Consider the following 57,671-nt stretch of genomic DNA (forward strand, 5'->3'; position numbering starts at 1 on the left):
GTGAAATCCGGTCTGAACATGATAGATGGATGCAAAGGCCGCAACCTTTTGAAGATGTGTGATTCCTCCTCCATGCACGATTGGCATTCGCACAAAGTCAATGAGCTGCTTGGAAATGAGGGTTGTGTAATCATATACAGAGTTAAAAACTTCTCCTATGGCTATCGGAGTGGTGGTGTGCTGTCGCACAATCTGCAATCCTTCCTGTAGTTCTCCGGTAACAGCATCCTCCATCCAGTAGAGGTGAAAGGGCTCTAACTCTTTTCCCAAACGTCCCGCCTCGATCGGTGTGAGCCTGTGGTGTACGTCATGCAGTAGAAGGGGGTCTTCTCCAAAATGCTCCCTTACCTTGCTAAACAGTTTAGGTGCCCAGTTTAGATATTTGTGGGTGTCCCAAAAATCTTCTTTGGCCAGTCCTTTCCCTGCAGGTTCATACTTTTCGCCTTTTTTGGCTACCCCATAGGTGTGATCCAATCCGGGAATACCAGATTGAACACGAATGGCTTTAAACCCCTGATCAATTTCATGGGCTACACTTTCCAGTGCATGATCCAGGTCAACTCCATTGGCATGGGCATATACCATTACCCGGTCGCGGCTTTTTCCTCCCAGCAGATTGTAAAGGGGGGTGTTGAGCATTTTCCCTTTGATGTCCCATAGTGCCATGTCGATAGCTGAAATGGCCGTCATGGTTACCGCACCACGCTTCCAATAAACACCGCGGTAGAAATAATGCCAGATGTCCTCGATGTTACGGGGATCTTTGCCAATCAGTGCCGGAATACAGTATTCTTTCAGATAGGTGGCTACTGCAAGTTCCCGCCCGTTGAGCGTGGCATCCCCAAGACCATAAACCCCCTGGTCTGTATATATTTTTAAAGTGACGAAGTTCCTTCCGGGGGAACAAACAATCACTTTTGCATCAGTAATTTTCATGATACGTTTGTTTTTGATGGTTTGTCATCAGCAGACAGGATTAAAATCCAATAGAGTTTCCTCCGTCAACCGGCAGGACTGCACCTGTGATGTAGCTGGCTGCATCCGAAACCATGAAAAGGGCTGCAGATCCAACCTCTTCTGGGTTTCCCATCCGCCCCATTGGGGTTCGTGAAAATACTTTTTGCTTTCTTTCGGGGTCGCTGTCCAGTGCTTTTCCCGACATCTTGGAGTAAATAAACCCTGGGGCAATAGCGTTTACTCGAATTCCCTTTGGAGACCACTCTACAGCCATGGCTCTGGTCATTCCTTCAACTGCAGTTTTTGCAGCAGTGTAGGCAATAACCTGCGGAATTCCATAGATGGCTGCCATTGAGCTGATATTCAGGATGGCTCCTGATTCATGCTTGATCATTTTACGTGCAACCTCTCTGGAAAGAGAGAAGATTACATTTTGGTTGATTTCAATAACTCTTTTGAACTCTTCATCGGTAACGTCCAGTGCAAATTTTTTGAGATGGATGCCGGCGTTGTTGACCAAAATGTCCAGTTGTCCATATTTTTCTTCCAAAGAGTTTACCAAAGCAGGAATTTTGTCCAACTCTGCCAGGTTGAATAGTTCATAACCGCATTTGTCTCCAAATTCACTTTTTGCAGCATCCAGATTTTCCTGACTCAAATCAATGATGATGGTGAAAATGCCTGCATCTACAAAGGTCTTGGTGATTGCTTTTCCCAAACCGGTTGTTCCGCCGGTGACGATTGCTGTTTTTTGTTTTGTCATAACTATGCTGTTTTAAATGTTTAATTCTTTGATTGTTAGTTGTTTGGTTAGAGTTTATTCGGGGTTAGAGTGTTGATGATCCCGGGATTAGGGTGAAGTCTAACTCCTCTCGTTTCGGGCTTTTGTTCTTGTTTTTAATCAAATCAACAATGGTTGTTACTGCTCTTTCGCCCATGGCTGTTCCCGGATATTGGACCGTGGTAAGCTGTGGGGTAAACAAAGAGGCAAAGGGATCATTGTTAAAACCGGATATCTGAATTTGATCCGGAATCTCTATGTCGTGTTTTTGCAGATGATTGATTATTGCAATGGCACAAGTGTCATTGGCTACAAAAATTCCATCGGGCAGGGTTTTCATTCTAAGTATTTTTTCAGCAGCCCTGATTCCGTCTTCAACCCCCAGATTTGTTTGCCAGATATGGTCGGGTAAAATTGAAATGCTAAACTCTTTGAGCGCACTCCTAAAACCATCAAGTCTTTCTTTGTAAACCCTGAGGTTCGTGTTCCCGGTTACATGGAGTAATTGCCGGGCACCTTTCTCCAGCATGATTTTGGTTAATTCATAGCCTGCACGTTGATTGTTGATTGTTACACTGCTGAATGGATGTGGATCCAGCGGCACCCGGTCGAAAAAGAGAACCGGAATGTTTTTTGTCAGAAAGGGTGCAAAATGTTCCGTGTGACCTCTTTCGGCAGATGTGGAAACCAACAGACCATCTACGCGGTGGTTGAAGAGCAGACGTGCACACTCTTTTTCTTTTTCGTCGGTCTCGAAAGATTGCATTATGATAAGATGGTAGCCTAATTCTACGGCCGATTTCTCCATTCCTGCAAGGACTGTTGACATGAAATTACTGTCCAGCCGCGGAACGATTACCCCTAACGTGAAGCTTCTGCTGGTGCGAAGGCTGCTTGCAAGTGCATTTGATCGATAACCCATCTTTTGCGCTGTTTCCTGTATCTTTTTACAGGTTTTTTTGCTGATGGAAGGATGGTTCTTTAAACCCCGGCTCACGGTGGCAGGCGAAACTTGCAGTGCTTGTGCTATATCGTATATGGTGACTTCTTTTTTTTGCATTTTCCTAAAACTCTGAGATGCAAATGTAAGAATAAGGATTCATTTTGTGCAATCGATTGCGTAAAATAAAATATTTTTTAACTTTGTGCAGAATCCGGCAAAAGAATAGTAACTTAGAATCAGTTCGCTGCTGAAAAATCGTCCGCTGATGAGGTGTAAAAAGTTGTTTATTAATTTTTTGTTGTTGTCCTTCATTGTTCCCATCACAACAGAAGGACGCTCCTATTGGAGTTCAGAGCTTTATTTTCGCGATATACCTGTCGATCAGGGCTTGTCTCAATCTTCTGTCTATTGCATGCATCAGGATGACAAAGGATTTATCTGGATCGGGACCAAAGATGGTCTGAATCGATATGATGGATATGAATTTCTTTCCTATAAATACACCCAAAGCAACCCCGGATCGCTCTCCAATAATGAAATAATATGTCTCGAAAATGATCAAAATAAGTATTTGTGGATCGGTACCAGAAGTGGTGGAATCAACAGGTTGAATTTTGCTACCGGGGATATTGACCGATTCAATACGCTGACCTATGATGACCTTGTTCAGGATTTGGAAACTGACAGCTTGAATAATTTGTGGGCAGGCACATCTGAAGGACTATTGTTATTCTCTGCTGATGAGACAGGTGAGAGGAATATGATTCGAAATGTTTCTGAAACTGCAAGATACTTCAACTCTCAGGGGAAAATATTTGAACCGGGCAGGAAAAATATTTCCATTACGGTGATTAAAGAAATACGTAAAGGGCTTTTGTTTGTCGGTTGTGAAGAAGGATTGTTTCGGTATGATGTTGAGAAGAATGAGTTTACCTCCATTTCTAAACAGACTCTCGGAGTAACGGTTTTCACATCTGTTGTTGTCGATAAAGAAGGTGCTGTGTGGGCCGGATCCTATGAGGGTTTATTTAAAATACCTGCTGCTTCCATTGGGGAACAGGAAGCCGGACTTGCCCATTTCCATTCCGGAGCATCTGCTGCCGACCGAAGACTTGAAGTTGACTGGGTAGAGGACCTTGCCTTTGATCATCTGGGGAATTTGTGGGTTGGATCCAGAGGAGGGGGGCTTTTTAAAATTTCCAACGACCGGGTAGTTGCTCAATATAAATATTCCCGAGCCAACAAGGCTTCATTGCCCGATGATCTGATTAACTCTTTGATGATTGACCGAACCGGAATTCTCTGGATTGGTACGGAAAGCAGAGGACTGGCTTATTCGGATCTTTATTCGGGTGGATTTCACGTTATTCGTCCGGGAATTTCTCCGGAAAGAGGCCTTAGTGACAATCTGGTCACTGCTTTGACAGGAAAAGATAGCCGTCTCTGGGTGGGGACGGCCGCAGCAGGAATAGATGTTTTTTCCAACCGGAATGTGGAGATATCCAAATTAAATACCATTCCTCGTGTATATGTGGATAATGAGATGTTTACTAAGGAGATTATGGCTTTGCTAATTGATAGCGAGGACCAGTTGTGGATCGGTTCTGCATCCAACAGAGTTAGTGTTTACAATCGTTCGGGAGAGTTTCGAAGCTACATGGTCAACGGATTTGTTTTTTCATTGTACGAAGATTCGAACGATAGAATTTGGTTTGGTACCTGGGGACGTGGTTTGGGCTTTATTGATAAGAAAACCGACCAGGTGGAGGATTATTATGGTACCGTTGCCAACTCTTTGGGGTTGAGTAGTGATAAAGTGTTGAGTATTTTTGAAGATTCACGTGGTCTTCTTTGGATAGGTACAAAAGGAGGAGGCATTAACGTATGTAATAAAGAAAAAGTGGTTTCGCGAACAGGGGAGTTTGTGGCCTACAAGAATATTACCGGTGATACACTTAGTTTGAGCTATAATGATGTTTACGATATACTGGAAGATCAGAACGGAGATATATGGCTGGCTTCCGGAAGTGGTTTGAATAAGGTGTTGTATGATGAATCAAGAGGACTTAAGACCTCCGCTGAAAACGGACAGTTGTCATTCCGGTCCTACACAGAGCGAGACGGTTTGGCCGGAGGGCTGGTGCTTTTTATTGAAGAGGACAGCAATGGGCGTTTATGGTTAGGGACCAATAAAGGAATTTCCAGGTTTGAGCCACAAAGCAGGGTATTTACCAATTACGGGGTAAATAATGGATTGCCTTCTGGGGAGTTTCATGCCAATGCCTCTTACAAGGATCGGAATTCGGGAGTGATGTATTTCGGAGGTGTGGACGGAGTTACTGTTTTTCATCCGGACAGTATGCAATCCAATCCATTCCCTCCTAAACCACAACTTACCGGCTTGCGTTTGCATAACAATCCGGTCTTTCCTGATGAAAAGGTGAACGGGAGAATTATTTTGGATAAAAATATAACGTACTCTGATCATCTGACACTGTCTCATAGTAATAATGAGGTCACTTTTGAGTTTTCAGCACTTCACTATTCCAATCCGGGAGATATAAAATATGCTTTTCGTCTTCAGGGATTTAATGAATCCTGGCAGGAGACTACCAGTGAAAACCGTCGGGCTACCTATACCAATCTCCACGAGGGAGATTACGTCTTTGAAGTGAAAGCCACCGATAGTTCCGGAGAGTGGTTTTCGGAGACAGCAACCATGCTTGTGACAATCAATCCTCCGTTGTGGCGAACCGGCTGGGCCTATTTTATTTACATTGCCCTGGCTGTTTTCTTATTGTTTACCTTCAGAAAGTACTCTCTTATTGGTGCCAAGCAAAAGAACAATTTAATTATTGAGAGCATTCAGCACCGAAAAGACAAAGAACTGACTGATGCAAAAATGCGCTTTTTCACCAATATATCGCATGAAATCCGTACCCCGCTGACATTGATACATGCTCCCCTTCAGGAAATATTGAATCGTAGCGATCTGAACCGGGAGGTTTATAATACACTTTCCATTATGCACCGGAATGTAAAACGGCTGTTGAATATGGTAAATCAGCTGCTGGAATTTCGAAAGATTGATACCGGGCATTCTGAGGTCAATCCTGTTACATTCAATTTATTGGTTTTGTGTCAGGATACTTTGGCTGCTTTTCATTCTCTGGCCGATCAGAAGGATATTGAAGTAGGTGTGGAGGCACCTGAAGAGATCTGGATAACATCCGATGAAAAAATGATTTCCACCGCATTATATAATTTGTTATCCAATGCCCTGAAGTTTACTCCTTCCGGGGGGAAGGTCTCGCTCCAACTTGAATATTTCAATGATGGGGGATCTTCTTCGGAGCGAAAGATTATTGTTCGTGTTTGCGATTCCGGGCCCGGAATTCCTGAGCATTTGCTAGAGAAGGTCTTTGAACGGTTTAGTCAGGTTAAGACAGGCAAGCATTCACATCTGGGAGGTTCAGGCATCGGACTTTCCATCGTTAAGGAGTTTGTGGCGCTTAATCGGGGAGAGGTAAAGGCCTACAATAGGGAAGAAGGGGGTTGTTGTTTCGAAATGATATTGCCGGAGCTTGCCGAGAAAGTTGGAGGTGCCGCGATGGAAGAATCGATTTCAGATGGTGTTGAACCCGGAAATGATAACGTATTTGTGGTGGAGACCTTTTCTGAGAATGAGCATCTGTACGATGATGAGACTGCAAAACCGGGAATGTGTATTGTGGAAGATGACCATGAACTTGCCAACTGGCTGGCGCGGGTATTTGAAACGGAGTTTAATGTTGCTGTTTTCTATGATGGTAAGGAGGCTTTTCCCGGGATATTGGCTAAAATGCCGGATATCATTATTTGTGATGTAATGCTTCCCGGGATGTTGGGTACCGAGCTCACCGAAACGTTGAAAAAGCGCTTTGAGACCAGCCATATTCCCGTTATTCTGCTGACCGCAAAGACGGGTGATGATAGTATGTTGGAGGGGTTAAAAACCGGGGCTGACAGTTACATTACCAAACCTTTTAATATTAATATTCTCAAAGCCCAGGTTGGTTCGCTGGTTAAGTCAAGAATGGCGTTTAAACAAAACTTTGCAGGTAAGCTGTCGTTGGAACCCTCCGAGGAGACTATTACTCCTGCGGATGAAAAATTCCTTACAAAACTGATGGAGGTGACCGAAAATAAAATGGGTGACCCTTCATTTGATGTGTCGGTTTTGGTTGATGAAATGCATATGAGCCATTCGATTATTCTTAAGAAAGTTAAATCCATGACCGGACTTTCACTTGTTGAGTTTATTCGTTCAATGAGAATTAAACGGGCTGCTCAGATATTCAGGCAGGATAAGCTTTCTGTATCCGAAGTGAGTTTTATGGTAGGGTTTTCAGATCCCAAATATTTTAGTAAATGTTTTTCCAAACAAATTGGTAAGAAACCAACTGAGTATATTAAGGATCATCATTTATAAATGTTGGGGCGGCTTGAATGAGTAACTTCTTATTGTTACTTAAAACCCCCGGCTTTTACGATTATATTTTTGATGTTTGGTGGCCTGAAAGCTGTTTTTCGCTTTGAGACATTTCCAGTGTCTGATTTTGATATTCCTTTTTGTAAAATAATTCTTCTTTTTTTTTGCTTTTTTATGGGATGCTCTAATCGGATTTTAAATTTATCCCCTTCTTTTGCCTTTTATTTCCACTTAACGAGAGAAAATTACACCTTTTTAATGAAAAATTCCACTTTTATAGACCTCTTATGCTGTATATTCGTAATGTTAAAAAAAGTTTAAAAACAAATCAAAAACCTTATTGCTTATGAAAAATTATCCCTTAGTGTATGTGGAAATTTTAAATTGTTTAAAAAAGGAGTAGTTTTTTTACAAAGAGCGCGGAACAGCACAGAACAAGAGAGCGTTTTCTTTCAACTTAAGTATGGAGATTGCTTTTCAATTTCCTAACCAGAAAAAAAATTTCAAATGAGAAAAACTGATTTATTTTTAAAAAGGACATTATTTGCATTGTTCTTTTTATTATCTGTTTCTTTTGCTGCATTTTCACAGAATGTGAGGGTAACGGGGCAGGTTACAGATAATATGGGACCACTTCCGGGAGTGAATATAATGATTGTGGGAACTTCGCAGGGAACCATTACCGATGTAGATGGAAACTACAGTATAGAAGTTCCTGCAGATGGAGAGTTGAGATTTAACTTTATTGGATTTGAATCACAGGTGATCCCTGTTGACGGACGCACTGAAATCAATGTGCAGATGCAGGAAGATGTGCAGGCACTTGATGAGGTTGTAGTTGTTGGTTATGGACAGATGAAGCGTAGCGACCTTACAGGTTCTGTTGTGTCAGTTTCCAATGAATCGATTGAAGAAACCGTATCAACCTCTGTTGATCAGGTATTGCAAGGTCGTGCAGCCGGTGTTCAGGTGATGCAAAACTCAGGTACTCCGGGAGGTGGCTCTTCTATCCGGATTCGTGGTATCAATTCATTGACATCCTCTACTGAACCTATCTTTGTTATTGACGGAGTTATTATTGACGGAAATACCGGAAATAATAGTGAAAACGTTTTGACATCCATTAACCCCAATGATATCGTTTCCATGGATATTCTGAAGGATGCCTCAGCAACAGCTATATATGGTTCGCGGGCAGCCAATGGGGTTGTGATCATCAATACCAGACAAGGTGAAAAAGGAAAAAGTCTGGTTTCTTACAGTGGTCATTATGGAATTCAGGAAATGGCCACAAAGCTTGACCTTCTCAATCTGCAACAGTATGCTATTCACAAAAACAATCGTGCTGATGCAGGTATCGTTACCCGGGATAATTATTTTATCCGTCCCGACTTGTTGGGAGAAGGAACCGATTGGCAGGATGAGTTGTTTTCACAAGCAAGCATTCAGAGTCACAACCTTTCTGTAAGTGGAGGAGGAGAGAATAACACCTATGCACTTGCTGCCGGATTTCTTGATCAGGAAGGTATTGCCATCGGGTCCGGATTTACCAGGTATAATTTGCGTGGTAATTTCCAGTCTGATGTTAATGAGTGGTTTCGTGCCGGTGTCAATTTTGCACTGAATAATTCAGAACAGCAGGTGACTGTTGAGGATGCAAATCTGATTAAAGTGGCGATGAAGCAAACGCCTAACGTGGCTGTGCGCAATGCTGATGGAACATTTGACGGTCCGGATACAGATATGTATGTGCAAACCAACCCTGTGGGGCTGGCAATGCTTCGTGAAAATGAGAACGAAAAGACCGGTATTCGTAGTAATGTTTTCGGTGAGATTAAGTTTATGGATGGTCTTACTTTCAAGACAGAATTTGCAAGTGATCTCGGAATGACCAATACCTATCGCTTCAATCCTTCCTACTCTTTTGGAGCCATAACAAATGAGGTTATTGAGTCAACGAGAACCAAATCGTACAGTAAGTTCTATTCATGGAACAACCTGGTAACCTTTAATCGCACTTTTGCAGAAGTGCATGCTGTTAATGTGATGCTGGGACATGAAATGCAAAAATCTCACTGGGAGTATTTGTCCGGATACCGAAGCGGTTTCGTGAGCAATGTGGGACACGATCTGAATTTGGGAGACGGAACAACAGCCAATGCAGGTGGTAGTTCCGGAGGAAGCTCTATTATGTCTTACTTCGGGCGTGCTTTTTATTCGTTTAACGATAAGTATCAGTTAACTGCTACCTTGCGTTATGATGGATCTTCCAAATTTGCTGAAGGCAACAAATGGGGGCTTTTCCCGTCTGCTGCTTTTGGATGGAAGGTTTCCAATGAACCCTTTATGAGCGGAATTTCTTCCATCAATAATCTTAAGCTTCGACTGGGTTACGGTGCTGTGGGTAACGAAAATGTCGGATCCGATTACGCTTATACTTCGGTACTAGCACCTGTAACTACCGTTTTTGGAACCGGCCTAATCAGCGAAAATATGGCCAATCCCGATCTGAAATGGGAGACCACTTATTCCGCGAACATTGGATTAGACCTGAATATGTTTAATAACCGCATCCAGTTTATCGGAGATGTGTATTACAAGGAAACTCAGGATCTTTTGCTGAATGTTCCCCTTCCTGCCTATATGGGAAGTGAAGGACAAGGTTCTGTAACACCTCCTTTTGCCAATGTTGGTTCATTGGAAAATAAAGGTTTGGAAGCAACGCTCTCGACCATAAATATCGACCGTGGGGATTTCTTCTGGAAAACCAATCTGGTTTTTACGCTTAACAGAAGTAAAGTGTTGAGTATGGATACCGAGTCCAGTACCATTGATAAAACCATTCAGGAAGGTTCCGAAACAACCATTGTTACCAGAACCGCCGTGGATCAGCCCATCGGTCAGTTTTACGGATATAAGGTTATTGGCCGGTTCAATGAAGCTACCGATTTTTACTATAAAGATGGTGCCGGAAATATTCAGGAAGTTGCACGTCCCGAAGGACTTGATATAAGCGAAACCGGTGTTTGGATTGGCGATTACATTTTCAAGGATATCAACGGAGATGGTGTAATCAACGAATCAGACCGTACTTATATTGGAAATCCTGAGCCTAAATTTACTTTTGGTATTGGAAATACCTTTTCATATAAAGGTTTTGATTTGAATATCTTCCTCAACGGATTCTATGGCAATGATGTGATTAATTATCAGAAACGTTGGCTGGAAAATCCCAGGGAAAATCACAACCTCTATACTTCTGCATTGGATTATGCCCGCGTTGAGCAGATAGATCCCGACGGTCCGGTGGACATCCGAAATACACATATTACCGGTGGTGATCCGATGATGCCCCGACTGGCCGCCTCTTCATCCAATGCCAACAACCGTTTGAGCGACCGCTTTGTGGAAGATGGTTCATTTATCAGGATTCAGGATGTTTCATTGAGTTACTCACTCCCTAAAGACTGGATTTCTTCTGTTGGCGTTGATGTTGTGAAGGTGTATGCCAAAGTGAAGAATGCTTACACATTTACAAAGTACTCCGGATATGATCCTGAGGTTGGTTCTTACAACCAGGATGCTTTGATGACAGGTATAGATAACGGACGTTATCCTTCACCCAGAATCTATACATTCGGTGTAAATATTTCGTTTTAATCCTGTAAATGTAAAGAACAATGAAAATAAAAAAGATATTAACAATAATAGCCTTTGCCGGCCTTGGGATTACCTCTTGTGATGACGGATTTTTGGAGGTACAACCCAATGATACTATTACATTGGACAACTTTTTTGCCAGTGAAAACGACCTCAAAGCTGCAACTGCCGGATTGTACGGAAAAGTGTGGTTCGATTTTAACGATAAATTTTACTATGCACTCGGAGACGGAAGAGCAAACAATATTTTTGCTCCCTATTCAGATTATGTTTATCCATTTACCAATTTTACAGAGACGTCTCTTACAGGCCCGCTGGTTTCGGCATGGGGCTCATTCTATAATGTAATTGGACAGGCCAATAATACCATTAATAATATTGAGGCCAATGCTACCAATGTTTCTGAAGAAGCAAAAAATGAAGCGATTGCTGAAGCCCGGTTTATGAGAGGTACTGCCTATTGGTATCTTGCCTCATTGTGGGGAAATGTGCCCATTATCACTGATAATGCTGCAATAGTGAATAATCCGATTATTCCTACCAATCCGCGTAATGATGTATTTGAGTTTGCCATCCGTGATCTGGAATTTGCAGCAACTCATTTGCCACTGGAAGCAACTCAGAACGGAAGATTGAATCAATGGAGCGCCTACGGTATGCTGGCAAGGGTTTATCTTTCTTACGCCGGCTTGCACAATATCGATGACCGCAATGGTGGACTACGTGATCCGGAGTATCTTGAGTTGGCCAGAAAAGCTGCAGAGAAAGTTTGTACAGAAAGCGGCCTTGAGTTAAACGATGACTATGCCGAGCTCTTTACCATTGACGGAAACAATGATCCGGAATCACTTTTTGCGTTGCAATGGGTTGGAGGAACTACCGAATATGGTATTACCAATACCCAGCAGGCTTATTTTGCCTGGAATTCCGAAATTACCGGTGATGATGCTGCATGGGGTTACTATACTTTTGCCTCCTGGGACATGATCAGAGAATATGATTCCGATGAAACGGTTCGTCTTCATTCTACATTTGCCACTTATGGTGCCGAATATCCGGAAATCAATCAGGCTGCCGGGGGATATCTGTATGAAGAGACTGATCGTGCCAATATTAAAAAAGGGGTGGTTGGTTCTACAAAAGATACCGAAGGTGTGGCTGTTAGAATGAACTCCGGGTTAACTACAAAAATGCTTCGTTTGGCAGAAGTTTACCTGATTTATGCTGAGGCAATCCTGGGCAACAATCCATCAACAACGGATGCCACCGCTCTTGAATACTTTAATAAAGTTCGTGAACGCGCCGGAATGCCAAGTAAGTCAGAAATTACTTATGAGGATATTCGTTACGAACGTCGCATTGAGCTGGCTATGGAAGGCCAATACTGGTACGACTTGGTTCGCCGTTCATACTATCGTCAGCAGGAAGTGCTCAATTATGTGAATGATGCTCAGGATCGTGCTGTTCAGTATGAGTATGATGAAGCAACAGGCACTTATATTGAAGGCGATGAAAATACTGCTCAGCAGGTTGCCACAGCCACCGCAGAGGATTTGTTACTGCCTTATCCTGAATCAGAACTGGTGCAAAACCCACTGCTGAGAGAGGAGCCTGTGAATTATGAGTTTACAGAAGAGAGAGTAAACTTATTCCAGTAAATATTGAGATTCCCGGACTTTTTTATAAACGAAGGTCTAAAAATTAAATAATACAGAATATGAAACGAGCATGGCAGGGAAATTACAAATCTATTTATGTTTATTCTGCATGCAAGTTCCATGTGACCATAACAAATAAATTATAATCACATGAAAAAAACAATTAATATATGGCTCTTGCTGGGATTTCTGATCTCTTCATTTGCATTCTTTGGATGTGAAGATGATGACAATCCGGCAGATAGTACCCCCATCTCGGTAAAAGCAGTTTACCTTCAGGATGTTGATTCAGATGTGCCTGACCGTCAGGTCGATTTTGCCCGGCTTGGGCAGGTGCTGCGTATTGAAGGTTCCGGTTTTAACGGAGTCCGTAGGGTGTTCGTAAATGGGTACAATACCTATTTTAATCCGGTTTACGTGAGCGACAACAATATGCTCATCCAGTTAAGTGGAGAGACCCCTATTATTGAAGCAGAGGAAGAGGTGAGAAATACCATACGTTTTGTGAAAACAGGAACTGAACTTGTTTATGATTTCGATATTCGTGCCTCCTCTCCTGTTGTTTCCAGAATCTCACACACCTTACCTCAGGCCGGTGAGTCCATTGTAATTTATGGTAGTGGACTTACCGAGATTCATAAAGTTGTTTTCCCCGGAGATGTGGAAGTTACAGAGGGAATTACTTCTGATGAAGAAGGGGAGTATGCTATTGTGACTGTTCCTGATGGTCTTACCGAAGGTGGTTCCATCTTTGTAGAAGGATCAAATGGTGGCGCCTATTCTCCTGCCTACTTTAATTTTAAAGAAGGTGTTATTCTTGATTTCGATGGAAACGGACAACAGGGATTTTGGAGCTGGTCTGAGGATGGTAGCATGATTAATGATGAGGATTTGAAATCTGAAGTTATTGGTCAGGGAAATCTTTCTCAGGGCACTTATGTTCCTCATCGTCCCGATCGTATTGCTTCTTTCCCAATCAATAGCAGTCGAAATACGGAGGTGTGGACGGCCGGAAACGATGTGGATGACTGGAGAGGTCAGCTTACTCCGTACATCCCTGCAAATACTCCGGTAAACCAGGTGGCGTTCCAGTTCGACATTTTCGTGCCGGAAGCGTGGAGTGAGTCAGGTTTCTTAAAGCTCTGTCTTCACAACAGCTTTAACGGTGGTGAATGGGCTGGTGATGCATACAACTATGTTCCCTGGGTGGAAGATGGCGAGATTGTGCCTTTTGAAACCGATGGCTGGATAACAGTTACTGTTCCTTTCAGTGACTTCTATGCATTCTCAGGAACCGACGAGGAATATACCTTCGAGGATGTATTAGTGGCTCGTGAAGAGTCCAGCTACAAGAATTTCGGAATCTACTTTGAGAATACCGACTTTGCGCTGTCCGATATTACCGGAAATGATTCAGATGCGACGGAGTTCCCGTCTTCGGAAACATCAGTGGATGTTTATACGGACAACTGGAGAGTGGTTTCTCTGGAGAAACCCACTTATACTGACTTCCCTGAAGGAGGAGAGCAGACTGAAGAAGTGGTGGAATAGTAATGCATTTTGTCTCATAAATTAAGAAATGACGATTATGAAATATAAAAAGTTTATCCCGGTGGTGGCATTGGCAGCACTATTTGCTACCTCCTGTGACGATCAGATGATGGAGTGGGAAGAGAGAGACCCTGCTTCTGAAATCACGGTTGCCGAGATTCCGTTGAAAATGGAGGAGAAAATTTCACGGTATGATGCACTCAATACTTACACCGATTTTAAACTCGGTGTAGGTGTAGGTGTGGGGCTATATATGGAGCCCGGGCTGATGGACAGCGTGGTTCATCAGAATTTTGATGAAGTGGTGGCCGGTTATATTATGAAGCATGGCCCCATGGTTCAGAGTGACGGTACCATTGATTTTACTACCGCTGATGCTTTTGTTGAGAAAGCCAAAAATGCCGGTTTAAGCGTGTTTGGACACACATTGGTTTGGCACCAGAATCAGGATGCCAGCTATCTCAATGGGCTCATTGCTCCTGAAGTTATACCGGAACCGGCAGGTAGCAATCTGTTAGATATTTCAGGTTTGGAAGATGGTAGCTTTACCGGCTGGGCTCGTAATAACCAGGGTGATGGTATTACCATTGAAGGAGGTGCAGGAATGGGTGCCGGAACAGATGCAATGAAACTGATTGCTTCTTCCAGTTCAGCTAATTACTGGGACTTACAGATTGTAAGTCCTGAGGTTCCCGTGATTGCAGGCCATGAATATCAGGTAACTTTCTTTATCAAGAGTGATCAGCCCGGGGCCGGACGTATCTCCATGCCAGGTGCAGCAAATGAATATCCCTGGATCGACTGGATGGGAACAGGTTCTGGAACGGAGGCTTTTGAAACAACTTCCACCTGGCAGCAGGTCCAATATTCGGTGAGCGAGTTTGCCGAAGGTTCTACAGGATTTTCTTTGTCTTTTGATCTGGGATCAGTCCCCGATGTTACGTACTACATTGATGTGAATACTATTAAAGTGGTGGATCTGGATGCCGAACCAACTGTTGTTAATATGATCTCTAACGGAGATTTCGAAAATGGAACATTAGACCCATGGAACGGATGGGGAAATGAATCGACCAGGGCTGTTTCTGCCGAGGGAGAGGGGTATGGAGACACCGGTTATTCGATGGTGTTGACCAATCCTACAGCTGCGGATTCCTATAGTGCACAACAGGTTTATACCTTCGATCAACCGCTGGAAGAGGGAGTTGATTATAGTGTTTCATTTATGATCAAATCTTCGGTTGCTACCACAATTCAGGTTCAATTGCAAAATCCTGATTATGGCGGTGACTACTACGGCGGTCTCTCTGTTGGAACAACATGGACACCTGTAGAATTTACGGCTACCCCTTCTACAGCAGATAAAAATAAGTTTGTTTTTGATTTCGGTGCAACAGCGGCAACATTTCATATTGATAATGTTGTGCTGGGTAAAGCACCGCAAGCTCCGTCCGGAGCCCCTGAACTGAAAGTAGCCAAAGCACCGACTTACATCGAAAAAACCGATGAAGAAAAAGCTCAGTTGATTGGTGCTGCCATGGAGGATTTTATTACCCAAATGGTCAGTCATTACAAGAACGACATTACTGCCTGGGATGTGGTAAACGAGCCCATGAACAATGACGGAACTCTGCGTGATGGAAATGTTTCTGATCCTGCCAGTGATGAATTCTATTGGCAAAAGTATCTGGGTAAAGACTTTGCAGTTACCGCATTTAACCTGGCACGTGAGCATGGCAACCAGGGTGATATTCTTTTCATTAACGATTATGGTTTGGAAAGCAGCATTGCCAAATGTGAAGGTTTGATCGATTATGTGGAATACATCGAGAACCAGGGTGCTACCGTTGATGGCATAGGCACTCAGATGCACATCAGTATCAATACCAATAAGGACAATATTGTACAAATGTTTGAATTGTTGGCAGCTACCGGAAAAATGATCAAAGTTTCCGAACTTGACGTTCAGGTATTAACGGACGCTCCTTCTGCAGAGCAGTTTGAGCAGCAGGCTGAAATGTATCAGTTTGTGGCCGATAAATATCGTGAGATTATCCCGGAGGCTCAGCAGTATGGAATCACCGTTTGGGGAATCAGCGATGCCCCTGCGGAGCATGAAAATTGGTTGCCCGACGATGCTCCCTGTTTGTGGGATGCCGATTACGAGCGTAAAGTTGCTTACAAGTATTTTGCCGACGGCCTTGCCGGACGTGATGTAAGTGAGGATTTTACCGGTGAATTGGAAGAATAGATTTTGATGATTCTTTAGGTTCTTTTTAAGCGAAGGCCTGTCGGACTTTTCCGGCAGGCCTTTTTTTCGTGTGCCGATCTACTGGCTAATCCTTCTTCCGGAAATTGTTTGAGATTTAAGAATTGTTTTAAAATATATTGAAGTGTATTGTATTGGCTTTCGTTTTTGTTAAAACTTTTTAACAGAAATCAGTCAATAAAGAAGGGGGTTTTAAAAATATCCACCATTTTGTGCTTAAAATTTTACCTTTTGGAATAAAAGTACGCCTTAAAAATAATTTTCTCCTCCCAGGGCTTACTACATACTGTTAACTTCGTGCAAGGAATTTTACAATTTTTTGATGAATCTTTGTTTAGGAATGTTTAGAAGATCGTTTTTATTGATGGATGCTTGAAGAAGTGTAAAATGTCTTAGCATGATTATTCATATATAAATGATTTATTAATAAGTCCGATTTCTCAAAAATTCATAATACGTCTCAAAATAGTTATTAATTAATTGTCAAAATTTTAATCTACTAATCAACAAATTTTATTTCCATGAGAAAAACTAGTGTTTTTAAAAAGGGAATGATGCTCGCATTGTTTCTTTTTCTATCGGTATCTTTTGTCGCTCTCTCCCAGGAGGTGAAAGTGACAGGTACAGTAACAGATCCCGCAGGGGGACCTTTACCCGGGGTTAACATTATTGTACAGGGTACTACTACAGGAACCATTACCAATGTGGATGGTGTTTATTCTATTGAAGTACCTGCCGATGCAAGTCTGGTCTTTAACTTTATCGGATTTCAGTCTGAAATCATTCCTGTTGAGGGGCGCCAAACTATTGATGTAGTACTTCAGGAGGAACTAATGTCTCTGGATGAGGTTGTGGTTGTCGGTTACGGTACACAGCGTCAGGAGGCGGTTACGGGTTCTGTGGCTTCAATGAGGGGCGATGAATTGAGTGAGGTTCCTTCCTCCAATGTGTCAGAAGCACTTCAGGGCAGGGTTGCCGGGGTTCAGATGAGCAGAACTTCCACCAAACCAGGATCCGAGATGCAAATCAGAATCCGGGGAACTCGTTCTCTCAATGCCAGCAATGATCCGTTGGTGGTGCTGGATGGTATTCCTTTTGCGGGTTCTATTGGGGACATCAATCCCAATGATATCAAAAGCATTGACATTCTGAAGGATGCTTCCTCGACTGCTATCTATGGTTCCAGAGGAGCAAATGGTGTTATCCTGATTACTACAGAGAAAGGCCAAAAAGGTCAAACTGCCACAGTTAACTATCATGGTTATTATGGTGTCAAGAGTCTTTTTGCCGAATATCCAATGATGGATGGCCCTGACTTTGTGGCTTTACGCCAGGCAGCCGGGCAATTTACAAATACCGTTGACGAATTTGATGATGTGAATACAAACTGGCAGGATTTGTTTTATTCTTCTGCCATGGTCACAAGTCATGACCTAAGTGTTTCAGGGGGGGCAGATAAGGCCAGTTACAACTTTGGAGTTGGGTATTACAAGGATGAAGCTGTTATTCCCGGTCAGAATTATGAAAGGATATCCTTTAGAGGCACTCTTGATCAGGAAATAGGTGATTATGTTCGTGTTGGGTTTACCTCGAATAATAACTACTCAGTTTCTAATGGCAATAACATGGGGCTCTATGGTGTATTGAGTATGTCACCGATTGCAGATCCGTTCAACGAGGATGGGACCACCAAAAGAACCGTTAATATGCCACTTGATGAGCAGTGGGTTTATACCGAGGATGTTGTGAATGACCTTGGTGATGCCTGGATTGATCAGGACAAAGCTTTTGGTTCTTACAATACCCTGTTTGCAGAGGTTGGTATTCCCGGGATTGAAGGGTTGAAGTACAGAGCGAACCTCGGATTAAACTTCCGTACAAAGAATGAGGGTGAATATACCGGTGAGGGAGTATTTAGTTCCAATCCAACGACTGAGTCAACAGCAATGGTAGCTAATTCGTTGACCACTAATTGGGCTATTGAGAATTTGCTTACCTATGATCGCACTTTTAACGGGAAGCATAATCTGAATGTTGTCGCACTATACTCAGCAGAGGAAACACGCTACAACAGATCACATATGTCTGCTAAAGATATTCCTTCGGATAAATTTCAATTTTACAACCTTGGACATGCTCAGGGGGAGAAAACTATTAATCCGGACAATCAGGATTATAGCGTTAGTGGTTTGATGTCATGGATGGGACGTGTGATGTATTCCTTCCAAAGTAAGTATATGTTGATGGCCACATTTAGGTCTGATGCTTCTTCCCGTTTGGCTGAAGGGAAAAAATGGCACTCTTATCCTGCAGTTTCTGCCGGTTGGAATATATCTGAAGAGTCCTTTATGGATAATGTTGATTTTGTTAACCGTCTGAAGCTTCGTGTTGGATATGGACAAACTTCTAACCAGGCTGTGGATCCATATAAAACACTTGGCCGCTTAAATATGCGTCCTTACAATTTTGGAAGTGAGTATGCTACCGGCATGTATGTTAGCGAATTGCCTAACGATGAGCTGGGCTGGGAATTTTCCGAGACCTGGAACTATGGTATCGATTTTTCTCTGTTAAGGCATCGTCTCTCCGGTAGTTTTGAGTATTATGTTCAAAATACTAAAGACCTGTTGTTGAGTGTAAATATGCCGGGTACTTCAGGTGTTGGCAGTTACATGGCAAATGTGGGAGAAACCCGGAATAAAGGTTTTGAGGTATCTCTTAACGGGGTAATTATTGATGACAGGAACGGTTGGACATGGGAAGCCGGAATAAACCTTTATTCTAACAATAACGAACTCGTAGCTCTATCATCAGGTCGTGAGATCGATGAAAGTAACTGGTGGTTTGTAGGACATCCCATTAATGTTATTTATGATTATGAGCGTATCGGACTTTGGCAGGAGGATGATCCCTATCTCGATATACTGGAGCCCGGTGGAAATGCGGGCATGATTAAAGTAAAATATGATGGGGAGTATAATGAAGATGGAACTCCCGTTCGCCGTATTGGCTCTGATGATCGCCAGATTATTGAAGTTGATCCAAACTTCCAGGGAGGATTTAACACAAGAGTTGCCTACAAAAACTTTGATTTTACAGCTATCGGGGCCTTCCAAAACGGAGGAACTCTTATTAGTACTCTCTATTCTGCCAATGGTTACCTTAATATGTTGAGTGGTCGCAGGGGAAATGTGGATGTCGATTATTGGACTCCCCAAAATACCGGCGCCCGTTATCCTAAACCAGGTGGGCTTACCAGTGGTGATAACCCTAAATACGGTAATACCCTTGGTTATTTTAATGCTTCTTATCTTAAAGTGCGTGCAATGACTTTGGGATATAACTTCGATCGTGACGGATGGCTGGATAGAACTGGTCTGAACAATCTGAGAGTATATTTTACTGTTCAGAATCCTTTTGTGCTCTTCTCACCATATTATGATGAGTCAGGCATGGATCCTGAAACAAACTCTTATGCAGATGAGAATGTGGCGGTTACTGATCAAATGCAGGAACGACTGCTTACAATTGGTACCAACACACCCTCTACAAGAAACTTCTTATTTGGTATTAATCTGACATTCTAAAATATAATTACAATGAAATATAAGTTTATAAAAGGTCTTTTGGGGACTGCGTTTTTTGCATTTCTTCTAATGGGATGTTCTGATGTTCTGGAGGAAAAACCCCGAAGCATTTATGAGCCATCTTTCTTTAAAACGGAGAGAGGTGTGGAAAGTGGTATTACTGCTCTGTATGCCCAACTTAGATATGTGTATGGACAAGGCTATTTTTACAATGCCTGTTTGACTGGAACCGATGAAGTGACTTATGCTCAAAGTGCCGATGGTAACTTTAAAGATATGGATCTTTCAGGAGCCGGATCTCTTACTTCAACCAGTAGCCGTGCTGATGTACTTTGGGGCAATGCCTTCACAAGTATCAATACTGCCAATGGTATTATTGAAAATGCAGAAGAAGTAGGATCTATTTCTGATGCACTGGTTGCTGAGGCTCGTTTCTTCAGAGCATTTAATTATTTTATGCTTGTTCAAACTTTTGGTGGTGTACCATTGGATTTGGGTGCAGGAGAATTGGCTTTTAATACTTCAACTTCCAGATATTCTAAAAGGAATACTGTTTCTGAGGTGTATTCTAAGGTTATTTTTCCTGATCTTTTAACTGCTGTGGAGAATCTTCCGGTCGATCAGAGAGTGACAGGTGGGGTAACCAAGACTGTGGCCCGTCTTTTCCTTTCTAAAGCATACCTGACTTATGGCTGGTGGTTAGAGAATCCTAAAAACATTCCTACCTATCCTGAAACAGACAGAAATGATCCTGACGGACATGATGCTCAATGGTATTTTCAACAGGCGTATGATGTAGCAACTTTTGCCATTGAAAATCCCGGCCCTTATGGTCTTCAGCCTACTTTTTATGATGTGAATCTGGCTCAGAATGACCGGAATAGTGAAATTTTGCTGTATGCTGATCATACTGAGGATAGTGAATACTATAATGGATCCAGTCTTACATATAATGGAGGAAGTGCTCCTGCCAACTTTGCTGTTTGGTTCATGACATGGAACTATATTAATACAAAAAGTGGTGCTGATCCTAATTGGAACGAGCGGGTAAGCCCGGTATTGCGTGAAGCGGCACAGCCCTTGGGCCGTCCATGGACAAGAATGTGTCCCACAATTGAAGTTGTAACCGAGACTTTTGCCGAGAAAACACTGGATTCCCGTTTCGATGGAACATTTACTACGGTTTATCGTGCCAACTGGCCAAAAGGTGGAACTGATCTGGATGTTGTTTACAATGCAAACAATATGACCGTCGCTCCGGGGGAACCAATTCTTACCTTCCTTGAGGATGAACCTGCTGTGGAGGTGGATTATTCCAACGATCCATATAAAAGTGATATTGGTGCCGGCGTGATTCCAGGTAGAGCAGATTATGTGATTCCTCCAAGCGGTATTAGCCGTTTAAGATATCCCGGCCTTTGGAAACTTGGTGTTTACCGTACCGATAATAATGGAGGTCTTGGTCAACCCAACGCCGGAAGTACCAGACCCTTTAATATCGCTAAATTCTCTGAATTCTACTTTATTGCTGCCGAAGCTGCGGTGAAAGGTGCTGCCACTACTGCAGGAATGACTGCGAGAGATCTTATCAATGTGATTCGTGGTCGCGCCGGAAATTGGAGATGGGATAACAATGGAAATGCTCCGAAAAATGAGGATTTTAGTCAGGAAATGATGGATGCGACTCCTGCTGACGTTGACGTTGAGTATATTCTTGCCGAGCGTTCTCGCGAATATTACGGTGAAGGGTACCGCTGGTATGATTTGGTGCGTACTCAAATGTGGCGTGAGCTTTCATCTGAATATAGCATTGGTTCAGCATCATTGGATGAACAAGGTAATGAACCCGACTTGTTTACACGTGAAATTCAGGACTTCCATTATCTGCGTCCAATACCCCAGGGGCAATTAGATGCTATGGAGATGGACGAGGCTGAGAAAGCTGCTTATCAGAATCCGGGGTATAATTAATGAGTGTTCTGAAATTCTATTTTTAAATTAAATAATCATGCAAGTTTTATCCTGTTTTTTTAAGCAAGTTATCTTGGATAAAGCTTCTTAGATAGTATCAATAGATTGGTTGCACTTTCATGTGTGACCAATCTATTATTTTAAACACATTTGAATTTTGGGGATTTATCATTGAGGAATGGTTGCTGATTGATTGCCAATCCAAACAGTCTTATTATCTCAAAAAAGAAAGTTAAAAAACATTGTTATGAAAATTACAAGTCTTCTTTTTTCCTTCCTTCTTTTTTTTCTTCTTCATAGTGGATCAAATGCTCAGCAACCCGCAAACAGAGTCCTTAACTATCTTGATTATACTACTCAATCTAAACCGGAGAGAGGCTTTCCTCTTTTTGAAAACGGTGATGCCGCCGTCTTATACGTGGCCAATTCTGATGAGGCAGGTGTAAAAAGAGTTGCTAAACTTTTGCAAAAAGATATTCTAAAAGTATCAGGCGTTGAGCCTCGACTGGTTATCAGCGATACCATTCCCGGGGCTGAACATTTGATAATTATTGGAACAATTGATAAAAGCCCTGTCGTTCAGCAATTAGCAGAAAACGGAGTTGTTTCTGTGGATGATGTGAAAGGGATGTGGGAAGCAACTGTGGTTACCACTGTTAAAACACCTGTCGAGGGTGTTCAGTCTGCTCTTGTAATTGCAGGAAGTGATAAACGCGGAACCATTTATGGAATGTTTGATCTGTCGCAGCAGATGGGTGTTTCTCCATGGTATTGGTGGGCCGATGTTCCGGTAAAGAAAAAAAATCAGCTTTTTGTTAAAGGTGGACGCTATGTTTCTGAGAGTCCCAAAGTGAAGTATCGGGGTATTTTTCTCAATGATGAGGAGCCTGCACTGGGAAACTGGGTGAGGGAAAATTTTGGAGATTTTAACGCACAGTTTTATGATAAAGTTTTTGAACTGATTCTTCGTATGAAGGGTAACTTCCTGTGGCCCGCCATGTGGGGAAAGGCTTTTTATGATGACGATCCTCAAAATGCAGAACTTGCCGATGAGTATGGGGTGGTAATTAGTACATCTCACCATGAACCCATGATGCGGGCACATGTGGAATGGGATAGATATGGTGAAGGGTCCTGGGATTATAATCGAAATGCAGACAAATTGAAGGAATTCTGGCGTGTGGGGATAGATCGTATGGGTGATAATGAAAGTCTTGTTACAGTGGGAATGCGCGGTGACGGCGATGAGCCCATGAGTACCAACCGAAACATTGAACTTTTGTCTGAGATTATTGATAATCAGCGCAGAATTATTGCAGAAGAGACTGAAAAGCCTGCCAGCCAAACTCCACAAGTGTGGGCTCTGTACAAGGAAGTTCAGGATTATTATGACATGGGAATGCGGGTGGATGAAGATATCACTCTGCTCTACTGCGATGATAACTGGGGCAACGTGCGACGCATGCCAGGAGAGGAGGAGCGTCAAAGAATCGGAGGCTCTGGTATGTATTATCATTTCGATTATGTGGGTGGCCCCCGGAATTACAAATGGTTAAATACCAGTCCTCTTCCCCGGGTTTGGGAACAAATGAAACTTTCCTATGCACATGGAATTGATCAACTGTGGGTGGTGAATGTTGGCGATCTGAAACCTATGGAATTACCGATTCAGTTTTTTCTGAACCTGGCATGGAATCCTGATGCAATGGGTACTGAAGAGTTGGATGCTTATCCTGGATATTGGGCAGCCCAGCAGTTTGGCGCCGAACATGCCGAAGAAATAGCTCATTATTTGAGACAATACACCAAATTTAACGGCAGACGGAAACCTGAGCTTATATCACCTGATACATATAGTCTTACATATTACAATGAATTTGAACGGGTGGTGACCGAATACGATGACCTTGCCCGTAATGCACGTGTACTTTACAATGATTTGGCTGAAGAGCAGAAAGATGCTTTCTATCAACTGGTGTTGTTTCCGGTAGAGGCTTGTGCAAATCTCAACCGATTGTATTATGTGACAGCAAAGAACCGATTGTATGCCGGTCAGAATCGTGTGCTGACAAATGTAATGGCCGACAGTGTGGAATATCTTTTTCAAAAAGATCAGGAAATGGCCGACTATTATCATACGGAAATGGCGGATGGAAAATGGAACCACATGATGTCGCAAACCCATATCGGATATACTTATTGGCAACAGCCCGAACAGAACAATATCCCCGAAACTCAACGAATAGAGAATAAGAGTTCAGGTGAGTTGGGTGTGGCAGTAGAAGGTTCTGAAGAATGGGGGCCGGATGTTTCTCAAACTTTGGAAATGCCTGTCTTTTATGAAATAGGGAAACAATCCGGATATGTGGAGGTTTTTAACAGAGGAACAATTCCGGTAGCATATGAACTGGAAGTCTCTGATTCCTGGATTGTTCCTGAGAGCTTGGAGGGGCAGATAGATACGCAGAAAAGAATTAGGATTTCGGTTGATTGGAAAAAGATGGTTCCCGGAGTTAACCAGGGGATTTTGACCATTCAGGGAAGAGATGATTCTGTTGATGTATTGGTGAAAGCACGAAAGTTTGCCCCCGATGAATTACAGATGATTCAGGGCTTTGTGGAAACCAACGGTTTCATTTCCATTGAGGCGGAACATTTTTCAGATAAAAACCAAGTTGATGGACTGGAGTGGCGGGTTATCCCTGATCTCGGGCGTACCGGATCTTCTGTTACCGTTTCTCCGGTAACGGCAGAGTCCAGGGCCCCCGGAGATGAGATGTCCATCGATTATCCTGTTCATTTTACGGATACCGGGGAGGTAACTGTTTACGCCCATTTTGCACCGACACTGAATTACACAGGTGGTGAAGGATTCAGATATGCAGTCGGCTTTGAAGGGGAGGAGCCTGTAATGGTTAATATCCATGAAGATGAAACTCATGCCGACTGGCAAAGTTGGGTTGCAAACAATGTAAATATTCGTTCATCAAAGCATAAAATAAATCAATCCGGCAATCATATTCTGAAATTTTATATGGTTGATCCCGGCCTGGGATTGCAGAAGATTGTGATTGATTCCGGTGGGTTGAAGCCCTCCTATCTGGGTCCGGAGGAAAGTCCGTTTGTTTATCATTAATCCTTTTATTTATTGTATTTTAGGATGTTACCGGGTAAATGAATGAGGTGGAAGATGTTTTTTGCAAGTTATACGATTAAAGATTAAGTTATGTTTAAACGTTTTTTTACAGGTTTTGTGATTTTGTTGTTGATGGCGCCATCTGTCATGGTAGCACAAAAAGACAAAATACCTTACCTGGCTTTCAGTGGGGAGACGACTCAACTGATGGTGGATGATGCTCCCTGGCTTATGTTGGGCGGTGAGCTGGGTAATTCCAGCGCGTCCGATCCGGAGTTTATGGCTAAGATATGGCCTGACTTGAATGCAATGAAGCTCAATACAGTTCTGGCACCCGTCTATTGGGAACTGGTGGAGCCTGTGGAAGGAGAATTTGATTTTTCTTCGGTGGATCAATTGATCAATCAGGCCCGAAAGTATGATACTAAACTTGTTTTGCTATGGTTTGGAAGTTGGAAAAACAGTATGTCCTGTTACGCTCCTTTGTGGGTCAAAAAAGATTGGAAGCGATTTCCCAGGAGTAAAACCAAAGAGGGTAAACCTTTGGAAATTCTGACGCCATTCTCCCGAAATAATCTGGAAGCTGACAAAGAAGCTTTTGTGAAGCTGATGGAGTTTTTAAAAGAAAAGGACAGCGACCAGAACACCGTGATCATGGTGCAGGTGGAAAATGAAATAGGAATGATTCCCCAGGCCCGCGATTATCATTCTGAAGCAAACAAAGTTTTTAATCAGGAGGTTCCTCAACAAATTATCGGCCTGCTGAAAGAGGATAGCAAAGAAACACAGGACCATTTATCTGAGATGTGGAATTCCAATGGAGAAAAAGTGGCGGGTGACTGGGAGGACGTTTTTGGCGAAAGCCTTTATGCCGATGAGTTGTTTATGGCCTGGCATTTTGCAAAATATGCCGGCGAGTTAGCGCAGGCAGGGAAGAACGTTTATCCTTTGCCGATGTATGTCAATGCAGCCTTGAATTCCAGAGGAAGAAAACCAGGCGAATATCCATCAGCCGGACCGTTGGCACATCTTATCGATGTTTGGAAACTGGGAGCTCCTGCCATCGATGTTTATGCACTGGATATTTATGATGCGGGATTCAATCATTGGTGCAATCTCTATCACTTGCCCAATAACCCTTTGTTTATTCCTGAAATAAGAAATGAACCAGGCAATCATGCACGTGTTTTTTATGCTTTTGGAGAACATGATGCATTGGGGTTCAGTCCTTTTTCCATAGAAGATACAACCGATCCTGCAAATGCTCCGTTAACCAAAAGTTACGATATTCTTCATCAGTTGATGCCGCTCCTTGCAGAAAAGCAGGGAGAGCAAACTGCAGGGGTCTGGTTCAACAATGAACGCAGAGATACTTCCTTCGTGATGGGAAATTACAGGTTTCACTTTAAACACGATTATACCCTTGTGGAAGCCGGCTGCAAAAGATGGGTCGGAGTGGCCTGAAACCGGCGGGTTGATAATTTCTATGGGGGAGGATGAATTTATTGTTGCCGGAACAGGAGTTGTGGTGACATTTGAAAGTCTGGACGAAAGGACTGAGGCAGGAATAGGTGAGATAAACCAGATTGAGAAAAACAAAGGAGAATGGATTCGCAAGTTCAGAATGAATGGAGATCAAAGTCATCAGGGAAGACATTTGAGGATTCCTGTGGACGAATTTGATATCCAACGTGTGACATTGTATGAGTATAAATGATTCAAAATAAGTAGATATGAGAAGAAATATTTTATTATTGTTTTTTCTGTTTTTTTCGATGCCGGGATTGATTTTAGCCGAATCTGGCGAAAACCTGTGGTTAAGATATGATAAGGTTTCGGACAATGTGTTTGACGACTACTCAGTTTTGGAGAAACTTTATGTGGAAGGAAACAGCCCTGTCATCGGTGTGGCCCAAAATGAACTGATCAATGCCATTAAAGGAATGACTTCAGTGGATTTGGATCTCAGTAAAAAAGTTTCCGGAAGTTCTATCCTTCTTGGAGTCGGACTGAATGAAAAAATAGATGTTCAGGGGCTTGAAGAGGGGCTGGAAAGCTGTGGCCCGGAAGGGTATGTGATTAGAACGGTTGGAAAAGACAAGGAAACTCAGGTGGTGATTACCGCCAATACCGATGCCGGTGTGCTGTATGGAACATTCGCCTTTATTCGCATGATGCAGAATGAGGAGGATATTTCTGCTATCAATGTGGTTGAAACTCCTAAATATGAACTGCGGTTGCTCAATCATTGGGACAATCTTGATGGCACCGTTGAGCGTGGATATGCCGGACATTCCATCTGGTGGAACCGTGAGAAAGATTTTAATGACCTGAGAGATCATTATCAAATTTATGCGCGTGCCAATGCGTCTGTCGGTATTAATGGGACCGTCCTGAATAACGTAAATGCTGCTCCCGAAGTCTTAACTGATGAATATCTGGAGCAGGTGGTTCGTATTGCCGATTTATTGCGTCCCTATAATATTAAGGTTTATTTGTCCGTAAACTTTTCGTCACCGGCTGTAATAGGCGGCCTTGAAGATTCAGATCCGCTTAGGGACGAAGTTCGCGAATGGTGGAAAGAAAAGGTGGAGGAAATCTATGATGAGATACCTGATTTTGGAGGCTTTCTGGTTAAAGCCAACTCCGAAGGTCAGCCCGGTCCTCAGGATTATGGCCGTACCCATGCCGATGGAGCCAATATGCTGGCAGAGGCTTTGGAACCTTATAATGGAATCGTAATGTGGAGGGCATTTGTTTATGCCCCATCCGGAGACGACCGGGCCAAACAAGCCTACACTGAATTTGTGCCATTGGATGGCAAATTTCATGAGAATGTCATCGTTCAGGTCAAAAACGGTCCCATCGATTTTCAACCCAGAGAGCCTTTTAGCCCTGTTTTTGGGGCGATGGATGAGACTTCTCTGATGATTGAATTTCAGATAACACAGGAATACCTGGGCTTCTCCAATCACCTGGCCTATTTGCCTACGATGCAGAAAGAGACTTTTGAAAGCGATACTTATGCCAAAGGGCCGGGATCAACTGTCGCAAAAGCTACCGATGGATCTTTGTTTAGTCAAAAGCATACCGCCATTGCGGGTGTTGCAAATATTGGACGTGATGTTAACTGGACAGGTCACCATTTTGCCCAGGCCAACTGGTATGCGTATGGGCGTCTGGCATGGGATCATACTCTCAGGGCTGATGATATCGGTAAAGAGTGGCTTGGAATGACCTTCTCCAACGAGGATGCCTTTGTGGAACCCTCATTGAATATCATGATGCGTTCTCGTGAGGCGGTGGTAAACTACATGACTCCGCTTGGTCTTCATCACCTGATGGGATGGAGCCACCACCATGGCCCCGAACCGTGGACCGAAATTGAAGGAGCACGGCCCGACTGGTTGCCCAAATACTACCACAATGCCTCTGAGGATGGTATTGGCTTTGATCGTTCAGAGAGTGGCAGTAATGCTGTGGAGCAATATGAGGAGCCGCTGGCCTCAATATACAACAACCCCAAAACATGTCCGGAAAACCTGATCCTATGGTTTCATCACCTTCCATGGGATTATACCATGAGCTCAGGCCTTTCATTGTGGGATGAGCTTTGCTATCATTACTATGATGGGGTAGAGGAAGTGCGACTGATGCAGAAAAAATGGGATCGAATGCAGGGACTGATTGATGATGAGCGCTTCGAACATGTGAGGCATAAACTGAAAATTCAGTCCCGTGAGGCCGAATGGTGGAGAGATGCCTGCTTGCTTTATTTTCAGACTTTTTCCGGAATGCCCATTCCTGCAGAACTTGAGCGACCAGTTCATGACCTGGAGGAACTGAAGAAAATAAAATTTGACATGACACATCACAATTAATCCGGGAGTAACCATTCCGATGCAACAACTAAAAAAAACGCTGTTATGCACAATCTCAGAATCTTTATTCTGCTGCCATTTTTTATTTTAGTTAGTTCCTGCAGTACTCAGGAAGCTGCTAAAAAGGGCGCCTTTTTTCAATGGTACGAATACCAGGGGAGCGACAGTTTTTATGATGAAAACCAACTTATGGATAATGAGTATTTTAATCCCATCCTGAGTGGTTTTTATCCCGACCCGTCTGTTTGCAAGAAAGGAGAAGACTATTTTTTGGTTACTTCTACCTTTTCTTTTTTCCCAGGGGTTCCTGTTTTTCACAGTACCGATCTTGTCAATTGGAAACAGATTGGTCACGTGCTGAACCGACCCTCGCAGCTGGATATTACAGATCAGGAGATCTCAGAAGGAATTTTTGCTCCTGCAATCAGTTACAATTCGCACAACGACACCTTCTATATGGTAACCACATTTGTTGGAGGTAACGGCAACTTTTTGGTAAAAGCAAAGGATCCAGCAGGCCCCTGGAGTGATCCGATTTTTATTCCGGAGGTTCCCGGCATTGATCCCTCATTATTTTTTGATGATGACGGCCGAGCCTGGATTGTGAACAACGGTAATCCTGAAGGGGATCCCATTTATCCCGGACATAAGGCCATTTGGATTCAGGAATACGATGTGGAAAAGGACGAGATGACAGGTCCGAGAAAAATGATCGTTGACGGAGGCCACGACATTTCTGAAAAGCCTATCTGGATTGAAGGACCTCACATTTATAAAGTTAATGGCTACTACTATCTGATGGCTGCTGAAGGAGGAACTGCAGAAAATCATTCAGAGGTTATTTTTCGTAGTCGGAATGTAACCGGGCCTTATGAAACGTTCGCAGATAACCCGATTCTTACGCAACGAAATCTTCCGAATGACAGGGAAAACCCTGTTACTTCCACCGGACACGCCGATTTAATCAAGTTTGAAGATGGCAGTTGGTGGGCCGTTTTTCTGGGATGCAGACCTTATCTGGAGAATCATTACAATACCGGCCGGGAAACATTCTTGTTACCAGTAAGCTGGACAGAAGGATGGCCGGTTATCCTTGAACCAGGCAAAGAGGTGCCTTTGAAAGTGAAGTCTTCACATCAGTTGAATGAAAAACAGGAGGGGGATTTTGGCCTATCCGGAAATTTCACGATTAGGGATGAGTTTGAAGACGACTCTCTGGCACTGTATTGGAACTTTATTCGTACCCCTCAAAATGATTGGTATGATTTGGAAGAAGGGAGCCTGAGATTGGACTTTCGGGGAGTGACTATGAGAGAAAAGAAGAATCCTGCATTTATTGGAAGAAGGCAGCAGCATAAGAACTTTATTGCCACCACTGAGGTGACAATTGCTTCCCCAAATGCCGGAAATCGTGCCGGGTTGGTATGCTTTAGAACAGAAGCGAATAACTATTTTTTGGGTGTAAACTTCGAGCACGGTGAGTTAATAGCTTTTGTGGAAAAAACCACTATTCGGCAGGGGACTCCTGAAAAAAAGCGGCTGGCAATGAAGAAGACAGGGCTGGGAGCTGATGATTCCATATTACTTCGGGTTGAAGGGAATGGAGCATTTCTCGATTTTTCAATTTCAGAAGATCACCAAAATTGGGAGCCTTTGGCAGAAGGTCAGGATGCCACCTATTTGAGTACTGCAACGGCCGGTGGCTTTGTGGGAACTTACATTGGGATGTATGCAGAAGGAAACGAATAGCCGGATTTAAAAGAACTGAGGGGGCTGATTTTCGACAAATACGAAGATCAGCCCCCTCAATACATTTCAAGTAAATGAGTGCTTTGGCGGCAAGCATATCGTAGCAAGTGGTGCTTTATGGACAAACACTAACTACACCCTCCCTGTACCCGGGTAACCTTTTTTTGTACAGGTTTCTCCCGGGAAGCCAGATTTGCTTCAATTTCTTTCATCTTTTCTGCTGCCCGGCGTCTGAATAGTGCCACAGTTTGTTCCGATTTTGTGGGATTCTCCGGTATATTGATTTCTCCATAAAAAGTGTTTCTGAAATCCTCGGCAGTTACATCAAGTGCCAGACTGGTTGTATTCCCGTGATAACGGGCAACCAGACAGGCCTTTTTTGCCTGTGCCGGGGAGGCTCCATAGAAAACGTTGGTCTGAATGCGTTGATTGAGTAATTCCCGGTAGGCTGTGCTGTGCAAATCGTCCAACGGAATGTTGATGGCGGTGGCAATATGAAATTCTTCATATTCTTCGGGAGACCGAACGTCAATTACATTATAATGATAATAGTTGTTCATTAGCTCAAACGCTAGTTTGTCTGCATCAATCAGGTCGGGTTTGCACTCTCCTGCAGCTGCGCGAGCTTCCAGTTTCTCCATAGTAAATTCCTTTCGCGAAGGAGTAATCATGATTAAAAGAACCACGGCCAGTGGAATGGCTGCGGCAATGGTCTTCTTTTTCCAGTTACCACTAAGGATGTGGACCGGTTTTTTGTTGACCTTATCCTCAATCATGCCTGTTGCAACGAAAGCAAAGATAGCAACAGCCGTCAGAATCAGTGCAAAGGTGATTCTCTCTATGCCAAGCACGTCATAAAAAAGTAACGGACCCTGATTTCCGGCCAGATAAAAGTCTTCGAGCAGAGGAAATACTTCTCCAAAGGCAAAAATGCCAATGGTGGCTCCTCCAATGAATGCCCAACCATCCAACTTCCCTATGGCTGCCGCTGCAGCACTGGTTCCGGGGCAAAAACCTCCGATGATGAATCCTGCCCCCATAATTATTCCTCCGGTGATGGCAGATGGGAGAAATGTAGGGTTCACAAAAATGATATCGGTATTGAGCATTTCCAGGTGGGAGAGCAGAACCACTCCAATCATCGCTGTAACGCCTGCAGTGAAGAATACTTTAAGTACAGTGAAGTCGTATCCGTAAAACAGACCTACCAGTTTGCGTGTGCTCGAAAAGCCGGCCTGTTCCAGGGCAAATCCAAATCCCAGCCCCACAATGAGAGCAACGAGATAGTTATATTCCGGAGATATTATTTCAGGTATTAATGGTGCCATTTTTAACAATTTATCGGGTTATCCATAATTTTCTGAAGAACCATGCCAATGCGTAGGCGCCGCCAAAGATTGCAAACATGGTGATGATGCCACCAAATGACATAACTGCCATTCCGCTGAGGGCTGATCCACTGGTGCAGCCGCGTCCCAGCTGACTGCCGAAGCCAAATAGCATTCCGCCGATGATGGCACCAATGATTCGTGTGGTGTTGGTTACACCGGGGCCTTTTTCAAGTTTAAGTCCAAGACGTCCGGACAGAGCCCCGCTTAGAAAGGCACCTATCAGCACTCCAAGCATCTCAAAAACCAGCCATGATTTCATGGGGCCATCAGGATGATCTGCTGCATAATCCTGATAATAGGCTGTTGACTCGTAGTGATCAGGGGAAGTTGCCTTGACAGTGGTTACAGCCACGCTTTTCATTGCCCCGCTGGCACCGAGTCCCCGACCTGTTATGTAGATGGTCGCCAACAATACAAACCCCAGGAGGACACCCGCCAGATAGGGGTTCATGAATTTGTTCTTCTGATCCATATTACTCTTCTTTTTTATTTTCATCTTTCAATGGTTGTTCCGAATCATCTTCCAGATCTTCATATCCTGTGAGCATCGCCCTGATATTTGAAGTGGGCGTATGTCCGGTGGTGGTCATGTAAACATGCACAATGGCAAACATAATGATCAGATAAGCGCCTAATGTGTGCAGAAAAGCAACAATTTCCAGAGGAATGTCGCTGACAATAACCATATTGTTGGCATCTATGGTGCGATAGAACATATAAACGATGCCTGTGATTACCAGTAATGGAGCCATCACCAGTTTAAATCCCAAATAAGTCAGGGCCTGAAGTGGATTCAGCTTTTTACGAACTGATTTGCGCGTTGGGTGTGGTTCTCCTTTAAAGATTCCGACGGTGTAGTACCGAATCTGAGCCTGTAACTTTGAGAAGGTGGGTATGTACTGCCGCCATTCACCGGTGGTGAAATGCCAGAATATGGAGAATGCGATGAGAATCAACAGCATCCAGGCAGCTACGCGATGCGATTCAACGGCTTGTTCATATCCCAGGAAAGAAAAGCTTCCATGTACTTCGAAACCCGTAAGGGCCAGGAAGAAGATCAGTGCGGCCTGTGTCCAATGCCAGAACCGCTCGAATTTTTTATAGATATATACTTTTTGCATAATTTCCTGTAGCTTATTGATTGTAATTGGTGTTGATTTCTTCAGATTCGATCTCTTTGTTTCTGATGGCGGAAACAATGCGTCCCAGTCCGTGAAGAATGACTCCTGCCATGGCTGCAATAATCAATAATCTGCCAATGAAGTCAAGACCTGCATGTGAATCTCTTCCGGGCATATAGAAGTCGTTCAGACCGGCCAGACGGCTGTCGTCTCTGCTATGACACTCTTCGCAGGACAATGCCTCTTCTTTGGGAGCTACCATATGGTTTACAGGCCAGTACATTTCAGTGTTAACAAACTCGTGATTGCCGCTGTAGGGAAGTCCTACCCGTTTCATTCCGGCTTCAGCGGCCAGCTGCCAATCAAAGTCTTTCCAGTAGGCACTGTCGCCTTTCTCTGCCGCCCAAAGTTTAGGCTGAATCAGCATGTTGGTTTCCGGGTCATAGATCTGGTCTCCACGGTGGACTTTCACAGGATATATTTTCGATCTGTTGTCTGCTGCTGATCCCAATAATCGATTAATCTGTACCGGTATGCTGTCCACTTGATCACCAAGAACATAGTGAGTCGCATGTCCATTGAACCAATAATATTCCGGTTTTACATCCTTTTCCCAGCGGAATGATCCTTTGATAGACATATATGTTTCCGCGCCCGATGCTGTGTCGGTTACATGATAGGGCTGACCGTCTTTAAGTTTGCCGGCTTCAGACCAACGCCATTCCATTTTTGTTGGGTTCACTTTGGCGTAAGTTGGAATGTGACAGGTTTGACAAGCTACTTTGGCTGTGTGTAGGTCGAGCATCCTGTCCATATGAGGGGTGCTGGTGTGGCAATGATCACATGTTAGGCGGTTTTCGTCGCTGGAAGATACCGAATAAAGCTTGCCTTTTATGTTATGATTCTCCGCCGAATGGCAATCGACACAGGTCATATTCATCCCGTTGGCTGCCATGTGAACATCTACTTCCCGGGTGGTTGACAGAAGGGACTCTTCCAGGTCTCCGTGTTTTACGTTATTTCCTCCACCACTGTAAAAGTGACAGGCACCACAATTCATCCTCTGAGGGCGCCCTACACTCTGTGCCACTTGCGTAAGATTGACCGATCGATCCGGATAGCCGGCCATGGCAGAACCTTTCCGGTATTCTTCACTATTGTCGTGACAAACCATGCAGTCCACATTTCTGGCGTTGTCAAAATCGAACCGGTCGTTGGTCATCCCAAAACCAATATGGCAGGCAGCACAGGATTGCTCATTGGAACTGGCCCCGATGCAGTAGTTGTTTAATACATTGCTTTTGCCCATGCTTGCGATTCCACGATCTTCAACATAGGAAATACGCTCCCAGTTCCAGTGACTGGAGGCTATCACTTCTTTATGGCGCTGGTTGTGACATTCGATACAGGCCTCTGTTACTTCCTGTGGAGAATTGAAATCCTTTTGAAGTTCCTCAAAAAGAGAATGATCCACAGGAGATGTGGGCTTGATGGCATATTCCTGTTTCAGCTTCAACTCCCCCAGGTTCGGGAGTGGCGGGTCGTAAGCGATGTGAATCAAAATCAGGATGCCGATGGATGCCAAAATGATGGAAAAAACGACCTTCTTCATATTTTGTTTGCTGTTGGTTAAACTATTTTTTTTGTTACGTATAGTTGTTAATAAAGGTTTATTTGACGTGCCAGGTGTGTTGAGGTACTCTTTTTTTGGGCTTTAGATTTTTCTTTGCTGTTGCTGTTGCTATCTGTCTTTAAGATGTTTCGAATTTAGGAATGAATTCAGATATATAAAAATACAAATATCTGATATTAGTAATTTGTAACAAGATTGTTTCTAAATAGTGCCTGTCCATAAACTAAACGTTTTTCGCGTGTTTAAATTAGAAAGTTCAGATTCAAGGCGTGTGAAAAATTTAAACCGCAGTCCCGAAGTAGCTTTTGTAAGGTTTTTTGAACAAAAAAGCAACAAAAAGCACAATCGGGATGAGAATTTAGATTTTGAGCAACAACGCAGAAGTTGGACTTTATAGACAAACACTAAATAGAGTCCGTATAGAAACTAAGTATAGTTTGTTTTTAGTCATGTGTCTGGTCAAAAAGTGCCAATTGTAAGGCTTGCGAAGCGCCAAAAACGCAGTTTACTTGTGTAAATGAGTGTTTTGGCGGTAAGTATAATGCAGCAAGTGGTACTTTATGGACAGATACTAAATAGTGTTGTTGGATTTTTGTATGAAAGAAATCAGCGGATTAATTTTTTGGAATTGGATATCTGGTTTTGTAGGTTTGCTTATGTTGTTAAATAATAATGTTTTAAGAATTTTTATTCGGGTTTTTTTAATTAGATGAGGGCAATTCCCCGAATGGATGATTTTTTTCAGCTCTCTGTAAAACAGGTATTAATATGAGTTTTAAAAAGCAATTTGTAAGTTTATTTTTAACAGGATTTTTTTTGATTGGCGGAACTGCTGCTGCTCAGAATCAGATGATGCAAGAACAGGGGAAACAGTTACAAAAAAGTTACTCTGATGAGGAGGTTGATTTGTTTGCTGATGTTGTGGTGAAAGTAGTGCCGGTGCAGCAGGAAGCTGAACAGAAAATGGTGAAAAAAATTGAAGAAGGAGGCATGAAGCTGGACAATTTTAACAAAATAGCTCGCAATATGCAGCAGGGACAGCAACCTGAAGGCCTGGAAGATGCTGATATGGAAAAGTTTCAGAGTATCTCCCAGCAATTGCAGGCAATCCAGATGGAAACCCAGAAGAAAATGAATGAAATTATCTCAAATGCCGGAATTAGTCCTGCTTTGTATCAGGAGATGATCACAGCTTACAGCACCAACCCTGATGTAAAGAAAAAGGTGGATGAAAAATTGGCTGAACAGCAACAGCAGTAAGGAATGCTGACTTTTTATTAAAAGAATATTGCTAGAATTTCTTTTGATCAATAACAAAAAGCGCTTTCGGGAAGCCCCGAAGGCGCTTTTTTTACTAATCTGTAAATTTCAGGCAGGCCTCGACACCTGTTTTTTCTGTTTTCTGGTGCGTGATTGAGCAATAGAAATCATCTCCGTTTGTTGACCATTTTAGGATTGCTGTTTCGTTGTATTTGAATTCATTGCTAAAATGAATGTTCAGTGACTTGAGCCACCTTTCTGAAAGGAAACCGATGGCATCCATAATCCATTCCACATACCGGGTGTTGTTGACATGCTGATTGATGTCCAAATCGGAATAGGCTACTTTTCTCTCTGCTTCTGATTGTTGATCTCCTTCACAGGTGAATGGTTCGGGAAAGCTGCTGATGGCTTCCTTCCCGGGAGTGAAATCAATGTTTGCCAGTCTCTCTGCCGGTCTCACCGGTCGTTTCCGCAGGTAATCCACCATGATCCACGCAGAGGTGGCCCGAATGATGACTTTTCCCGAACCATCGGAGACTAAAAAATCTCTGGTGGTGTAAAGTTTTTGGGTTCCCCGGGGCCAGGTTTCTACAGTGATTTGTTCTTCCATTCCGGGCCATCGATCAGCTTCAATTTGCAGATGTGTAAGGGCCCAAAATACCTTTTCTTTCATCAGGTCGGAAAAGCCGACGCCCAATTCATCTGCATGATGGGCAGCCACTTCCTGAAAATGGCGCATCAGTGCAGCTGCCTCCAGACGACCTGAAGCACCTACATCAAAAGAAGATACGCTGATTTGCTCTTTCCAAATTTTTGAGGGCATAAGGGTTGCTATTTTAATGTGTTCTGAATCTTTTGAAGGACTTCATCTGCGATCTCTACACATCGACGGCAGGAAGCCTTGTTTATCATTCTGATATCTCTGCAAAAGGGGCTGCCTGTTTGCTGGCTGAATTTCTTAATGAGCTCGTCCGATGCTTCCGGATGGTTTCTTAGCAGGTAGATTGCTCCATGCAAGGCTCCGCAGTGTCCTTCCGGGGCACGACCCGATCCCATCTTTTTCATGGCCAGGATTTCTTCGGGGCTCCCGCCAAAATGCTTTACCATTGCCTGGGCACAGTTGTATCCGTATTCGGGATGATGGTAGTACCAGGCGGCACTCCGGGATTTTGCTTTTACAGAAACATCTCGCACCATAAATTGAAAATTTTCACTTTATCCTCGCCAAATTTTTGAAGAGCCTTCCGAACCTGATCCGGACTTTTCTCTTTTTTCAGGTCTTTCCCTTTGCTGTAAAAAGTATCGGCAAAACAGATGATTTGTTCTTCAATGCTGCGTGGCACCATGTCACGTTGAGGCAAAGGCAGTTGCTGATTTTTGATCTCCTTAACGGTCAGTCCTGTTCCGGTGTGTCTTTCACAAACCAGTGCATGTCGGGGAAGTCCTTCTTTTTCAAGGATCTCACGACCAAGGTATCCATGACAGATGTACGGGTATTGCCCATGACAACCAATGGATGGTGCATCGGTCATGAAAATTCCGATGTCATGGAGCATCGCAGCTTCTGAAATAAATGAATCATCCGCATGAAGCTCGGGATGATCCGACACTATTCTCAGGCATTTGTCCCGGACCAGTTGACTGTGGATAATCAGCAATTCACGTGCCGGGTGAATGGTAGAATAGTACTTATCAAAAATCTGAAGAATTGCTTCTTTTTCCCCCTCCATCTTTTTCTTTCCGTTTTTTGTATTGAGCCCTGTTTCGTAAGTAAACTAAGGTTTTCGAAATGTGCTTACAAGAAGTCGGCAAGTGCAAGGCTTGTGATGGCTGAAAAACAGGAGTTTACTTTTCGTAAATGACTGTTTTGAAGACAAGCATATCGTAGCAATTGTCGTTTTCTTGCAAGTACTACTTATGTCTTTCCTGAAGGACTTTTACCACATCCTCAATGCGATAATTCTTGGCGGTAAGTAACACCAGGGTGTGATAGGTGAGATCAGCCACCTCATTAAGGAAGAGATCATCGTTGTTGTCTTTGGCTTCAATGACAGTCTCCACAGCTTCTTCACCCACTTTTTGGGCTATTTTATTGATGCCCTTTTCAAACAGAGATGTGGTGTAAGAGCCTTCGGGCATGTCCTGCAGACGTTTGTCAATCAAATCTTGCAGGTGAACCAGAAAGTCAATGTTGCCTTTGTTAACTTCGGCAAAGCAGGTGTCGGTTCCAGTGTGACAGACAGGCCCTACAGGATTTGCTTTGATCAGTACGGTGTCGTTGTCACAATCAGGAGTGATGGAAACCACATTCAGGAAATTTCCTGATTCTTCTCCTTTGGTCCAAAGTCTGTCTTTGGTTCGGCTGTAAAAAGTCACTTTTCCTTCCTTCTGGGTTTTATTGAAAGCCTCTTCGTTCATAAAACCCAGCATCAGCACCACATTGGTTTGGGCATCTTGTACTATGGCGGGAATCAGTCCGTTCCCCAGTTTTGAAAAATCTAATTGCATGATATGTCGTTTGTGTTTTTACATAATTATCTGAGGACAAAGATAATAATTTGTCCGGCATGGCTTGCAGGTTAGCGAATGGAGATGCCTTCATTTTTCAGATAGGCTTTCAATTCGGGTATGGGTATTTCATTAAAGTGGAAAATGCTGGCTGCCAAACCGGCATCGGCTTTTCCTTTGGTGAATACATCTTTAAAATGTTCTTTGGCACCGGCACCGCCCGAAGCAATGATGGGAATGCCTCGCTCATCCGAGAGCCTGGCAAGTGCTTCATTGGCAAACCCCTGTTTTACACCGTCGTGATCCATGCTGGTGAACAGGATTTCGCCGGCACCTCTTTCTTCGGCCTCTCTGGCCCAGCTGAAGAGCCGTTTTTCTGTAGGAATACGACCTCCGTTAACAGTTACTGTCCAGTCGTCTCCGGCAATTTGTTTGGCATCAATGGCCACCACCACAAACTGGCTTCCAAAATGCTGTGCCATATCGCTAATCAACTGCGGATTCCTGACTGCCGAGGAGTTGATGGATATCTTGTCTGCTCCTGCGCTCAGCAGTGCGTCGGCATCACTTAACTCACTAATGCCGCCTCCAACCGTAAATGGGATGTTGATGTGCTGGGCAATTCTCTTTACCAGATCCACAAATGTTTTCCGCTTCTCGTGACTGGCGGTGATGTCCAGAAATACCAGTTCGTCTGCTCCCTGTTGTGCGTAGAGGGCGCCCAGTTCCACCGGATCACCGACCTCTTTTATGTCCAGAAATTTAACGCCTTTCACCGTCTGTCCGTTGCGGATGTCGAGGCATGGTATGATTCTTTTTGCGAGCATGATATAGTGAATAGTTTTTAGTCAGTAGTTTCAATTGTATTATATTTAGGTTTAAAGGGATTCTTTGAGTTTACGAATCAGGGCAGAAAGCATTTTTGCGATTTCCACACTGTCATGATCAAAATTATCGTATTCCTTTTTTTTAATATAGGCCTGTCTGTAGCATATCTCCATTTGTGTTTGTAGCTCATAAAGTGAGCCCATTGATATTTGCAGAAATCTAATGAAATCTCTTGTTTGATTTCGACCATACCCTTCTGCGATGTTGCTTGGAACGGATACAACACTCCTTTGCATTTGTGAAATTAACCCGAAATTTTCAATTTGAGGGAGCTTTTTAATGCTGGAATAGGCAGCAACTGTGAGATTCATTGATTTTTGCCAAACCAATAGATCTTTAAATGAATTGAATTTTTTCATGATGTTTTGAGTTAAGTGTTAATTATATAATTCTTTCACCAGAGAAAATGGTATTTTCTATTTTCTACTGGCTATTCCCTAATGACTCCTGACTACCCTCTACTCCTCCTCTCAATCTCTTCCATCTTAATTCTACCCTCATAAATGGCTTTTCCGAAAATCACTGCTGGCACACCTGCTTCCTCCAGTTCATCGATATCTTTCATACTGCTGACGCCACCGCTGGCGATGAGGTACAGATCCGGGAAATTGGCCAGTATCTCCTTGTATAATTCTGTTGACGGGCCTTCAAGCATTCCATCTTTGCTGATGTCGGTACAAATGGTTTGGGTCACTCCTTTGCTGATGTATTCTTTCAGGAAATCCATCAGGTCAAGTTCGGAGGTCTCCAGCCAGCCGGAAGTGGCAATTTTCCGATCTTTGGCATCGGAACCGAGGATGATTTTTTCAGGACCGTGTGTGGTAAGCCACTGCAAAAACTCGTCAGGGTTTTTTACGGCGATGCTTCCCCCGGTAACCATTTGGGCGCCGCTTTCGAAGGCAATGCGCAGATCTTCGTTTGTTTTCAGCCCGCCACCGAAGTCAATGGTCAGTCCCGTTCTCCCGGCGATGGTCTCAAGGGCTTTGTAGTTGACGATGTGTCCTGCTTTTGCTCCATCCAGATCTACCAGATGAAGTCGCTTGATCCCGTTGTCCTCAAATTGTCTGGCCACCTCCAGCGGATGTTCATTGTACGTTTTCTGTGTGCTGTAATCCCCTTTGCTGAGTCTTACACATTTTCCTCCGATGATGTCTATCGCGGGTATTAATTCGATTGATTGCATTTACTGAAAGTATGATTTCTAAATTCTAACCTCTAACTTCTAACTTCTAACATCTAGCCTCTATCTCCGCCCCTACATTTCTAAGAAATTCCTGAGTATCTGCTCTCCGGCCTTGCTGCTTTTCTCCGGGTGAAACTGGGTGGCGTAGAAATTGTCTTTTCGAAGGGCTGCACTAAAGGGATGGATGTAATTGCTTTCTGCAGCAGTGTCGGGACCGGTAGCCACATAAAAACTATGAACAAAATAGACATATTCGTTTTCCAGTTCTTTATTGAACAGGGGCTCCCTGACATTGGTAAGCTGGTTCCAGCCCATGTGGGGGATTTTTATGTTTCCGGAGTCCTTTGGCGGGGCTATAAACTTCTTTACTTTTTCATCGAAGATGCCCAGGCAGGGTGTGTCGCCCTCTTCGGAGTGGCTACACATCAACTGCATTCCCAGGCAGATTCCCAGTACCGGTTGCTTCAGCGATGGAATCAGTTGATCCAGCCCCTCGCTTTTCAGGTAAGCCATCGTTGTACTGGCTTCCCCCACACCCGGAAAAATAACCTTGTCAGCGTTGCGGATGGCATCATGGTCGGCAGTGATTTCTGCCTGATATCCCAGGCGTTCCAAGGCAAAGCTAACTGATTGGATGTTACCGGCATTGTATTTTATAATTACAATCTTCATTATTTCATCAATTGGTCGATCTTTTCCACGAGGCCGGAGAATTCTTCCTCGTTAAAAAGGCGCGTTAGAAAAACAATTTTACCTTCACGGTCAATCAAAACATTTCGCGTTACTCCTGCCTTTTTTTCGGCGTAAAGCTGAAAAATCTCTGCCCCCGGATCCAATGCCAGAGGGTAGGAAATGCCTGTTTCTTTGGCAAACTTTTTCACGGTTTCAATAGGCTCATCCCGGTCAATGCCAATAACAACCAACCCTTTGTCCTTGTATGGCTGCCATATCTCACTTTCAATGTGAGGCATCTCTTTTCGACATACTCCGCACCAGCTGGCAGTAAATTGAAGCATTACTACTTTTCCCCGGTTTTCCTCCAGACGGAAAGTCTCCCCGTTTGCCAGAGTGGCTTCAAAAAGCGGTGCTTTATCGCCGATTTCAACGATGTAACCGCGGTTGTCGGTCTGGCTCTGACAACTTAACCCTGATATGATCATCACAATAAAAAGGAGGTGTTTTAATTTTATCATAGCGTTATATTTAATGCCTGTCTATAAACTAAGCAAATTTTGTTTTTAGAGCTGTTTCTGGTCAGAAAGTGCCAATTGCAAGGCTTGCGAAGCCGCCAAAAACGGAGTTTACTAATCGTAAATGAGTATTTTGGCGGCAAGCGTAACGACGCAAGTGGTACTTTATGGACAGAAACTCTTTAAGCAAAAACAACTGTTTTGTTGTTGTAAACCAATGTTTTTCTGTCCAGGTGAGCTTTTACGGCTCTTGAAAGAACGATTTTCTCAATGTCTTTCCCTTTTTGCACCAGACTTTCGACCGAATCATGGTGTGAAATCCGTATGATGTCCTGCTCTATGATAGGGCCGGCGTCCAAATCGGTGGTAACATAGTGGCTGGTGGCTCCGATGATTTTTACTCCGCGCGAATGGGCTGCGTGGTAGGGTTTAGCTCCTGCAAAGGCCGGAAGAAAAGAGTGGTGGATGTTGATGACTTTGTTGGGGAAATTGCTCACAAAATCAGACGAGAGAATTTGCATATACCTGGCCAAAACGATAAAATCCACCTTGTGCTCTTTCAATATCTCCAGCTCTTTCTGCTCTTGTTCTTTTTTGTTGTCTTTGGTTACGGCCACATGATAAAAAGGGATCTCGAAACGTTTGGCCACTTTCTCCATTTCCTGATGGTTGCTGATGATAACGGGGATGTTAACTTTCAGTTCACCGGCTTCGTAACGCGCCAGCAGGTCGTAAAGACAGTGAGAACTTTTGGAGACAAATATTCCCATCCGTGGAATTTGATCGGAAAACTTCAGATCCCAAACCATCTCCAGCGGTTTGCCCAAAAGCGGGCCAAACACGGTTCCGATATCGTCTCGTTCCAGCATGAACCCATCCAGTTCCCATTCTACACGCATGAAAAAACGGTTTTCTTCACGATTGGTATATTGATCCAACGCAACCACATTTCCTTTGTTTTGATGTATGAAATCAGTGACACGGGCTACAATGCCACCCTGGTCGGGGCAATGAATTCGTAATATTGCAGTTTGGTTTTTCAACATATTTGTAACTGTTTTGGCTACAAAAGTAATAAATTAAAAAGCGATCAGGGGCTCCATACCTTAGTTTGTTAATCGAGCTAACTGAAAAGTCTCACTTCTCTCATCTTGCTTCTCATTCCTCATCAGCCCAACCCATATTACTTTGTGCTCTTTCCCGTTTTCAGGGTCTCAATGAATTGGATAATTCCCTCCTCATCATCTCCACTTTGTTCCAGGTGTTTGATAAAGGCGCTTCCTACGATTGCCCCATGGGCATACTGGCACACATTTTTATAGGTCTCGTGGTTGCTGATGCCAAAGCCCACCATTCGCGGAGTGTTTAGCTCCATGGCATTGACCCGCTCAAAGTATTCAATTTGTTGAGTGGATAGACCGTCACGGGCCCCTGTTACAGCCGCTGAGGAAACCATATAAATAAAGGAGGTGGATGCGCTGTCAAGTTTTTTGATGCGTTCTTCGGGAGTTTGCGGCGTTATCAGGAAAATATTGCTGAGTTCATTAGAGGTGAACAGTTCCTGAAACTCTTCCACATAGGTTTCATAAGGAAGATCCGGCAGAATAAGCCCGCTGACATTGTTCTTCTGGCATTCTTCCACAAATTGTTCAGGGCCGAATTTGAGTACCGGGTTGAGGTATCCCATTAATATGATGGGAATAGATACTTCTCCCTGAATATCCGCTAACTGGTCAAATAATTTTTTGAGTGTCATTCCGTTTTGGAGCGCAATAGTACTGCTGTTCTGAATTACCGGACCGTCAGCCAAAGGGTCGGAGTAGGGCATTCCAATTTCCACGAAGTCCACTCCGGCTTTTTCGAGCGATTTCAGCACTTTAACGGTGCTGTCGATATGGGGGAATCCTGCTGTAAAATAGACCGATAACAGGTCTTTTTTGTGTTGGAGCAGGGACTGTAATTTTTCCATTGTGTATTTTTCTTTTTGTTTTTTAGGGAATTGTTGGTTTAAGAAGTTTGCATTATCTCCGTTTGATTTCTCAAATCAGGTCAGGTTAACTTCAGGCGCTCCATATAGGTTTTCATATCCTTGTCGCCGCGTCCCGAAACGGTAACAACCACATTTTCGCCCGATTTTAGATCCAGCTGGTTGAGTGCTGCCAATGCATGGGCAGATTCCAGAGCGGGGATGATGCCTTCCTTTTGGGTAAGTTGAAGAGCTGCATCCAGTGCTTCCTGATCCGTAACTGCAAGGTATTTGGCCCTTCCGCTTTTTGCCAGCCAGGCGTGTAATGGACCGATGCCGGGATAATCCAGTCCTGCAGAAATGCTGTATGGTTCGGTAATCTGACCATCATCGGTTTGCATCAGGTTGGTCATACTTCCATGGATGACACCTGTTTCGCCCATGGCAATGGAGGCAGCTGTTTTGCCGGATGTCAGTCCTTCTCCGGCGGCTTCAGCCCCGATGAGTTGCACTTCCGGCTCGTCCAGAAAGTGATAAAACGATCCGGCAGCGTTGGATCCTCCACCTACGCAGGCTACCACATAGTCGGGATTGCTGTTGCCGGTTTTGTTTCTCATTTGCCATTGTATCTCCCCGCTGATGACCGACTGCAGTCTTGCTACCATGTCGGGGTAGGGATGAGGCCCAACCACCGAGCCGATGAGGTAAAACGTATCCAGCGGATTGGCTATCCAGTCGCGTAAAGCTTCATTGGTGGCATCTTTGAGTGTGCGACTTCCCGATATGGCAGGGCGGACATCGGCTCCCAGCATTTTCATCCTTGCGACATTGGGGGCCTGTCGCTCTATATCGGTTTCGCCCATATACACCACGCATTCGAGTCCCATCAAGGCACAAACGGTAGCTGTTGCTACTCCATGCTGGCCGGCCCCGGTTTCTGCGATGATGCGTTTTTTCCCCATCTCATTGGCCAGCAAAATCTGACCGATGGTGTTGTTGACTTTGTGACTGCCTGTGTGGTTGAGATCTTCTCTTTTAAGCCAGATGTTACAGCCATAATGGTCGGATAACCGGTCGGCGTGATAGAGCGGAGACGGGCGCCCTGCATAATCTTCAAGTAGTGTTTTAAAGTCTTTTCGGAACGATTCCGAATTCATGATTCTCAGGTAATTTTCTTTGAGGTTCTCGATGTTGGGGATGAGCATCTCGGGGATGTATGCTCCTCCAAAGGGGCCATAGAAGCCTCGTTCGTCGGGTTGAAATGAAGTTGACATATGTTTTGTATTATTTTCTTATTGTTGGCGAATGGTTTTGATAAATTTTTCTACTGAGGCAATCTCTTTAAAACCCGGAGCCGTTTCAAATTTACTGTTAATATCCAGTGCGTAAGGCTCGATGGGGCATTCTTTCAGAATTCCGGAAGCATCTTCGGCTTCAATACCACCACTTAAGAAGAATGGACGCGAGAGAAGGATTCCTTCCAGGATTGACCAGTCAAACTTCTTGCCGCTTCCTCCGTACCGGGCCGTAGGGGTATCAAACAGGAAGAAGTCGCAAGCCTCCCGGTATTGGTTGGTTGCATTTAGGTCAGATTGTTTCTTTAAAGAGAATGCTTTTATGACCTCCAGACCGTTTTCTCTTAACTCTTTGCAAAGATCCGGGGATTCGTTTCCATGCAGCTGAGCGGTGGATAGATTGAATTTCAGAGAGGTCTCTTTGATCTCATTCAAGGTTGCATTGACAAAAACACCTGTTTTATGGATCTTGTCAGGAAGCAGACGGGTGGTTTCAGGATTTAAAATATTTCCGGCGAAACGAGGCGATTTAGGATAGAAGATGAATCCCATATAATCGGGGTCCAACATAGCCACATCCAGAATGTTCTGATGATCACGCATTCCGCAGACTTTTATTTTTATCTTGTTTTGCATGAGTGTTGTTCTTTTCTCTGCTTACAACTGAGTGACACTTTTTCCGGTAACTTCTGCTTTTAAATCAGCACAAGCCTTTGCGGGATCAGAATGCTTCATAAAGTATTCACCCATGAGGAATCCCTGAAAACCTGCGTTTTTCAGGAACAGGAAGTCGTCTGCTGAATGTATTCCGCTTTCAGCAATGGGAAGAATGTGTGAGGGAAGCAGTGATATCATGTTGGCGGCGTGTTGCAAATCCACCTCAAAGGTTTTAAGATTTCTGTTATTGATTCCTGCCATATCCACATAACTGTTAAGCATTTCTGCTTCACTTTCGTCGTGAAATTCCATCAAAACCTCAAGCCCAAGATAATTAGCCAATGATGCAAGGTCGGCAGCCTGTTGTTTCTCCAGAATGGCTGCAATCAGCAAGACAGCACTGGCTCCAATGGCTTTGGCTTCATATATTTGGTAGGGGTCAATGATGAACTCTTTGCGAATGATGGGGGTGTCGGTAAGATCCCGGGCCTGACTTAAATCATCATTGCTTCCACCAAAAAACTGAACATCGGTGAGTACCGAAATACCGGCGGCTCCTGCTTTTGCATAGCCCGGCACTATTTCTACCACCTTTGCACCTGCGTGTATGATCCCTTTGCTCGGCGATTGTCTTTTGAACTCGGTAATGACCGGAAAATCCTTTTTTTTGATCAGGTTTTCTTTTATGGAGGCTACAGGGGCTGTGAAGTGACGGTAATATTTTAATTCTTTTATTGAGACTTTGCTTTTGGCTGCAGCAACTTCTTCCTTTTTATTCGCTACTATTTTATCCAGAATGTTCATGATTATCAGGTGTTTGGGTTAAATGATTTCCAGAAGTTTCTTAAAGGTGGCTGCTGCCTTTCCTCCCTCAAGAGAATCGGTGGCTTTTTGCAGACATTGTTCAAAGGTTAATTGCTCATCCATTGTGTTGATGGCCAATGCGGCATTGGCGAGCACAGCATTTTTTTGCGCGGGGGTTCCTTCTCCGGCCATGACTTTCTTGAAAATGGAGGCTGATTCTTCCACCGTGTTTCCGCCGAAAATGTCTTCCGGACGATTGGGCGGTAAGTTGATGTCTTCCGATTTCAACAGTTTTTCGCCCTTGTGCGAAATTACTTTAAAAGCATCAGTCAAAGATACTTCATCGTATCCGTCGATGCTATGAACAATACTGAATTTTGTTGTTGATTGCTGGTAAATATACTGATAAATGCGTGCAAGCTCCAGACTGAACACTCCCACCAGTTGAAACTGCGGATGGGCAGGATTCACCATCGGGCCCAGCATATTGAAAAAGGTCTTAATTCCCAATTCTCTGCGGATAGGACCTACTGCTTTCATGGCAGGGTGGAACAACGGGGCGTGCAGGAAGCAAATGCCTGATTGGTCGATTTGGCGTTTCAACAATTCATTGTCATTGGTAAATTTATAGCCCAGATATTCCATGACATTGGAAGAGCCGCAGGCTGAACTGACACCTGTATTTCCGTGTTTGGCTACTTTGTAGCCAGCACCTGCCACTACCAATGATGCCAGCGTGGAAATGTTAAAGGTGTTTTTTCCGTCACCTCCGGTTCCACACATGTCGATGGTTTGGAAATCTGATAAATCAACGTGCTTGCATTGTTCCAGCAGTCCGTCCCGGAAGCCTGAGAGTTCTTCCACGGTTACAGGACGCATCATAAATACAGATAGAAAAGCTACTACTTCTGACTTGCTGTAATTCTCTCTGGTAATGTTGACCAGTACTTCTTTGGCCTCTGCTTTTGAGAGGGTATTATACTCGAAAAGTCTTTTTAATGTTGGTTGTAACATTGTTCAGGATGTTAAATTTTTAAAATTGGCATAAACGTTTAACGCATTCGTGATATTGCGAAGAGTATAAAGATTTTGATGGCTTCCTTTTTTGTGGTTTGAATGGATGGCTGATCAATCCACTCTTGAAATCGCATTATCCTTAGGTAACTATATATTTTTTAGATCAGATTTTTTCTATTCACTACTGACTAACAAACTACTCACTAAACTATCCTTCAATCCAGTTTTTAATCATTTGCTTTCCATGTTCGGTGAGTATGGATTCAGGATGAAACTGCACTGCTCTGACGTCATATTCTCTGTGGGTGATGGCCATAATTTGTCCCTGAATATCCCTGGCAGTGATGTTTAATTCTTTCGGAAGGTCTTTTTCATTGACCACCCATGAGTGGTATCTGCCACCCATAAATGTATCAGGCAGTGTGTTAAATAGCATCTCGTTGCGGTCGCATACACTGATGGGAGTAGCAATGCCGTGATAAACTTTCGGGAGGTTATAGATGGATCCTCCAAAAACTTCGGCTATGGCCTGGCATCCCAGGCAAACTCCAAAAATCGAATGGGTGGGGGCCAGATCTTTGATCAGAGACTTTAATATTCCTGCCTCATCGGGGATGCCAGGGCCCGGAGACAAAACAATCTTGTCGTAAGCCCTGGCTTCTTCAACGGTGATTTTATCATTGCGGAAAACATCCACCTGCTGGTCAGCCACCTCTTCCAGATAATGCACCAGATTGTAGGTGAATGAATCGTAGTTGTCTATAACGAGTATCTTCATTTTTTTCTTTTTTACTTGGGTTTAAACCAGGTCGTTAATAACTGTCTTTCTTTGTATGGTTAGGATCTGTCCTAAAAGTCCGGATTTTGTTCTGTAATGTTCAAGTTCGAGGCTTGCCACTTTTGAAAATCAAGGAGTTTACCTGAGTAAATGAGTGTTTTCGAAAGTGGCGTAACGATGAAATTGGACATTATATACAAAATCTGACTAGAATTCTGCAGCCATTTCGATGGCCTTCTTCAAAGCCCCCAGCTTATTATTTACTTCCTGAAGCTCCTTTTCTTCAACAGATTCGGAGACTACTCCCGCTCCTGCCTGATAAAAGAGAGTGTTGTCTTTGCTTAGGAATGACCGTATCATAATGGCTTGATTAAATGAGCCATCAAGGCCCAGTTTTCCGATGCAACCGCCATAATATCCCCGATTGTGAGGCTCATATTTGTCAATCAGTTGCATGGCTTTGTATTTAGGTGCTCCGGATAAGGTACCGGCCGGAAAGGTGTCAGCCATGACACGTGCCACGGCATTAGGGTCTCTTAATTTTCCGGTAACTTCAGATACCAGGTGGAGTACATGGCTGTAGTACTGAACTTCTTTGTATGTTTTTACTTTCACCTCGCGGCAATTACGGCCAAGGTCGTTGCGTGCCAGATCGACAAGCATTACGTGTTCGGCATTCTCTTTCGGATCCTGGCTAAGCTCTTCGGCCAGTTTCATATCCTTCAGGTCGTCTCCGGTACGTCTGAATGTTCCGGCAATGGGATTGATCGTGGCAAGTCCTTTTTCTATAACCAGCTGGCTTTCCGGAGAAGACCCCATCAAACGGTAATTGCCATAATCGAAATAGAAAAGATAAGGCGAGGGGTTGATGTGGCGCAATGCCCGGTAAACATTGAATTCATCGCCTTTGAAAGCTTGTGAGAACTGGCGCGACAGAACAATCTGAAAGACATCTCCCCGATAGCTGTGTTCTTTTCCTTTGGTTACCATCTCCATATATTGTTGCTCGTTCAGAGGTGACTGCTCATTTTCAATGGGGGTGAAATAAAAGGATGGCACCGAACGGTTTTTCAAAATCTCCAGGGTGTCATTTAAAGACGATTCCTGACCGGGAAGGAGATGTTCCACCAGGTAAAGCTGGTTGGTGAAATGATTAAAGGCAATCACCGATTGGTAGAGGTGATAGCGGATATCGGGAATGGAGTGGGGAGCATCCGTGTTAACATTGAGTGTGATGTCTTCAAAATAACGGATGGCATCATAGGAGGTATAGCCATAAAGACCGGAAGCGGGAACCGGGCACTCTTTTTGTTCCGTTTCCGGGATGTCAAAACTGTCGATAAATTCCTGCATTATCTGCGGTACAGATTTCTGGCCCGGTAACTTGATCTCCGATTTATTCCCGTCAGGAAAGCGGGTCTTTACGGTTTCTTTGTCCACGATAAAATCGGCGATGGGGTTGAAGCAGATGAAGGAGAGGGAATTGTTTCCGCTGTGATAGTCTGAACTTTCCAGCAGAATGGTGTTGGGGAACAGATCACGTAGTTTCAGGTAAATGCTTACCGGAGTTACTACATCGCCCACGTGGGCCGGAATACGACTGCATGAGAGGTTTAATTTTTGCTTTTTCATAGGTATCGGTTGTTTTTCTGTTTTCAGTGTTGAGATAAAAAAAAGGCTCACCGGGATTTCCGGTAAGCCTTTCTGTATTATGCTTTTGTTACAAATTTGAGCATGAAGACACCACCTTAATCCCTCTGAGGAAAAAAGAAATGACGCCACCACCAAATATTTGCAACTGAAATGTTCATGTTTTTTGTTAATTGCGGGGTTAGACCCACTATTTATGATATTTGTTATGTTTTTAGACTTTGCAAGTTTAGGGAATGATTTTTTAAAATGCAAAATTTTTATGAAAGTTTTTTATTTATCTCCACTTTATCTTCTTTACACTCTTTGTTTTATTTATATTATCCGGGAGGTTGTCAAGCACGGCCGACTTTATCTGATCAATCAATAATTGCCGGGTAAAGCTTTGGTGTACCACAATGCTCACTTCTCTTACCGGCTCTGGTACAGTGAACCTCCTGACAAACGGGCGGTCCGTCATTGAATCAACCGATAATTCTGGTACCAGGGTATATCCGATTCCTTTGCGCACCATTGCTTTAAGGGCTTCTATGCTTCCGCTTTCGTAATAAAACCCAAAGGCATTGTTGGTCTGATTGGCTTTGCCGCAAATGTCAAGTGTTTGATTGCGGAAACAATGTCCTTCTGTTAGAACCAGTACCTTTGCCGGATCCAAAAGGTTGTCCTCGATGAATTCATTGTGCATATAAGGATGGTCATAGGGGGCATAAAACAGGAACGGCTCATAAAAGAGAGGTATTTCCCTGATTTGTCTTTCCTCTGTCGGGGTAACCATTAAGCCTATGTCTATGCGGTCGTTGTGCAGTGCTTTGAGCAGCTGCTCCGATTCCAGCTCTTCGATTCGCAGGTGCGTATTTGGATTCTCGCTGATGAACTGTGGCAGGAAACGGGGGATAAGGTATGGTGCCAGCGTGGGAATGATGCCGAGACGGAATTCTCCTTCGATGCTTTTTTTTTCGTGACTGACATAATTGCGCAAATCTGAAATTTCCCGGAGGATCTGACGGGCCCGGATGATGATCTCTTCGCCTGCCGGAGTGGGTTCAATGGGTTTCCTGGACCGGTTAAATATTTGCACACCTATTTCATCTTCCATCTTGCGCACCTGCATGGTGAGCGTTGGTTGGGTGATGTGGCAGCTTTCGGCGGCATCGACAAAATGACGATGATCGTCAAGGGCCACAATATATTCCAGTTGTTGGATATTCATATTTTGCGTTTTTAAGAGGCAAAAGATATAAAAAAAACGGGAATCCTTTCCGGGATGCCCGTTTTGTGGTATTTTATAGACAGTTTTAACAATTAAAAGATGTCTTTCATTTTACTGAAAAAACCATTCTGCTCATTACCTGCTTTGGGCGTGAAAGAATCTGATTCTTTAAGTTTTTCCAATGTTTTCTTCTCCTCTTTGGATACATCCGAGGGAATCCACACATTGACACGCACCAGCAAATCACCGCGGTGATAACTGTTTACTTCGGGTAATCCTTTTCCCCGCAAACGAAGAATTTTTCCGGGTTGAGTGCCTGGTTCAATTTTAACTTTCACTTTACTCTCCACCGTTGGAATCTCGGCAGGGGTACCCAATATTGCATCAGGAACACTCAGTTGCAAATGATATATCAGGTCACTGCCATCTCGAATCAACTCCGGATGTTTCTCTTCCTGAATAAGTACCAATAAATCTCCGTTGATTCCTCCCCGTCGGGCAGCATTTCCCTTTCCGGAAACAGAGAGCTGCATGCCTTCTTCCACTCCTGCGGGTATGTTGATGCTCACCACCTCTTCTGTTCTCAATACGCCATCGCCGTTACAATGTGCACATTTTTTGGTAATGGTTTTGCCTTCTCCGTTACAGGTGGGACAGGCAGAGCGTGTTTGCATCTGTCCGAGTATGGTGTTGGCAACCCGGGTTACCTGTCCGGATCCTCCACAGGTGGAGCAGTTGCTGTATGCTGTTCCTCCGTCTGCTCCGGTGCCGTTACAGTGGTCGCAGGATACGTATTTCTTGACTTTGATTTTTTTCTCAACACCGTTGGCAATCTCCTTCAGTGTCAATTTAACCTTCACCCGAAGGTTGGAGCCTTTGTTTACACGCTGTCCGCCACGTGAGGATCCGCCGAATCCGCCAAAACCACTGAATCCGCCAAAACCACCGCCGAAGATATCTCCAAAGTGTGAGAATATGTCGTCCATACTCATTCCGCCACCTCCGAAACCACCTCCGGAAGCACCGCCTACACCAGCGTGTCCAAATTGATCGTATCGTTGTCTTTTTTCTGCATTTCCAAGTACTTCGTAGGCTTCTGCCGCCTCCTTAAACTTATCTTCCGCCTCTTTGTCACCCGGATTTTTGTCGGGGTGAAATTTCAGCGCTTTCTTACGATAAGCCTTTTTTATCTCTTCAGCACTTGCACTTTTTGAAACCTCCAGTACTTCGTAATAGTCTCTTTTTGACATGATAATATTTTGGTTTTATTCTCCAACAACAACCTTTGGGTAACGAATTACTTTGTCGTTGAGTTTATAGCCTTTTTGAACACAGTCGATGATCTTTCCTTTCATATCTTCCGAAGGTGTCGGAATTTTAGTGATGGCCTCATGGACTTCACTGTCAAACTCCTCACTCTCGGTGGCAATCTCCACAACGCCTTGTTGTTTTAAGAATTCCTGAAATTTGTTGTATATCAGGTCTATGCCTTCTTTTACTGCATCGAGATCACTGGCTGTTCCCAGGTGTGCTCTGGCTCTGTCGAAATCATCAATAACAGGAAGGATGCCAGCAAGAATCCCTTCTCCTGCACTTTTGGACAGTTCCATCTTTTCCTTCAGCGTTCTTTTTCTGAAGTTATCGTATTCAGCAATGAGGCGGAGGTGTTTGTCATTCAAATCCTCAAGCTGCCTTTTTAGCAGAGTTTGCTCATCTTCGGCATCCTGCATTGCTTCTTCACACTTCCCTTCTGCTTTTATCTCTTCGGCTTCTTTTTCGTTGGCTTCAGTGGTTTCCTTTTCTTTTGTTTCTTCAGATTTGTTTTCTGAATTTTCCTGAGCCTCAGCCTGTTTTGTCTTTTCTTCAGTTGCTTTTTTTCTGCTCATATCTTGTTCTCTTTATTTTAATATTTGGCGCACAAAGGTATGCAATTTCTTTGCCATATCGAAAAGAGGGACATTTTGGCATAAAGGGAACCGTAAAAATGACAAAGACAGCAAAAAGCCGATGCCTTTTACTGTCCTTGAATCCCTGTAAATAATAAATGCGAAATAAGCTATTTGCTGAGTCGTGCCAATGTCTGGTCGATTTTTTGGATATTGTTGGTTACTGCCACAATACGTCCATCTCCGTCAACCAGATAGTTTTTCATTTGCTCTGCCACCTTAAAGTTTTTTGCCAGTTCTGATTCACGCCCCCGGAAATTACATATGTGATGCAATGCTTTCAGGTTGTCCTGAAGAATAACCTGATTCAGAGGTGTTTCAAATCTGTCCAGCGAAATACTCACAATAACAAGGTCTTTTCCATTAAGGAATTCCTGATTATTGTAGGTTTCAAGCATTTTTGTTTTCAATGGGTTTTCTACCCTTGATTGAGCATCATATGATGCCCAGAAGTCAATCAGAACCATTTTCCCCTTTAGGTCCTCGCTGTTGAATGGAGTCCCGTCAAGAAGTGGATGACTGATTTCGGGAACTTTATTTCCAATGTCAAGCCCAACGCGTGGTTCCGGGGAACCATTGATGAACGACAGAAATACGATTCCCGTAAGGGTGATGATTAATAGTAACTTGTTCTTCATAAGCATAGTCCTTTCCCGAATTGTTACTGCACAAAGTTTCAATAAATTATTCGGACTGGTCAAAGTTTTTAGATGAATACCATTAAAAGAGTGACCAGTGGTTTTATTTGCGCAACAAAACTATGCTGTAAAACATGAAAAATAGCAGGTTGTTTGTTTGGATTATTGGAGATAAATTATATCTTTAATGCGACAAGCAGCCAATATGTTGGTTATCAGTTTTTTATATTTGAGTTAAAAAGGTGTAAAAAAGACAAAATATAGGATCCTATTAAAGAAAAGTATCTTTAAATGCGTTTGATTTTTGCCCCCAGTTGGTTTAATCGCTGGTCTATTTGCTCATATCCGCGGTCTATTTGCTCAATGTTGTGAATGATACTTTTCCCTTTTGCTGACAAGGCAGCAATGAGAAGAGCCACTCCCGCGCGTATGTCTGGTGAGGTCATAACACTTGCCCGCAGCGGTGTTTCATGGTTCAGACCTATCACTGTTGCCCGGTGAGGATCACATAAAATAATCCGGGCCCCCATGTCGATAAGCTTATCTACAAAGAACAAACGGCTTTCAAACATTTTCTGGTGAATGAGAACGCTTCCGTTGGCCTGGGTGGCCACCACCAGGAAAACACTTAGGAGATCGGGTGTTAATCCCGGCCAGGGAGCATCTGAAATGGTCATTATAGAGCCATCGATGAAGGTTTCGATGGTGTATTTTTGTTTTGGAGGAATATAAATTTCATTTTTACTGATGTGCATGTTGATTCCCATGCGTCGGAATGCAAGGGGGATAATTCCCAGATGATCTGTGGCTGCATCCTTGATGGTTATTTCGCTTCCGGTCATCGCAGCAAGTCCGATAAAACTGCCAATTTCAATCATGTCCGGAAGAATGCGGTGCTTACATCCTTTAAGTGCTTTCACACCTTCAATGGTCAACAGGTTGGAGCCTACCCCGTTGATTTTAGCGCCCATAGAATTGAGCATTCGGCAAAGTTGCTGAATGTATGGTTCGCAGGCGGCATTGTAAATGACGGTTTTTCCCGGAGTTAAAACAGCTGCCATTATAATGTTGGCAGTACCGGTAACAGAGGCTTCGTCCAGGAGCATATATGATCCCTCCAGCTTTTCCGCATGGACGGTATAAAAGATGTCGTCGGAGTCGAAATTGAAAGTAGCTCCCAGTTTCTCAAAACCAAAAAAGTGGGTGTCCATACGGCGTCGCCCAATCTTATCACCTCCTGGTTTCGGGAAATAGGCTTTTCCAAAACGTGCCAGCAAGGGGCCCATTATCATAATGGATCCTCTCAGTGAAGCGGCTCTTTTTCTGAACTCTTTGGTCTTGAGATAGTCAAGTTTGATGTTCTCAGCTTTGAAACTGCATTTTTTGGCAGACAGACGATTTACTGTTACGCCTAAATCCTGCAGGAGGTCAATCAGGTTATTGACATCCAATATGTCCGGAAGATTGTCGATGATAACCTCATCTGGTGAAAGTAAAACGGCACAAATAACCTGAAGGGCTTCATTCTTTGCCCCCTGGGGGGTAATGTCGCCTTTTAATTGCAGTCCTCCCTGCACTTCGAAGCTGTTCATTGTTCTGGGTGATTTTAGGAAATGCTTTCCGGTAAGTAGTTCGTGTTTGTCTATAAAGTCCAACTTCTGCGTTGTTGCTCAAAATCTAAATCCTCATCCCGATTGTGCTTTTTGTTGGTTTTTTGTTCAAAAAACTTTACAAAAGCTACTTCGGGACTGCGGTTTATATTTTTCACACGCCTTGAATTTGAACTTTCTGGTTCAAACACGTGAAAAACGCTTAGCTTATGGACAGAGACTAGTTAATTGTTATTCTTTCGAATAAATTTTTTCCGTTGACGGTTGTGGTTGTTATTGTTGTTTGTGTCTTTGAATTCACGGAAATCATTGATTCTTGCTTCTCCTTCAATCTTGATTTTGCCATTGGAAAGGCGTTGGATATCGTTGAGAATCCGATCATCGGTGGCATTGTCTTTATTCCAGTTGGAAAGAGATTTTTTCATGTGATTGCCGATGAGCATGATGAGGTGTCTTTTCAGTGGGCCTTCTTCCATTTCAGAGGCTTCCTGTATCATTTCCTCAACGATGGTGCCGTAATGTTTGAAGGTCATTTTACCCTGATTGTAGGCTACAGGATCGGGTTTTGCCTGGAAGTTTTCCGGTGCAGGGAGGTCGTACGGATAATCAATGTCCAGTTTGAAGTCGGCCATGATGGCCAGGTGATCCCATAATTTATGCTTGAAATCACTGACATCACGCAGATGTGGAAATAAATTTCCCATCACAGCAATTATGGCTTTCGAAAATCGGGTTCTTTCTTCACGGTCCTCAATGGTAAGTGCATGATCTACCATTTTCTGAATATGACGTCCATATTCAGGCAAGACCAGTTTCTTTCGGCTTGAATTATAATCCATTAGTTGTTTAAAAAAATTATTTTTTGCTGAATAACGTAGCGTTTTTTATGCTTCAGCATGCTTGTTTTGAATAAGGTAAGATGTCCGTAGTAGTGTGTAAATGCACCCGGACACCGGGTTCACAAGAGGGTTGTTATTGATGCTAACTTTGTGAAAGCCGGATCTCCGACCATAAATTTTGAATATAAAATTGTTTGTTATAACGATAACTTCTCAAGTAAGTTTCAGGGTTTGCAAATATCGTATTTCATTGTTAAAAAAAACGAACTTGCAGGGAAAAATCTTCAAAAAATGATTGTCTGGTTTGAGATACGATCTTTTCAGTCGTAATCCTTTGAAGCTTAAATGTATTGCAAATCTAAGTGATTATTTTAAGTTTGGCAAATTTAAGCAATAATTGTTTTTGACCTGCATTTTTAAAAAACACAGTGGCTTTGATGTTTGGAGCGACTCCCTCCAGATGCAGAACTTTTCCCTGGCCGAAACGCTCGTGTTCTATTATTACGCCCGGCTGAATTTGGCTTTGTTCGCCCGGGGCGAGAGAATTAAAGCGCGATGGGGAATCATTGTTCTGGAGTGTTTTTCCGCTGAAATTAAATTTTTTCTTTTCCTGAGCGGAGTCATCTTTCAGGTTGAAACGCTTCTTTTTTGCAAACGACCCGGTTTCCTTACCTGTTGGTGCAAAGCTTCGTGATTCAGCAGGAATGTTCAGGTACTCCTGATTAATTTCGCCTAAAAACCTGCTGGGGCGGGCAAATGTTAATTCTCCGTATTTATATCTGTTTCGGGCACAGGTGAGGGTAACTCTCTCTTCTGCACGGGTAAGTGCTACGTAGAACAGGCGGCGTTCTTCTTCAATTCCTGGTTCAGTTGCTGAAGCCATCGACGACGGAAACAATCCTTCCTCCACACCAACGATATAAACATTTTTAAATTCCAGCCCTTTGGCTGCATGGATGGTCATTAATGTGACTTTATTTAGGTCGTCGGGTTTGTCATTGTCCTGATCGGTTAACAATGAAACTTCTTCCAGAAAATCAACCAGACTGTTGTTTTCTCCGCTCTCCTGCCTTTCATCTGAGAATTCACGAATGGCATTGAAGAGCTCTTCCAGGTTTTCAATGCGTGTTTGGTTCTCCTGCGATTTTTCCTGATGGAGCTCTTTCATGATACCACTCTGTGTGGCTATTTCATTGGTAAGATCAAAGGCGGACATATTGGGAGCCTGGCTCATAAAACCTGAGATTAATCGGGCAAAACTGCTTAGTTTCTTCAGGGTTCCGCTGTTAAATCCGGTGTTGGGCAGGGCAGGGTTGGTTATTACCTCCCAAAGACTCAGATTGTTCTGGTTTGCCAGATTTTCAATCTTTTCCATGGTCGTTTTCCCGATTCCCCTTGCGGGATAGTTGATTACCCGTTTGAGGGCTTCGCTGTCCCGTGGATTAACTGTAATTCTCAGGTAAGCCAGAA

Annotated in this window: 44 protein-coding genes (2 of these 44 only partly in view); 13 read left to right on the plus strand and 31 right to left on the minus strand. The window is 43.6% G+C overall.

What is annotated here, in order from left to right; genetic code table 11:
- The 3 genes from manD to BY457_RS00695 form a co-directional block, all read right to left on the minus strand.
- Positions 1-936 carry the 5' portion of a D-mannonate dehydratase ManD gene (gene manD, locus BY457_RS00685; protein ID WP_106151419.1) on the minus strand. Its footprint begins 273 nt before the window's first position, so the window shows 936 of its 1,209 coding nt (coding positions 1-936); it begins with the start codon at positions 934-936; its stop codon lies beyond the left edge, outside the window.
- Positions 937-976: 40 nt separating this feature from the next.
- On the minus strand, positions 977-1,720 hold the full coding sequence (locus BY457_RS00690) for an SDR family NAD(P)-dependent oxidoreductase (protein ID WP_106151420.1): 744 nt from the start codon (positions 1,718-1,720) through the stop codon (positions 977-979).
- A 64-nt stretch (positions 1,721-1,784) separates the two neighbouring features.
- Positions 1,785-2,798, minus strand: a complete 1,014-nt coding sequence (locus tag BY457_RS00695; RefSeq protein ID WP_106151421.1) for a LacI family DNA-binding transcriptional regulator — start codon at positions 2,796-2,798, stop codon at positions 1,785-1,787.
- 148 nt (positions 2,799-2,946) lie between these two features.
- On the opposite strand from BY457_RS00695, the gene BY457_RS00700 reads away from it, so the two are divergent.
- The 12 genes from BY457_RS00700 to BY457_RS00750 all read left to right on the plus strand — a co-directional run bounded on the left by BY457_RS00700 (position 2,947) and on the right by BY457_RS00750 (position 30,614).
- Entirely contained in the window at positions 2,947-7,152 is a 4,206-nt protein-coding gene (locus BY457_RS00700) for a hybrid sensor histidine kinase/response regulator transcription factor (RefSeq protein ID WP_106151422.1), read from the plus strand.
- A 507-nt stretch (positions 7,153-7,659) separates the two neighbouring features.
- Complete coding sequence (locus tag BY457_RS00705) at positions 7,660-10,812, plus strand: SusC/RagA family TonB-linked outer membrane protein (protein ID WP_106151423.1); 3,153 nt, start codon at positions 7,660-7,662, stop codon at positions 10,810-10,812.
- A 20-nt stretch (positions 10,813-10,832) separates the two neighbouring features.
- Positions 10,833-12,470: a RagB/SusD family nutrient uptake outer membrane protein gene (locus tag BY457_RS00710; protein WP_106151424.1), complete on the plus strand. Its 1,638-nt coding sequence runs from the start codon at positions 10,833-10,835 to the stop codon at positions 12,468-12,470.
- 150 nt (positions 12,471-12,620) lie between these two features.
- On the plus strand, positions 12,621-14,021 hold the full coding sequence (locus BY457_RS00715) for a glycan-binding surface protein (protein ID WP_106151425.1): 1,401 nt from the start codon (positions 12,621-12,623) through the stop codon (positions 14,019-14,021).
- 37 nt (positions 14,022-14,058) lie between these two features.
- Positions 14,059-16,272 carry an endo-1,4-beta-xylanase gene (locus BY457_RS00720; protein WP_106151426.1) on the plus strand — a complete coding sequence of 738 codons (2,214 nt, stop codon included), beginning with the start codon at positions 14,059-14,061 and terminating at the stop codon, positions 16,270-16,272.
- A gap of 539 nt (positions 16,273-16,811) precedes the next feature.
- The gene (locus BY457_RS00725) at positions 16,812-19,877 is read left to right on the plus strand and encodes a SusC/RagA family TonB-linked outer membrane protein (RefSeq protein WP_258176476.1); all 3,066 of its coding nucleotides are present in this window, start codon (positions 16,812-16,814) and stop codon (positions 19,875-19,877) included.
- Between the two features lie 12 nt (positions 19,878-19,889).
- Positions 19,890-21,848, plus strand: coding sequence for a RagB/SusD family nutrient uptake outer membrane protein (locus BY457_RS00730; RefSeq protein ID WP_106151428.1), 1,959 nt, complete (start codon positions 19,890-19,892; stop codon positions 21,846-21,848).
- A 247-nt stretch (positions 21,849-22,095) separates the two neighbouring features.
- A complete protein-coding gene (locus tag BY457_RS00735; protein ID WP_106151429.1) occupies positions 22,096-24,984 on the plus strand; it encodes a glycosyl hydrolase 115 family protein in 2,889 nt (962 codons plus the stop codon).
- A gap of 90 nt (positions 24,985-25,074) precedes the next feature.
- A complete protein-coding gene (locus BY457_RS00740) occupies positions 25,075-26,448 on the plus strand; it encodes a GH35 family beta-galactosidase (RefSeq protein WP_219885117.1) in 1,374 nt (457 codons plus the stop codon).
- Between the two features lie 10 nt (positions 26,449-26,458).
- Positions 26,459-26,701 (plus strand): DUF5597 domain-containing protein, encoded by a 243-nt coding sequence (locus tag BY457_RS19125; RefSeq protein WP_258176477.1) that lies wholly within the window; start codon positions 26,459-26,461, stop codon positions 26,699-26,701.
- 16 nt (positions 26,702-26,717) lie between these two features.
- Positions 26,718-28,865 (plus strand): alpha-glucuronidase family glycosyl hydrolase, encoded by a 2,148-nt coding sequence (locus tag BY457_RS00745; protein ID WP_106151430.1) that lies wholly within the window; start codon positions 26,718-26,720, stop codon positions 28,863-28,865.
- A 45-nt stretch (positions 28,866-28,910) separates the two neighbouring features.
- On the plus strand, positions 28,911-30,614 hold the full coding sequence (locus BY457_RS00750) for a glycoside hydrolase family 43 protein (RefSeq protein WP_106151431.1): 1,704 nt from the start codon (positions 28,911-28,913) through the stop codon (positions 30,612-30,614).
- Positions 30,615-30,742: 128 nt separating this feature from the next.
- Here BY457_RS00750 and BY457_RS00755 read toward each other — a convergent pair whose 3' ends face one another.
- Genes BY457_RS00755 through BY457_RS00770 form a run of 4 tightly spaced genes read right to left on the minus strand, consistent with a single transcriptional unit; the run spans position 30,743 to position 34,738 of the window.
- Positions 30,743-31,942, minus strand: coding sequence for a YeeE/YedE thiosulfate transporter family protein (locus BY457_RS00755; protein WP_106151432.1), 1,200 nt, complete (start codon positions 31,940-31,942; stop codon positions 30,743-30,745).
- Between the two features lie 10 nt (positions 31,943-31,952).
- Positions 31,953-32,477: a YeeE/YedE thiosulfate transporter family protein gene (locus tag BY457_RS00760; protein WP_106151433.1), complete on the minus strand. Its 525-nt coding sequence runs from the start codon at positions 32,475-32,477 to the stop codon at positions 31,953-31,955.
- Between the two features lies 1 nt (position 32,478).
- Positions 32,479-33,126, minus strand: a complete 648-nt coding sequence (locus tag BY457_RS00765) for a cytochrome b/b6 domain-containing protein (protein WP_106151434.1) — start codon at positions 33,124-33,126, stop codon at positions 32,479-32,481.
- 13 nt (positions 33,127-33,139) lie between these two features.
- Positions 33,140-34,738: a tetrathionate reductase family octaheme c-type cytochrome gene (locus tag BY457_RS00770; protein WP_106151435.1), complete on the minus strand. Its 1,599-nt coding sequence runs from the start codon at positions 34,736-34,738 to the stop codon at positions 33,140-33,142.
- 789 nt (positions 34,739-35,527) lie between these two features.
- Here BY457_RS00770 and BY457_RS00775 point away from each other — a divergent pair.
- On the plus strand, positions 35,528-36,019 hold the full coding sequence (locus BY457_RS00775; protein ID WP_106151436.1) for a DUF4168 domain-containing protein: 492 nt from the start codon (positions 35,528-35,530) through the stop codon (positions 36,017-36,019).
- A gap of 94 nt (positions 36,020-36,113) precedes the next feature.
- Here BY457_RS00775 and BY457_RS00780 read toward each other — a convergent pair whose 3' ends face one another.
- The 24 genes from BY457_RS00780 to BY457_RS00895 all read right to left on the minus strand — a co-directional run.
- Positions 36,114-36,845 (minus strand): acyl-[acyl-carrier-protein] thioesterase, encoded by a 732-nt coding sequence (locus tag BY457_RS00780; RefSeq protein WP_106151437.1) that lies wholly within the window; start codon positions 36,843-36,845, stop codon positions 36,114-36,116.
- 8 nt (positions 36,846-36,853) lie between these two features.
- A complete protein-coding gene (locus tag BY457_RS00785; protein WP_106151438.1) occupies positions 36,854-37,219 on the minus strand; it encodes a C-GCAxxG-C-C family (seleno)protein in 366 nt (121 codons plus the stop codon).
- Positions 37,198-37,752, minus strand: a complete 555-nt coding sequence (locus BY457_RS00790; RefSeq protein ID WP_106151439.1) for a phosphohydrolase — start codon at positions 37,750-37,752, stop codon at positions 37,198-37,200. Before BY457_RS00790 ends, BY457_RS00785 begins: the two co-directional genes overlap by 22 nt.
- 181 nt (positions 37,753-37,933) lie before the next feature.
- Positions 37,934-38,530, minus strand: a complete 597-nt coding sequence (gene hisIE, locus BY457_RS00795; RefSeq protein WP_106151440.1) for a bifunctional phosphoribosyl-AMP cyclohydrolase/phosphoribosyl-ATP diphosphatase HisIE — start codon at positions 38,528-38,530, stop codon at positions 37,934-37,936.
- A 71-nt stretch (positions 38,531-38,601) separates the two neighbouring features.
- Complete coding sequence (gene hisF / locus BY457_RS00800) at positions 38,602-39,357, minus strand: imidazole glycerol phosphate synthase subunit HisF (RefSeq protein ID WP_106151441.1); 756 nt, start codon at positions 39,355-39,357, stop codon at positions 38,602-38,604.
- Between the two features lie 51 nt (positions 39,358-39,408).
- Positions 39,409-39,777 (minus strand): four helix bundle protein, encoded by a 369-nt coding sequence (locus tag BY457_RS00805; RefSeq protein WP_106151442.1) that lies wholly within the window; start codon positions 39,775-39,777, stop codon positions 39,409-39,411.
- Between the two features lie 92 nt (positions 39,778-39,869).
- Positions 39,870-40,601, minus strand: a complete 732-nt coding sequence (hisA, locus tag BY457_RS00810) for a 1-(5-phosphoribosyl)-5-[(5-phosphoribosylamino)methylideneamino]imidazole-4-carboxamide isomerase (RefSeq protein WP_106151443.1) — start codon at positions 40,599-40,601, stop codon at positions 39,870-39,872.
- Between the two features lie 72 nt (positions 40,602-40,673).
- A complete protein-coding gene (hisH, locus tag BY457_RS00815) occupies positions 40,674-41,273 on the minus strand; it encodes an imidazole glycerol phosphate synthase subunit HisH (protein WP_106151444.1) in 600 nt (199 codons plus the stop codon).
- Positions 41,273-41,794 carry a peroxiredoxin family protein gene (locus BY457_RS00820; RefSeq protein ID WP_258176478.1) on the minus strand — a complete coding sequence of 174 codons (522 nt, stop codon included), beginning with the start codon at positions 41,792-41,794 and terminating at the stop codon, positions 41,273-41,275. The genes hisH and BY457_RS00820 overlap by 1 nt, the downstream gene beginning before the upstream one ends.
- Before the next feature lie 179 nt (positions 41,795-41,973).
- The gene (gene purU, locus BY457_RS00825) at positions 41,974-42,837 is read right to left on the minus strand and encodes a formyltetrahydrofolate deformylase (protein WP_106151445.1); all 864 of its coding nucleotides are present in this window, start codon (positions 42,835-42,837) and stop codon (positions 41,974-41,976) included.
- Between the two features lie 137 nt (positions 42,838-42,974).
- A complete protein-coding gene (trpA, locus tag BY457_RS00830) occupies positions 42,975-43,760 on the minus strand; it encodes a tryptophan synthase subunit alpha (RefSeq protein ID WP_106151446.1) in 786 nt (261 codons plus the stop codon).
- Between the two features lie 80 nt (positions 43,761-43,840).
- Positions 43,841-45,031, minus strand: coding sequence for a tryptophan synthase subunit beta (trpB, locus tag BY457_RS00835; RefSeq protein WP_106151447.1), 1,191 nt, complete (start codon positions 45,029-45,031; stop codon positions 43,841-43,843).
- 18 nt (positions 45,032-45,049) lie between these two features.
- The gene (locus BY457_RS00840) at positions 45,050-45,688 is read right to left on the minus strand and encodes a phosphoribosylanthranilate isomerase (RefSeq protein ID WP_106151448.1); all 639 of its coding nucleotides are present in this window, start codon (positions 45,686-45,688) and stop codon (positions 45,050-45,052) included.
- Between the two features lie 21 nt (positions 45,689-45,709).
- Positions 45,710-46,513, minus strand: a complete 804-nt coding sequence (gene trpC, locus BY457_RS00845) for an indole-3-glycerol phosphate synthase TrpC (RefSeq protein WP_106151449.1) — start codon at positions 46,511-46,513, stop codon at positions 45,710-45,712.
- 18 nt (positions 46,514-46,531) lie between these two features.
- Entirely contained in the window at positions 46,532-47,527 is a 996-nt protein-coding gene (gene trpD, locus BY457_RS00850; RefSeq protein WP_106151450.1) for an anthranilate phosphoribosyltransferase, read from the minus strand.
- Positions 47,528-47,738: 211 nt separating this feature from the next.
- On the minus strand, positions 47,739-48,308 hold the full coding sequence (locus tag BY457_RS00855; RefSeq protein ID WP_106151451.1) for an anthranilate synthase component II: 570 nt from the start codon (positions 48,306-48,308) through the stop codon (positions 47,739-47,741).
- A 207-nt stretch (positions 48,309-48,515) separates the two neighbouring features.
- Positions 48,516-49,940 (minus strand): anthranilate synthase component I family protein, encoded by a 1,425-nt coding sequence (locus BY457_RS00860; protein WP_106151452.1) that lies wholly within the window; start codon positions 49,938-49,940, stop codon positions 48,516-48,518.
- A gap of 295 nt (positions 49,941-50,235) precedes the next feature.
- Complete coding sequence (locus tag BY457_RS00865) at positions 50,236-51,168, minus strand: LysR substrate-binding domain-containing protein (RefSeq protein WP_106151453.1); 933 nt, start codon at positions 51,166-51,168, stop codon at positions 50,236-50,238.
- Between the two features lie 92 nt (positions 51,169-51,260).
- The gene (dnaJ, locus tag BY457_RS00870; protein ID WP_106151454.1) at positions 51,261-52,418 is read right to left on the minus strand and encodes a molecular chaperone DnaJ; all 1,158 of its coding nucleotides are present in this window, start codon (positions 52,416-52,418) and stop codon (positions 51,261-51,263) included.
- Between the two features lie 15 nt (positions 52,419-52,433).
- Positions 52,434-53,054 (minus strand): nucleotide exchange factor GrpE, encoded by a 621-nt coding sequence (locus BY457_RS00875; RefSeq protein WP_106151455.1) that lies wholly within the window; start codon positions 53,052-53,054, stop codon positions 52,434-52,436.
- Positions 53,055-53,224: 170 nt separating this feature from the next.
- Positions 53,225-53,752, minus strand: a complete 528-nt coding sequence (locus tag BY457_RS00880) for a TlpA family protein disulfide reductase (RefSeq protein ID WP_258176479.1) — start codon at positions 53,750-53,752, stop codon at positions 53,225-53,227.
- A 287-nt stretch (positions 53,753-54,039) separates the two neighbouring features.
- Positions 54,040-55,344, minus strand: a complete 1,305-nt coding sequence (gene murA, locus BY457_RS00885) for a UDP-N-acetylglucosamine 1-carboxyvinyltransferase (protein ID WP_106151457.1) — start codon at positions 55,342-55,344, stop codon at positions 54,040-54,042.
- Between the two features lie 242 nt (positions 55,345-55,586).
- Complete coding sequence (locus tag BY457_RS00890) at positions 55,587-56,201, minus strand: DUF4290 domain-containing protein (protein WP_106151458.1); 615 nt, start codon at positions 56,199-56,201, stop codon at positions 55,587-55,589.
- A gap of 358 nt (positions 56,202-56,559) precedes the next feature.
- Positions 56,560-57,671: the final stretch of an ATP-dependent helicase gene (locus tag BY457_RS00895; protein WP_106151459.1), read on the minus strand. The gene runs 1,192 nt beyond the window's last position; 1,112 of the gene's 2,304 nt are visible here — the last part of the coding sequence; its start codon lies beyond the right edge, outside the window; its stop codon occupies positions 56,560-56,562.

Origin of the sequence: Marinilabilia salmonicolor (assembly GCF_003003035.1) — a bacterium.
Lineage (GTDB): Bacteria > Bacteroidota > Bacteroidia > Bacteroidales > Marinilabiliaceae > Marinilabilia > Marinilabilia salmonicolor_A.

Excerpts from the sequence above, each read along its gene's own strand:
- BY457_RS00785 (WP_106151438.1), bottom strand. The coding sequence starts at position 37,219 with ATGGTGCGAGATGTTTCTGTAAAAGCAAAATCCCGGAGTGCCGCCTGG.
- trpA (WP_106151446.1), bottom strand. The coding sequence starts at position 43,760 with ATGGAAAAATTACAGTCCCTGCTCCAACACAAAAAAGACCTGTTATCG.
- BY457_RS00740 (WP_219885117.1), top strand. The coding sequence starts at position 25,075 with ATGTTTAAACGTTTTTTTACAGGTTTTGTGATTTTGTTGTTGATGGCG.
- BY457_RS00890 (WP_106151458.1), bottom strand. The coding sequence starts at position 56,201 with ATGGATTATAATTCAAGCCGAAAGAAACTGGTCTTGCCTGAATATGGA.
- hisF (WP_106151441.1), bottom strand. The coding sequence starts at position 39,357 with ATGCTCGCAAAAAGAATCATACCATGCCTCGACATCCGCAACGGACAG.
- purU (WP_106151445.1), bottom strand. The coding sequence starts at position 42,837 with ATGTTGAAAAACCAAACTGCAATATTACGAATTCATTGCCCCGACCAG.
- BY457_RS00710 (WP_106151424.1), top strand. The coding sequence starts at position 10,833 with ATGAAAATAAAAAAGATATTAACAATAATAGCCTTTGCCGGCCTTGGG.
- BY457_RS00865 (WP_106151453.1), bottom strand. The coding sequence starts at position 51,168 with ATGAATATCCAACAACTGGAATATATTGTGGCCCTTGACGATCATCGT.
- BY457_RS00770 (WP_106151435.1), bottom strand. The coding sequence starts at position 34,738 with ATGAAGAAGGTCGTTTTTTCCATCATTTTGGCATCCATCGGCATCCTG.
- trpD (WP_106151450.1), bottom strand. The coding sequence starts at position 47,527 with ATGTTACAACCAACATTAAAAAGACTTTTCGAGTATAATACCCTCTCA.
- murA (WP_106151457.1), bottom strand. The coding sequence starts at position 55,344 with ATGAACAGCTTCGAAGTGCAGGGAGGACTGCAATTAAAAGGCGACATT.
- BY457_RS00875 (WP_106151455.1), bottom strand. The coding sequence starts at position 53,054 with ATGAGCAGAAAAAAAGCAACTGAAGAAAAGACAAAACAGGCTGAGGCT.
- BY457_RS00790 (WP_106151439.1), bottom strand. The coding sequence starts at position 37,752 with ATGGAGGGGGAAAAAGAAGCAATTCTTCAGATTTTTGATAAGTACTAT.
- BY457_RS00705 (WP_106151423.1), top strand. The coding sequence starts at position 7,660 with ATGAGAAAAACTGATTTATTTTTAAAAAGGACATTATTTGCATTGTTC.
- hisH (WP_106151444.1), bottom strand. The coding sequence starts at position 41,273 with ATGAAGATTGTAATTATAAAATACAATGCCGGTAACATCCAATCAGTT.
- BY457_RS00715 (WP_106151425.1), top strand. The coding sequence starts at position 12,621 with ATGAAAAAAACAATTAATATATGGCTCTTGCTGGGATTTCTGATCTCT.
- BY457_RS00760 (WP_106151433.1), bottom strand. The coding sequence starts at position 32,477 with ATGGATCAGAAGAACAAATTCATGAACCCCTATCTGGCGGGTGTCCTC.
- hisIE (WP_106151440.1), bottom strand. The coding sequence starts at position 38,530 with ATGCAATTAGATTTTTCAAAACTGGGGAACGGACTGATTCCCGCCATA.
- BY457_RS00775 (WP_106151436.1), top strand. The coding sequence starts at position 35,528 with ATGAGTTTTAAAAAGCAATTTGTAAGTTTATTTTTAACAGGATTTTTT.
- BY457_RS00735 (WP_106151429.1), top strand. The coding sequence starts at position 22,096 with ATGAAAATTACAAGTCTTCTTTTTTCCTTCCTTCTTTTTTTTCTTCTT.
- BY457_RS00860 (WP_106151452.1), bottom strand. The coding sequence starts at position 49,940 with ATGAAAAAGCAAAAATTAAACCTCTCATGCAGTCGTATTCCGGCCCAC.
- dnaJ (WP_106151454.1), bottom strand. The coding sequence starts at position 52,418 with ATGTCAAAAAGAGACTATTACGAAGTACTGGAGGTTTCAAAAAGTGCA.
- BY457_RS00750 (WP_106151431.1), top strand. The coding sequence starts at position 28,911 with ATGCACAATCTCAGAATCTTTATTCTGCTGCCATTTTTTATTTTAGTT.
- trpC (WP_106151449.1), bottom strand. The coding sequence starts at position 46,513 with ATGAACATTCTGGATAAAATAGTAGCGAATAAAAAGGAAGAAGTTGCT.
- BY457_RS00820 (WP_258176478.1), bottom strand. The coding sequence starts at position 41,794 with ATGATAAAATTAAAACACCTCCTTTTTATTGTGATGATCATATCAGGG.
- BY457_RS00725 (WP_258176476.1), top strand. The coding sequence starts at position 16,812 with ATGAGAAAAACTAGTGTTTTTAAAAAGGGAATGATGCTCGCATTGTTT.
- BY457_RS00690 (WP_106151420.1), bottom strand. The coding sequence starts at position 1,720 with ATGACAAAACAAAAAACAGCAATCGTCACCGGCGGAACAACCGGTTTG.
- BY457_RS00745 (WP_106151430.1), top strand. The coding sequence starts at position 26,718 with ATGAGAAGAAATATTTTATTATTGTTTTTTCTGTTTTTTTCGATGCCG.
- trpB (WP_106151447.1), bottom strand. The coding sequence starts at position 45,031 with ATGTCAACTTCATTTCAACCCGACGAACGAGGCTTCTATGGCCCCTTT.
- BY457_RS00695 (WP_106151421.1), bottom strand. The coding sequence starts at position 2,798 with ATGCAAAAAAAAGAAGTCACCATATACGATATAGCACAAGCACTGCAA.
- BY457_RS00700 (WP_106151422.1), top strand. The coding sequence starts at position 2,947 with ATGAGGTGTAAAAAGTTGTTTATTAATTTTTTGTTGTTGTCCTTCATT.
- BY457_RS00730 (WP_106151428.1), top strand. The coding sequence starts at position 19,890 with ATGAAATATAAGTTTATAAAAGGTCTTTTGGGGACTGCGTTTTTTGCA.
- BY457_RS00780 (WP_106151437.1), bottom strand. The coding sequence starts at position 36,845 with ATGCCCTCAAAAATTTGGAAAGAGCAAATCAGCGTATCTTCTTTTGAT.
- hisA (WP_106151443.1), bottom strand. The coding sequence starts at position 40,601 with ATGCAATCAATCGAATTAATACCCGCGATAGACATCATCGGAGGAAAA.
- BY457_RS00755 (WP_106151432.1), bottom strand. The coding sequence starts at position 31,942 with ATGGCACCATTAATACCTGAAATAATATCTCCGGAATATAACTATCTC.
- BY457_RS00765 (WP_106151434.1), bottom strand. The coding sequence starts at position 33,126 with ATGCAAAAAGTATATATCTATAAAAAATTCGAGCGGTTCTGGCATTGG.
- BY457_RS00805 (WP_106151442.1), bottom strand. The coding sequence starts at position 39,777 with ATGAAAAAATTCAATTCATTTAAAGATCTATTGGTTTGGCAAAAATCA.
- BY457_RS00720 (WP_106151426.1), top strand. The coding sequence starts at position 14,059 with ATGAAATATAAAAAGTTTATCCCGGTGGTGGCATTGGCAGCACTATTT.
- BY457_RS00855 (WP_106151451.1), bottom strand. The coding sequence starts at position 48,308 with ATGAAGATACTCGTTATAGACAACTACGATTCATTCACCTACAATCTG.
- BY457_RS00840 (WP_106151448.1), bottom strand. The coding sequence starts at position 45,688 with ATGCAAAACAAGATAAAAATAAAAGTCTGCGGAATGCGTGATCATCAG.
- BY457_RS00880 (WP_258176479.1), bottom strand. The coding sequence starts at position 53,752 with ATGAAGAACAAGTTACTATTAATCATCACCCTTACGGGAATCGTATTT.